This window comes from Methylobacterium sp. yr668, from assembly GCF_900116245.1.
Classification (GTDB): Bacteria; Pseudomonadota; Alphaproteobacteria; order Rhizobiales; family Beijerinckiaceae; genus Methylobacterium.
Genome location: NZ_FOZY01000017.1, coordinates 53,026 through 108,990, shown reverse-complemented (window position 1 = coordinate 108,990; position 55,965 = coordinate 53,026). Strand labels below are relative to the sequence as shown.

At 72.1% G+C, this 55,965-nt stretch carries 53 protein-coding genes (2 of these 53 cut by a window edge); 38 read left to right on the top strand and 15 right to left on the bottom strand.

Going from position 1 to position 55,965, the window contains the following annotated elements; all coding sequences use genetic code 11:
• Together BM419_RS20525 and ntrC are read left to right on the top strand one after the other, a co-directional pair.
• On the top strand, positions 1-473 hold the 3' portion of the coding sequence (locus tag BM419_RS20525) for a two-component system sensor histidine kinase NtrB (protein ID WP_020095410.1). It extends 670 nt beyond the left edge of the window; only the last 473 of its 1,143 coding nucleotides appear in the window; the start codon falls outside the window, past its left edge; the stop codon is at positions 471-473.
• A gap of 48 nt (positions 474-521) precedes the next feature.
• Positions 522-1,988: a nitrogen regulation protein NR(I) gene (ntrC, locus tag BM419_RS20520; protein WP_012319142.1), complete on the top strand. Its 1,467-nt coding sequence runs from the start codon at positions 522-524 to the stop codon at positions 1,986-1,988.
• Positions 1,989-2,087: 99 nt separating this feature from the next.
• On the opposite strand, the gene BM419_RS20515 is transcribed toward ntrC, so the two are convergent.
• Positions 2,088-2,357: a hypothetical protein gene (locus BM419_RS20515; protein WP_056532366.1), complete on the bottom strand. Its 270-nt coding sequence runs from the start codon at positions 2,355-2,357 to the stop codon at positions 2,088-2,090.
• An 88-nt stretch (positions 2,358-2,445) separates the two neighbouring features.
• On the opposite strand from BM419_RS20515, the gene BM419_RS32490 reads away from it, so the two are divergent.
• The 10 genes from BM419_RS32490 to BM419_RS20470 all read left to right on the top strand — a co-directional run bounded on the left by BM419_RS32490 (position 2,446) and on the right by BM419_RS20470 (position 12,002).
• A complete protein-coding gene (locus BM419_RS32490) occupies positions 2,446-2,619 on the top strand; it encodes a ribosome modulation factor (protein WP_012319140.1) in 174 nt (57 codons plus the stop codon).
• A gap of 107 nt (positions 2,620-2,726) precedes the next feature.
• Positions 2,727-3,917 carry a cystathionine beta-lyase gene (metC, locus tag BM419_RS20510; RefSeq protein WP_020095407.1) on the top strand — a complete coding sequence of 397 codons (1,191 nt, stop codon included), beginning with the start codon at positions 2,727-2,729 and terminating at the stop codon, positions 3,915-3,917.
• 165 nt (positions 3,918-4,082) lie between these two features.
• Positions 4,083-5,804, top strand: a complete 1,722-nt coding sequence (locus BM419_RS20505) for a glycosyl transferase (RefSeq protein ID WP_091927547.1) — start codon at positions 4,083-4,085, stop codon at positions 5,802-5,804.
• On the top strand, positions 5,801-6,592 hold the full coding sequence (locus BM419_RS20500) for a glycosyltransferase (protein ID WP_091927546.1): 792 nt from the start codon (positions 5,801-5,803) through the stop codon (positions 6,590-6,592). Before BM419_RS20505 ends, BM419_RS20500 begins: the two co-directional genes overlap by 4 nt.
• Positions 6,586-6,918 (top strand): lipid-A-disaccharide synthase N-terminal domain-containing protein, encoded by a 333-nt coding sequence (locus BM419_RS20495; RefSeq protein WP_020095404.1) that lies wholly within the window; start codon positions 6,586-6,588, stop codon positions 6,916-6,918. Before BM419_RS20500 ends, BM419_RS20495 begins: the two co-directional genes overlap by 7 nt.
• The gene (locus BM419_RS20490; protein ID WP_091927545.1) at positions 6,915-7,517 is read left to right on the top strand and encodes a pyridoxamine 5'-phosphate oxidase family protein; all 603 of its coding nucleotides are present in this window, start codon (positions 6,915-6,917) and stop codon (positions 7,515-7,517) included. The genes BM419_RS20495 and BM419_RS20490 overlap by 4 nt, the downstream gene beginning before the upstream one ends.
• A gap of 146 nt (positions 7,518-7,663) precedes the next feature.
• Positions 7,664-8,560 (top strand): EamA family transporter RarD, encoded by an 897-nt coding sequence (gene rarD, locus BM419_RS20485; RefSeq protein ID WP_020095402.1) that lies wholly within the window; start codon positions 7,664-7,666, stop codon positions 8,558-8,560.
• 52 nt (positions 8,561-8,612) lie between these two features.
• The gene (locus tag BM419_RS20480; RefSeq protein ID WP_091927544.1) at positions 8,613-11,003 is read left to right on the top strand and encodes a hybrid sensor histidine kinase/response regulator; all 2,391 of its coding nucleotides are present in this window, start codon (positions 8,613-8,615) and stop codon (positions 11,001-11,003) included.
• Positions 11,000-11,281 carry a hypothetical protein gene (locus BM419_RS20475; protein WP_020095400.1) on the top strand — a complete coding sequence of 94 codons (282 nt, stop codon included), beginning with the start codon at positions 11,000-11,002 and terminating at the stop codon, positions 11,279-11,281. Before BM419_RS20480 ends, BM419_RS20475 begins: the two co-directional genes overlap by 4 nt.
• Positions 11,282-11,387: 106 nt before the next feature.
• On the top strand, positions 11,388-12,002 hold the full coding sequence (locus BM419_RS20470) for an NIPSNAP family protein (protein ID WP_091927543.1): 615 nt from the start codon (positions 11,388-11,390) through the stop codon (positions 12,000-12,002).
• Between the two features lie 66 nt (positions 12,003-12,068).
• On the opposite strand, the gene BM419_RS20465 is transcribed toward BM419_RS20470, so the two are convergent.
• A complete protein-coding gene (locus BM419_RS20465) occupies positions 12,069-12,335 on the bottom strand; it encodes a GCG_CRPN prefix-to-repeats domain-containing protein (RefSeq protein ID WP_244540812.1) in 267 nt (88 codons plus the stop codon).
• A gap of 122 nt (positions 12,336-12,457) precedes the next feature.
• Positions 12,458-13,480 (bottom strand): P1 family peptidase, encoded by a 1,023-nt coding sequence (locus BM419_RS20460; RefSeq protein ID WP_091927541.1) that lies wholly within the window; start codon positions 13,478-13,480, stop codon positions 12,458-12,460.
• Here BM419_RS20460 and BM419_RS20455 point away from each other — a divergent pair.
• Positions 13,374-14,459, top strand: a complete 1,086-nt coding sequence (locus tag BM419_RS20455) for an NAD(P)-dependent oxidoreductase (protein WP_348273195.1) — start codon at positions 13,374-13,376, stop codon at positions 14,457-14,459. The genes BM419_RS20460 and BM419_RS20455 overlap by 107 nt on opposite strands.
• Before the next feature lie 97 nt (positions 14,460-14,556).
• Positions 14,557-16,275, top strand: a complete 1,719-nt coding sequence (locus tag BM419_RS20450; protein WP_091927540.1) for a methyl-accepting chemotaxis protein — start codon at positions 14,557-14,559, stop codon at positions 16,273-16,275.
• A 4-nt stretch (positions 16,276-16,279) separates the two neighbouring features.
• On the opposite strand, the gene BM419_RS20445 is transcribed toward BM419_RS20450, so the two are convergent.
• Complete coding sequence (locus BM419_RS20445) at positions 16,280-17,137, bottom strand: S49 family peptidase (RefSeq protein ID WP_091927539.1); 858 nt, start codon at positions 17,135-17,137, stop codon at positions 16,280-16,282.
• Between the two features lie 246 nt (positions 17,138-17,383).
• On the opposite strand from BM419_RS20445, the gene BM419_RS20440 reads away from it, so the two are divergent.
• From BM419_RS20440 to BM419_RS20415, 6 genes are all read left to right on the top strand, one after another.
• On the top strand, positions 17,384-17,713 hold the full coding sequence (locus tag BM419_RS20440) for a hypothetical protein (protein ID WP_020095393.1): 330 nt from the start codon (positions 17,384-17,386) through the stop codon (positions 17,711-17,713).
• 213 nt (positions 17,714-17,926) lie between these two features.
• The gene (gene gyrA, locus BM419_RS20435) at positions 17,927-20,659 is read left to right on the top strand and encodes a DNA gyrase subunit A (protein WP_091927538.1); all 2,733 of its coding nucleotides are present in this window, start codon (positions 17,927-17,929) and stop codon (positions 20,657-20,659) included.
• 49 nt (positions 20,660-20,708) lie between these two features.
• Entirely contained in the window at positions 20,709-21,212 is a 504-nt protein-coding gene (gene coaD / locus BM419_RS20430; protein WP_020095391.1) for a pantetheine-phosphate adenylyltransferase, read from the top strand.
• Positions 21,213-21,239: 27 nt separating this feature from the next.
• The gene (locus tag BM419_RS20425; protein WP_020095390.1) at positions 21,240-21,788 is read left to right on the top strand and encodes a peptidylprolyl isomerase; all 549 of its coding nucleotides are present in this window, start codon (positions 21,240-21,242) and stop codon (positions 21,786-21,788) included.
• 7 nt (positions 21,789-21,795) lie between these two features.
• Positions 21,796-22,293, top strand: a complete 498-nt coding sequence (locus BM419_RS20420) for a hypothetical protein (RefSeq protein ID WP_020095389.1) — start codon at positions 21,796-21,798, stop codon at positions 22,291-22,293.
• A 77-nt stretch (positions 22,294-22,370) separates the two neighbouring features.
• Complete coding sequence (locus BM419_RS20415) at positions 22,371-22,829, top strand: peptidylprolyl isomerase (protein ID WP_010686120.1); 459 nt, start codon at positions 22,371-22,373, stop codon at positions 22,827-22,829.
• Between the two features lie 155 nt (positions 22,830-22,984).
• Here BM419_RS20415 and mobA read toward each other — a convergent pair whose 3' ends face one another.
• The 3 genes from mobA to BM419_RS20400 all read right to left on the bottom strand — a co-directional run bounded on the left by mobA (position 22,985) and on the right by BM419_RS20400 (position 25,195).
• Positions 22,985-23,533, bottom strand: coding sequence for a molybdenum cofactor guanylyltransferase MobA (mobA, locus tag BM419_RS20410; RefSeq protein ID WP_244540814.1), 549 nt, complete (start codon positions 23,531-23,533; stop codon positions 22,985-22,987).
• A 70-nt stretch (positions 23,534-23,603) separates the two neighbouring features.
• Positions 23,604-24,752 (bottom strand): iron-sulfur cluster carrier protein ApbC, encoded by a 1,149-nt coding sequence (gene apbC / locus BM419_RS20405; protein ID WP_020095387.1) that lies wholly within the window; start codon positions 24,750-24,752, stop codon positions 23,604-23,606.
• Positions 24,753-24,907: 155 nt separating this feature from the next.
• Entirely contained in the window at positions 24,908-25,195 is a 288-nt protein-coding gene (locus BM419_RS20400) for a hypothetical protein (RefSeq protein ID WP_026605283.1), read from the bottom strand.
• A gap of 127 nt (positions 25,196-25,322) precedes the next feature.
• Between BM419_RS20400 and BM419_RS20395 the strand changes: the two genes are divergently transcribed.
• The 8 genes from BM419_RS20395 (at position 25,323) to BM419_RS20360 (ending at position 35,835) form a co-directional block, all read left to right on the top strand.
• Positions 25,323-25,826, top strand: coding sequence for a pyridoxamine 5'-phosphate oxidase family protein (locus BM419_RS20395; protein WP_010686116.1), 504 nt, complete (start codon positions 25,323-25,325; stop codon positions 25,824-25,826).
• Positions 25,827-25,948: 122 nt separating this feature from the next.
• Positions 25,949-27,241, top strand: a complete 1,293-nt coding sequence (gene pncB / locus BM419_RS20390) for a nicotinate phosphoribosyltransferase (protein ID WP_091927537.1) — start codon at positions 25,949-25,951, stop codon at positions 27,239-27,241.
• A gap of 276 nt (positions 27,242-27,517) precedes the next feature.
• Positions 27,518-28,972 (top strand): MmgE/PrpD family protein, encoded by a 1,455-nt coding sequence (locus tag BM419_RS20385; RefSeq protein ID WP_056532401.1) that lies wholly within the window; start codon positions 27,518-27,520, stop codon positions 28,970-28,972.
• A gap of 114 nt (positions 28,973-29,086) precedes the next feature.
• Entirely contained in the window at positions 29,087-31,174 is a 2,088-nt protein-coding gene (locus tag BM419_RS20380; RefSeq protein WP_091927536.1) for an AI-2E family transporter, read from the top strand.
• A 108-nt stretch (positions 31,175-31,282) separates the two neighbouring features.
• Positions 31,283-32,071: a histidinol-phosphatase gene (gene hisN / locus BM419_RS20375; RefSeq protein WP_012319114.1), complete on the top strand. Its 789-nt coding sequence runs from the start codon at positions 31,283-31,285 to the stop codon at positions 32,069-32,071.
• A gap of 46 nt (positions 32,072-32,117) precedes the next feature.
• Positions 32,118-33,245 carry a hypothetical protein gene (locus BM419_RS20370; RefSeq protein ID WP_091927535.1) on the top strand — a complete coding sequence of 376 codons (1,128 nt, stop codon included), beginning with the start codon at positions 32,118-32,120 and terminating at the stop codon, positions 33,243-33,245.
• A gap of 87 nt (positions 33,246-33,332) precedes the next feature.
• Positions 33,333-34,778 carry a YcjX family GTP-binding protein gene (locus BM419_RS20365; RefSeq protein ID WP_091927534.1) on the top strand — a complete coding sequence of 482 codons (1,446 nt, stop codon included), beginning with the start codon at positions 33,333-33,335 and terminating at the stop codon, positions 34,776-34,778.
• 28 nt (positions 34,779-34,806) lie between these two features.
• The gene (locus BM419_RS20360; protein ID WP_091927533.1) at positions 34,807-35,835 is read left to right on the top strand and encodes a YcjF family protein; all 1,029 of its coding nucleotides are present in this window, start codon (positions 34,807-34,809) and stop codon (positions 35,833-35,835) included.
• 8 nt (positions 35,836-35,843) lie between these two features.
• On the opposite strand, the gene BM419_RS20355 is transcribed toward BM419_RS20360, so the two are convergent.
• The 3 genes from BM419_RS20355 to BM419_RS20345 form a co-directional block, all read right to left on the bottom strand.
• Positions 35,844-36,071, bottom strand: coding sequence for a hypothetical protein (locus tag BM419_RS20355; protein WP_012319110.1), 228 nt, complete (start codon positions 36,069-36,071; stop codon positions 35,844-35,846).
• Positions 36,072-36,225: 154 nt separating this feature from the next.
• The gene (locus tag BM419_RS20350) at positions 36,226-36,777 is read right to left on the bottom strand and encodes an RBBP9/YdeN family alpha/beta hydrolase (protein WP_091927532.1); all 552 of its coding nucleotides are present in this window, start codon (positions 36,775-36,777) and stop codon (positions 36,226-36,228) included.
• Positions 36,778-36,823: 46 nt separating this feature from the next.
• Positions 36,824-37,897, bottom strand: a complete 1,074-nt coding sequence (locus tag BM419_RS20345) for an apurinic/apyrimidinic endonuclease family protein (RefSeq protein WP_091927531.1) — start codon at positions 37,895-37,897, stop codon at positions 36,824-36,826.
• A 113-nt stretch (positions 37,898-38,010) separates the two neighbouring features.
• On the opposite strand from BM419_RS20345, the gene BM419_RS20340 reads away from it, so the two are divergent.
• From BM419_RS20340 to BM419_RS20315, 6 genes are all read left to right on the top strand, one after another.
• Positions 38,011-39,201, top strand: a complete 1,191-nt coding sequence (locus tag BM419_RS20340) for a YihY/virulence factor BrkB family protein (RefSeq protein ID WP_091680380.1) — start codon at positions 38,011-38,013, stop codon at positions 39,199-39,201.
• Between the two features lie 99 nt (positions 39,202-39,300).
• A complete protein-coding gene (msrB, locus tag BM419_RS20335) occupies positions 39,301-39,711 on the top strand; it encodes a peptide-methionine (R)-S-oxide reductase MsrB (protein ID WP_091927530.1) in 411 nt (136 codons plus the stop codon).
• A gap of 318 nt (positions 39,712-40,029) precedes the next feature.
• Positions 40,030-41,019, top strand: coding sequence for a hypothetical protein (locus tag BM419_RS20330; RefSeq protein ID WP_091927529.1), 990 nt, complete (start codon positions 40,030-40,032; stop codon positions 41,017-41,019).
• Positions 41,020-41,250: 231 nt separating this feature from the next.
• Positions 41,251-42,624 (top strand): dicarboxylate/amino acid:cation symporter, encoded by a 1,374-nt coding sequence (locus BM419_RS20325; RefSeq protein WP_026605282.1) that lies wholly within the window; start codon positions 41,251-41,253, stop codon positions 42,622-42,624.
• Positions 42,624-43,562 (top strand): ROK family protein, encoded by a 939-nt coding sequence (locus BM419_RS20320; protein WP_091927528.1) that lies wholly within the window; start codon positions 42,624-42,626, stop codon positions 43,560-43,562. Before BM419_RS20325 ends, BM419_RS20320 begins: the two co-directional genes overlap by 1 nt.
• 123 nt (positions 43,563-43,685) lie before the next feature.
• Positions 43,686-44,582, top strand: a complete 897-nt coding sequence (locus tag BM419_RS20315; protein WP_091927527.1) for a bestrophin family protein — start codon at positions 43,686-43,688, stop codon at positions 44,580-44,582.
• A gap of 3 nt (positions 44,583-44,585) precedes the next feature.
• Here BM419_RS20315 and BM419_RS20310 read toward each other — a convergent pair whose 3' ends face one another.
• A complete protein-coding gene (locus tag BM419_RS20310; protein WP_091927526.1) occupies positions 44,586-45,167 on the bottom strand; it encodes a histidine phosphatase family protein in 582 nt (193 codons plus the stop codon).
• Positions 45,168-45,353: 186 nt separating this feature from the next.
• On the opposite strand from BM419_RS20310, the gene BM419_RS20305 reads away from it, so the two are divergent.
• From BM419_RS20305 to metH, 4 genes are all read left to right on the top strand, one after another.
• Entirely contained in the window at positions 45,354-46,379 is a 1,026-nt protein-coding gene (locus tag BM419_RS20305; protein WP_020095369.1) for an ArsR/SmtB family transcription factor, read from the top strand.
• Between the two features lie 56 nt (positions 46,380-46,435).
• Positions 46,436-47,356 carry a methylenetetrahydrofolate reductase [NAD(P)H] gene (gene metF, locus BM419_RS20300; RefSeq protein WP_020095368.1) on the top strand — a complete coding sequence of 307 codons (921 nt, stop codon included), beginning with the start codon at positions 46,436-46,438 and terminating at the stop codon, positions 47,354-47,356.
• 42 nt (positions 47,357-47,398) lie between these two features.
• Positions 47,399-47,650 (top strand): hypothetical protein, encoded by a 252-nt coding sequence (locus tag BM419_RS20295; RefSeq protein WP_091927525.1) that lies wholly within the window; start codon positions 47,399-47,401, stop codon positions 47,648-47,650.
• 165 nt (positions 47,651-47,815) lie between these two features.
• Positions 47,816-51,568, top strand: coding sequence for a methionine synthase (gene metH / locus BM419_RS20290; protein ID WP_091927524.1), 3,753 nt, complete (start codon positions 47,816-47,818; stop codon positions 51,566-51,568).
• A 129-nt stretch (positions 51,569-51,697) separates the two neighbouring features.
• On the opposite strand, the gene BM419_RS20285 is transcribed toward metH, so the two are convergent.
• The 4 genes from BM419_RS20285 to BM419_RS20270 form a co-directional block, all read right to left on the bottom strand.
• Positions 51,698-52,702: an SMP-30/gluconolactonase/LRE family protein gene (locus BM419_RS20285; protein ID WP_091927523.1), complete on the bottom strand. Its 1,005-nt coding sequence runs from the start codon at positions 52,700-52,702 to the stop codon at positions 51,698-51,700.
• A 51-nt stretch (positions 52,703-52,753) separates the two neighbouring features.
• Positions 52,754-54,484 carry an L-arabinonate dehydratase gene (gene araD, locus BM419_RS20280; RefSeq protein ID WP_091927522.1) on the bottom strand — a complete coding sequence of 577 codons (1,731 nt, stop codon included), beginning with the start codon at positions 54,482-54,484 and terminating at the stop codon, positions 52,754-52,756.
• 16 nt (positions 54,485-54,500) lie between these two features.
• The gene (locus BM419_RS20275) at positions 54,501-55,808 is read right to left on the bottom strand and encodes an MFS transporter (RefSeq protein ID WP_091927521.1); all 1,308 of its coding nucleotides are present in this window, start codon (positions 55,806-55,808) and stop codon (positions 54,501-54,503) included.
• 81 nt (positions 55,809-55,889) lie between these two features.
• Positions 55,890-55,965, bottom strand: partial view of a ribonuclease activity regulator RraA gene (locus tag BM419_RS20270; RefSeq protein WP_012319094.1) — the 3' portion only. The gene runs 644 nt beyond the window's last position; the window shows 76 of its 720 coding nt (coding positions 645-720); the start codon falls outside the window, past its right edge; it ends in the stop codon at positions 55,890-55,892.

The window sequence follows — 55,965 nt, the reverse complement described above, 5'->3', positions numbered from 1 at the left end:
CGCAGTCGGGCTTCGCCCGGCACATCCGGTTCATCGAGACCTACGACCCGTCGCTGCCGCCGGTGCTCGGCAACCGCGACCAGTTGATCCAGGTGATCCTGAACCTCGTGAAGAACGCCGCCGAGGCGATCGGCCCGGACGCGGTCGAGGGCGAGATCACCCTGTCGACCGCCTTCCGCACCGGCCTGCGCCTTCAGGTTCCGGGCTCCCGCGAGCGGGTCAGCCTGCCGATCGAGGTGGCGGTGCGCGACAACGGCCCGGGCATCTCGGCCGACCTGCTGCCCGACCTGTTCGACCCGTTCGTCACCACCAAGGCGCAGGGCTCCGGCCTGGGTCTTGCTTTGGTGGCGAAGATCGTCGGCGATCACGGCGGGATCGTCGAGTGCGATCCCGCCCCGCGCCGCACGGCGTTCCGCATCCTTCTGCCGATGTCGAGTGCCCGGGACGGGCGCGAATCGGCGGTCGATCCGTGATGTCGATCCCCGAATCCGGCCCCCCGTCGGAGGTCTGAGTAGAGAGTCATGCCGAACGGCCACATCATCGTCGCCGACGACGACGCCGCCATCCGCACCGTGCTGAACCAAGCGCTGTCCCGGGCGGGCTACGAGGTCCGCTCGACGGGCAACTGCGCCACCCTCTGGCGCTGGGTCGCGCAGGGGGAGGGCGACCTCGTCATCACCGACGTGGTCATGCCCGACGAGAACGTGTTCGACCTGCTGCCGCGCATCAAGCGGGTGCGGCCGGAGCTGCCGATCATCGTCATGAGCGCGCAGAACACCTTCATGACGGCGATCCGCGCCTCGGAGCGCGGCGCCTACGAGTACCTGCCGAAGCCCTTCGACCTGAAGGAGCTGATCGCCATCGTGGGCCGGGCGCTCTCGCGCCCCCGCGGCGCGGCACCGGCCGGGGCGCCCCCCGAGAACGAGGACATCCCGCTGGTCGGCCGCTCGCCGGCCATGCAGGAGATCTACCGGGCGCTCGCCCGGCTGATGCCGACCGACCTCACCGTGATGATCACCGGCGAGTCCGGCACCGGCAAGGAGCTGGTCGCCCGGGCGCTGCACGATTACGGCCGCCGCCGCACCGGCCCGTTCGTGCCGGTCAACATGGCGGCGATCCCGCGCGACCTGATCGAGTCCGAGTTGTTCGGCCACGAGAAGGGCGCCTTCACGGGCGCGCTCCAGCGCTCCGCCGGCCGGTTCGAGCAGGCCGAGGGCGGCACGCTGTTCCTCGACGAGATCGGCGACATGCCCATGGAGGCGCAGACCCGGCTGCTGCGCGTGCTCCAGCAGGGCGAGTACACGACGGTGGGCGGGCGGGTCCCGATCCGCACCAACGTCCGGATCATCGCGGCCACCAACAAGGACCTGCGGGTCTCGATCCAGCAGGGCATCTTCCGCGAGGACCTGTTCTTCCGCCTCAACGTCGTGCCGCTGCGGCTGCCGGCCCTGCGCGAGCGCTCCGAGGACGTGCCGGACCTCGTCCGCCACTTCTTCGTGCTGGTCGAGCGCGAGGGCCTGACCCGGAAGACCCTGGACGGCGACGCCATGGAGCGGCTGAAGCGCTACCGCTGGCCCGGCAACGTCCGCGAGCTCGAGAACCTCGTCCGGCGGCTCGCCGCCCTCTACCCGCAGGAGACGATCACCGGCCCGGTGATCGAGGCCGAGCTCGACACGCTGCCGCTGGCGACACCCGCGGCGCCGGCCGCCAACGGCGCCGCCCGCAAGGCCAACGGCGAGTCGGAGACCCTGTCCAGCGCGGTGGAGCGCCACCTCTCGGACTACTTCTCCGGCTATCGCGACACGCTGCCGCCCCCCGGGCTGTATCACCGGATCCTGCGGGAGATCGAAGGCCCGCTGATCGGCGCCGCGCTCGCCGCCACCCGCGGCAACCAGATCCGGGCCGCGGAGCTGCTCGGCGTCAACCGCAACACCCTGCGCAAGAAGGTCCGCGACCTCGACCTGCAGGTCTTCCGGACGGCGCGGTAGGGCGATCCCAGGGCGATCCGGCCAAGATCCCTCATCACGAGGCGCCCGACGCGCCTCGCGATGAGGTCCGAAACGGGATAAGCGCGCTCCGGCCCGCTCTCAGCGGCCCGGCAGGATCGGATCGCCGCGCATGAGCGCGTGCAGCCGCTCCGTGTCGAACCCGTTGGGGATGCTGGGCACGGCCGGTTTCGGCGCCGGTGCGGCCTTCGCCGGAAGCGGGATCGACCCCGTCGCCGACGGCTCGGCCTGGGCAGCACGGACCACCGGCGCCGGCGCCAGATGGGCGAGCCGGTCGGCGCTGACGAGGGCGACGGTCGCCGTCGAGACGAGGACGAGGACGGCGCCGAGGAGGGAACGCAGGATACGCAAGCGACCACCCGGGACGCGACTTGAGACGGCAACAGATTTACGGCGCGGCCGTTAACGAAGCCCCACTCCAAGTCTTCGGGAGGCGATATTGACCAACGTCCAGGCCACCGCGAGCGACAGCCCGTTCATCCAGGGCCGCAACGCGCGCCTCTACGGGAAGCCCGTGAGCGAATGCCCCTACCCGGAGGGCTCCCAGGAGCGCGCCGCGTGGATGGAGGCCTACGAGGAGGCCGTGGTCTCGGATCCGCCCGAGAAGCCGTGACGGCGGAAAACGCGGCGGCCCGGCACTGCGAGCCCGCGCGTCCGGCTTGACCTCGCCGGGCGCGGCGCGCTTCGTGCGGTGCACCGCAACGCGATCTCCGAGCCTCGATGTCCCTGAAGCCCTCGCCCGACGCCACGCAGACCTTCGCGCCCGCGACGCGCCTCGTCCACGCGGGCCGCGACCCGGGCGAGCAACACGGCTTCGTGAACACGCCGATCTACCGCGGCTCCACGGTCCTCTACCCGACCTACGACGCGATCAAGAACCGGCGCGGGCGCTACAATTACGGCACCTCGGCGACGCCCACCATGGACGCGCTGACGGGGGCCTGGACGGAACTCGCCGGCGCCGCCGGCACCGTCGTGACGCCCTCGGGCCTCGCGGCGCTCACCGTGGCGCTGATGGCCGCGGTGTCGGCGGGCGACCACCTCCTCGTCACCGATTCCGCCTACCGGCCGACCCGCCAGTTCTGCGACGGCGTGCTGGCGCGCTACGGCGTCGAGATCACCTACTACGACCCGGTCATCGGCGCCGGCATCGCGGAACTGATGCGCCCGAACACCCGGGCCGTGCTGGTCGAGGCGCCCGGATCTCAGAGCTTCGAGATGCAGGACATCCCGGCCATCGCCGAGGTGGCGCACGCCCACGATGCCTGCGTGATCATGGACAACACCTGGGCGACGCCGCTGCTGTTCCCGCCGCACGCGCGCGGCGTCGATATCGCGGTCGAGGCCGGCACCAAGTACCTGAGCGGTGGCTCGGACCTGCTGATCGGCCTGACCTCCGCCAACGCGCGCTACTACCCGGCCGTGCGCCGCACCTTCGACCATTTCGCCATGTGCGCCGGCGCGGAGGACATCTTCCTGGCGCTGCGCGGCCTGCGGACGATGAACCTGCGGCTGCGCGAGCACGGCCGCGCCGGCCTTGAGATGGCCCGGTGGTTCCAGGCGCGCCCCGAGGTGCTGCGGGTGCTCCATCCCGGGCTGCCGGAGGATCCGGGCCACGCGATCTGGAAGCGCGACTTCGCGGGCGCCTCCGGTCTGTTCGGGGTGATCCTCAAGCCGGTGCCCGAGGCGGCGGTGGCGGCCATGCTCGACGGGCTGCAGCTCTTCGGGATGGGCTTCTCCTGGGGCGGCTTCGAGAGCCTCGTGATCCCCTTCGACTGCGCGGGCTACCGGACCGCGACCCGGTGGGCGCCCGGCGGACCGGCGCTCCGCTTCCACATCGGCCTCGAGGACACCGCCGACCTCAAGGCCGACCTCGACGCCGGCTTCGCGCGCCTCCGGGCGGCGTCGTAGGGCGGTCCCGTCCCCGACGGGCGGGGACCGGCGAACCTCAGGGCCGGGACGCGCGGCGGGAGCGGCGCCACATCCGCGCATCGTGATGTGCGCGCGCGCCGTGGCGACCGGCGACGGCACCGCCGTATTTGACCTCGCGCCGCGTTCCTGATTGACCGGCCCGGCATGACCACGAGCCTCTCCGCCGGCGGCGCGCCGCGCCTTGCCCCCGTCGACCGGATCGGCCGCGGGCTCGACGCGCTGAGCCTCACCCACGGCAGGGCCGCCGCCGCCCTGCTGGCGCTGTGCCTGCTCCTGTTCCTGCCGGGCCAGATCTCGCTGCAGCCGATGGACCGGGACGAGCCCCGCTTCGCCCAGGCCTCGAAGCAGATGCTGGAGAGCGGCGACCTCGTGGATATCCGCTTCCAGGGCGAGGCGCGGCACAAGAAGCCGGTGGGGATCTACTGGGCGCAGGCCGCCGCCGTGGCGGCCGGCGAGGCGCTGGGCGTGCCCGGCGCCCGCACCCAGATCGCCCTGTACCGCATCCCGTCGCTGATCGGCGCCGTCGCCTCGGTCCTGCTCGCCTACTGGGGCGCGCTCGCCTTCCTGCCCCGACGGTCGGCGCTGCTCGCCGCCGCCCTCTACGGCGCCTGCCTGATGCTCTCGGCCGAGGCCCACCTCGCCAAGACGGACGCGCTGCTCGCCGCCTGCGCCACCGCGAGCCTCGCCGCGCTCGCCCGCGCGTGGCTGGCGCCGCGGGACGGCAGGCCGGTCTCGCGGCCGACCTTCGCGGCGTTCTGGCTCGGCATGGCGGTCGGGATCCTGGTGAAGGGGCCGATGGTGCCGCTCTTCGTCGCGCTGCCGGCGCTCGGCCTGTCGCTCGTCGCGCGGTCCGGCCGCTGGCTGCTGCCCCTGCGGCCGGGGCCGGGCCTCGCCCTGACGCTCCTGCTGGTGGCGCCCTGGTTCGCGGCGATCGCCTGGAAGAGCGGCGGCGCCTTCTACGCCGAGGCGGTCGGGCACGACATGCTCGGCAAGGTCGGCGGGGTGGCCGAGCGGCACTGGGGACCGCCCGGAGCCTACGCGCTCGTGTTCTTCGCGACCTTCTGGCCCGGGGCGGCCTTCGCCGCCATGAGCCTGCCCTTCGCGTGGCGGGCGCGGCGGGAGCCCGCCGTGATCTTCCTGATCGCCGCGGTGCTGCCGGCCTGGCTGATCTTCGAGGCGGTGCCGACCAAGCTGCCCCACTACGTGCTGCCGCTGATGCCCTGGCTCGCGATCCTGACCGTGCTGGCGCTGAACCGGGGCGCGCTGGACCCGCGCCTGCGGGGCGCCCGCCTGACGGCCCTGCTGCTGCCGGCGATCCCGGTCGCCCTGACCCTCGGCCTCTGCCTCGCCGGCTGGCGCCTCGACGCCCACACGATCCCGTGGCCGGCCCTCCCGCTGCTCGCCGCCGCCTGCGCGGTCGCATTCCTGGCCTGGCTCGCCTTCGCGCACGGGTCGGCCGAGCGCGCGCTCGTCCTCGGCGTGCTGGCCTCCGCCCTGCTCGGGCCCGCGGTGCTCGGCGTGGCGCAGCGCTCGCTGCCGGCCCTGAAGGTCTCGCCGCGGCTCGCGGCCCTGCGCGAGCGGATGCCCTGCCCGAACCCGCTCGTGGCGAGCCTCGGCTACCGCGAGCCGAGCCTCGTCTTCCTCGTCGGCACCGGCCTCGCCCTGCCGCCCGACGGGGCCGCCGCCCGATCCTTCCTCGAGGGCGGCGGCTGCCGCCTGCTCTTCGTGGAATCCCGGGACCGCGACGATTTCAACGCGGCCTGGCCGGTGGGACGCGGCGCGCCCGCGCCCCTTGCGGAGGTCGAGGGCTTCAACCTCAACACCGGCCGCCGGGTCTTCGTGACGGCCTACGCGGTGGCGCCGTGAGCGGATCCCCCCATCTCAGCGTCGTCGTTCCGGTCAAGAACGAGGCCGGCAACATCGCGCCCCTGGTGGCCGAGATCGAGGCCGCCGGCGCGGGCCTCGCCTTCGAGCTGATCTACGTGGATGACGGCTCCACCGACGGCACGCCGGCGGCCCTGGCGGCGGCCCGGGCGGGGCGCCCCTGGCTGCGGGTGCTGCGCCACGCGCGGAGCGGCGGCCAGTCGGCGGCGGTGCGCAGCGGCGTCCTGGCGGCCCGCGGCGGGATCGTCGCGACCCTCGACGGCGATGGCCAGAACGATCCGGCCTTCATCCCCGCGCTGCTCGAGGCCCTTGAGGCGGCGGGACCGGGGGCCGGTCTCGCCCAGGGCCAGCGGCGCGGCCGCAAGGACGGCCGCTTCAAGATGCTCCAGTCCCGGATCGCCAACGGCGTGCGCGGCCGGATCCTCAACGATTCCACCCGCGACACCGGCTGCGGCCTGAAGGTCTTCCGCCGCGCCGTGTACCTCAGGCTGCCGTATTTCGACGCCCTGCACCGGTTCATGCCGGCCCTGGTCGCCCGCGAGGGCTTCTCCGTCGTCCACCGCGACGTGGTCGACCGGCCGCGGCTGACGGGCGTGTCCAATTACGGCCTGTTCGACCGCCTCTGGGTGGGGCTTCTGGATCTCGCCGGCGTCTGGTGGCTGATCCGGCGCAAGCGCGCGGACCCGCGGCCCGAGGAGATCGCCGGCCCCGCCGGCGCGCCGGCGGAGCCGCCGGCCGGCCAACCCGCGGACCAGGACGTCGGATGCTGATCCAGCTCGCCCACGATCTGCCGGCCTATTTCTACGACGTGTTCGTCACCCGGCTCGACTTCTGGCTGGTGTTCGGAATCGTCGCCCAGGTGGTGTTCGGATCGCGCTTCATCCTGCAATGGATCGCGAGCGAGCGGGCCGGGCGGAGCGTGATGCCGCTGTCGTTCTGGTTCCTGTCGATCCTCGGCGGGATGATGACGCTGGTCTACGGGTTCGTGCGCCGCGAGCCGGTGATCATCATCGGCCAGAGCCTCTCCACCGGCATCTACCTGCGCAACCTGGCGCTGATCTTCCGCGAGCGGCGGAGGAAGCGGGGCGCCGCATGACACGGACGCCGCTGCCCGCTTTCTACGACGACCTCGACGCCACCTTCGCGGAACTCTGGCGGCTGCTGGCGGACGGGGCCGCCCATAGCCGTGGCGGCTTCCACCTGCCGACCCTGGCGACGCTCGGGGCCGACGGCGGGCCGCGGCTGCGCACCGTGGTCCTGCGCGCCGCCGACCCGGCCGAGGGGACGCTCCGGTTCCACTGCGACCGCCGCTCCGACAAGGCCGCCGAGATCCTGACCGATCCTGCGTGCGCCCTCGCCGCCTACGACGCGGCCGCGAAGATCCAGATCCGCGTCGAGGGCCGCGCCACGCTGCACACCGACGACGCTCTGGCCGAGGCGGCCTGGACCGGGTCCCGGGCGATGAGCCGGGTCTGCTACGGGGCCGAGCCCGGCCCCGGTACGTCGCTTCCAGCGGGGGACGCCTACAGCCTTCCGGACGAGACCGCGGCCGCGACGCTCGGCCGGCCGCACTTCGCCGCCGTTCTGGTTCGGGCCGAGCGCCTTGATTTCCTCTATCTCGACCGCCGCGGGCACCGCCGGGCCGCCTGGCATCGGCAGCCCGGCGGGTGGTCCGGTGGCTGGATCGCGCCGTAGCCGGAGCGCCGTCCGCGAGCCGGGCCGCCCGGGGTCGGCTCGCCGGTCCGGATGGCAGCCCTGCACCGCCCGGCCTGTCGCGATCGGGCCGTCCGGGCTAAAGCCCGCGGACCCGGCCGCCCATCCGGGTCGACCGGGAGGACTCCGTGGGCCTCGTCTACGCGCTCGCCGCCTACCTGAGCTGGGGCCTCGTGGTCCCGGTGCATTTCCGGATGCTCGGGGCCTACACGCCGTACCACATCCTGTCGGAGCGGATCGTCTGGTCGAGCGTGTTCGCCGGCGCGCTGGCGCTGATCCTCGCGGCCCGCCACCGCCTCAACCTGCCGCTGCCGCTCCGGAAGCGCCACGCGCTGCTGGTGCTCTCGGCGGCGATGATCGGCGTGAACTGGCTGCTCTACCTCTACGCCGTCAGCGGGGGTCACCTGCTCGACGCGAGCCTCGGCTACTACATCAATCCCCTGGTGAGCGTGGCCTTCGGCCGGGTGGTGCTGGGCGAGCGCCTGCGGCCGGCGCAGGCCGTCGCGATCGGCATCGCCGCGACGGGCGTCGCCGTCGCGGTGGTGTGGGCCGGGGAACTGCCCCTGATGTCGCTGTCGCTGGCGGTGAGCTTCGCCCTCTACGGGCTCGCCCGGAAGATCGTCGGCGTCGACGCGCTGGTCGGCTTCCTGGCCGAAACCCTGCTGCTGCTGCCGGCGGCGATCGTCTGGCTCGTCCTGTCGCCCGAGCCGTTCCTGCCGGCCGCGCCGGGGGACCGTGCCCTGCTGATGCTCACGGGCCTGACCACCGCGCTGCCGCTGATCTGGTTCGCCGCGGCGGCGGTGCGCCTGCGGCTCACGACCCTGGGCCTCCTGCAGTACGTGGCGCCGACCTGCCTGCTCGTCCTGAGCGTCCTCGTCTACGGCGAGCGCGTCGAGCCGCATCGGGCGCTGATGCTCGCGCTGATCTGGGTGGCACTCGCGCTCTACACGATCGACGCCCTGCGTTTTCGCCGGCCGCCGGCTCCCGCGGCCCCGCGGTCGGATCCGGACGCGATGCGTGTATAAGGAATACTGGTTCAAGCCGCCGCGGGGCGGGTGACGGGACAGCGTCGGGTCGATGAGCGAGACTGAGAGCGGCCCAGGGTCCGTCACGGAGGCCGATTACCGCAACCTCGCCGAGACGCTGCCGCAGCTCGCCTGGATCGCCGAGGCCGACGGCACCATCGTCTGGTACAATCAGCGCTGGTACGACTACACGGGCACCTCCCTGGACGAGATGCGGGGCTGGGGCTGGCGCACGGTCCACCACCCGGACCACGTCGCGGCGGTGACCGAGCGCTACCGCGCCGCGATCACGCTGGGCCGGTCCTGGGAAGACACGTTCCCGCTGCGCGGCCGCGACGGGAGCTACCGCTGGTTCCTGTCGAAGGCGCTGCCCCACCGGGACGGATCCGGGCGGATCCTGCGCTGGTACGGGACCAACACCGACATCACCGTCCGCCGCGCGGTCGAGGAGCGCCTGCGCCATTCCGAGCAGCGCTTCCGGGCGCTGGTGGACGCCTCGGCGGCGGTGATCTGGAACACGGACGCGGCGGGCGAGCTGTTGCCGCCGCAGGTCCGGTGGAGCACCTATACCGGCCAGACCGAGGAGGCCTATCAGGGCTGGGGCTGGCTGGACGCCGTCCATCCCGACGACCGGGGCCACGCGGCCGATGCCTGGGCGGCCTGCGTGGAGGCACGCGCGACCTACGAGGTCGAGTACAGGCTGCGCCGGCACGACGGGGCTTGGCGCGCCATGGAGGTGCGCGGCGTGCCGGTCCTCGCCGAGGACGGCTCCCTGCGGGAATGGGTCGGTACCTGCGTCGACGTCACCGAGCGCAAGGAGGCCGAAGAGGCGGTGGAGCGCGCCCGACAGGCCGCCGAGGCGGCCAACCGGGCCAAGAGCCAGTTCATCGCCAACATGAGCCACGAGCTGCGCACCCCGCTCTCGGCGGTGATCGGCTACTCCGAGATGCTCGGCGAGGAGCTGGAGGATATCGGCCAGGCCGCCCTCCTGCCGGACCTGCGCAAGATCGAGGCGGCCGCCCGTCACCTGCTGTCGCTGATCAACGACGTCCTCGACATCTCGAAGATCGAGGCCGGCCGCATGACCGCCTCGGCCGAGACCTTCACGGTGGCCGACCTGCTCCGGGACGTCTCCGATTCCACCGGATCCCTGGTCGAGAAGAAGGGCAACCGCTTCGTCCTCGACGCCGGCGCGGCGGGCGAGGCCGGCCTGGGCTCCATGCACCAGGACCAGACCAAGATCCGCCAGTGCCTGCTGAACCTGATCGGCAACGCCGCGAAGTTCACCGAGCGGGGGACGATCACCCTGACGGTGCGGCGGCACCGCGAGGCTGGGGCCGACTGGCTGTCCTTCGCGGTCGCCGACACCGGCATCGGCCTGACCGAGGCCCAGATCGACCGCCTGTTCGAGCGCTTCGTCCAGGCCGACGATTCGACCACCCGGCAGTTCGGCGGGACGGGCCTCGGGCTCGCCATCACCCGCGCGTTCTGCCGGACGATGGGCGGCGATATCGGCGTCGCCAGCACCCCGGGCGCGGGCGCGACCTTCACGATCCGCCTGCCCGCGACCCTGCGCCCGGAGGACGCGCCGCCGACCGAGGCCGAGGCGCACGCGCCGGTGGAGCCGCACGAGGAGCACGAGACGGTGCTGCTGGTCGACGACGACCCGGCCGCCCGGGAGCTGCTCCAGCGCTTCCTGGAGCGCGAGGGCTTCCACGTCCGCAGCGCCAACGACGGCCGCGCCGGCCTGACGCTCGCCCGGGCCCTGAAGCCGCGGGCGATCCTGCTCGACGTCGAGATGCCGCGCATGGACGGCTGGGCGGTCCTGCACGCGGTCCGCAACGACCCCGACCTCGCCGGGACGCCGGTGATCATGACCTCGGTGGTGGCCGAGCAGGGGCTCGGCCAAGCGCTCGGCGCCACCGACTACTTCGTCAAGCCGATCGACTGGGACCGGCTCAAGGGCCTGATGGAGCGCTACCGGCCCGCGGCGCCGAACGAGGCGCGGGTCCTCGTGGTCGACGACGACGCGGATGCCCGGGAGCGCCTGCGCCGGTCGCTCGGCCGCGAGGGCTGGACCGTCGACGAGGCGGAGAACGGCCGGATCGCCCTGGAGCGGGTCAGCCAGGCGCGGCCGAGCCTGATCCTGCTCGACCTGATGATGCCCGAGATGGACGGGTTCGGCTTCCTGCGGGCCCTCCGGTCGCGGCCCGACGGCGACGTGCCCGTGGTGGTGCTCACCGCCAAGGAGGTCACGGCGGCCGAGAAGGAGAGCCTGAACCGGCAGGCCGACCGGGTGATCGCCAAGGGCTCGATGAGCCTCGCGGAGATCGGCCGGCAACTGCGCGTCCTCTACGCGCGTTCGGCGACCGAGCCGGTGCCGGGGCAGCTCCAGGGTTTGCTGGATCGGCTGGCCGAGAAGGACGCGGGAGAACCACGATGAGCGCGGACGGGATCGATCCGGAGAAGGCGGTGGCCATCCGGCTGCGGGCGCGGCTCGCGGTGGTGGAGCGGGCGGCATGGTTCGGCTTCGTCCACGCGATGAAGACCCGGCCGGTCGAGACCGAGGCCTACATCGCCTCGGAGCGGGCGCGCTGCACGGACGGGTTCGGCAGCGGCGCCTGGGCCAAGGACCTCACCGACGCCGAGCGGACGATGCTCGCCGAGGAGGTCGACAGCGGGCTGGCGCAGCTGCTGGAGGATGCCCGCGCCGAGCTGTGAGGCTCGGCCGGCGGCGCGGAGCTGGTCCGCGCGTCCCGATGGCAACGAAAGACGATCTCCCGCTTTGACGGCGTGACGTCGACGGGACGACGTCGCCGAGGCGCCCATGCTGTACGAACTCGCGACCCTCTCGTGCCCGCTGCTCGCGGTGGGTCAGGTCTCGGCCGGCGTCGAGGCCTGGCTGGACGATCCCGACGCCAAGGGCGAGCTGGTCGGCTGCTGGCGCACCGAGATCGGGACGCTGGGGCGCCTGATCGTGCTGCGCGGCTTCGCGGCGCCCGAGGACATGACCGCCGAGCGCCGGCGCGCCCTCCTCAGCGCCAACCCGTTCAACGCCGGGCACGTGATCACCGCGCTGGAGATGGACAGCTACGCCCCGTTCCCCTTCCTGCCGCCGATCCGGACGGGTGACCGGGGCGGGGTGTACGAGATCCGGACCTATCGCCAGAAGCCGGGGGGCCTGCCGCCGACCCTCGCGGCCTGGGAGGCCGCGATCGAGCCGGCACGCGCCTACACGCAGCACCTCGTCGTCAACCTGTACGCCCTCGACGGCGCACCGCGCATCACGCACATCTGGGGTTTCCGCAGCCTGGAGGAGCGGGCCGCACTGCGAGCCCGCGCCTACGAGGCGGGAATCTGGCCGCCGAAGGGCGGCCCGGACCAGATCGCCGAGGCGACCGCGACGATCGCGCTCCCCCAGGGGCGCTCGCCCCTGCGCTGACCGCCATCCGTCGAGAGCCGCAACCCGCGCTGGCGCCACCCCAGGGGGCGGCGCCAGCGCCGTCACTCAGCGGCGGCAGACGCCCCGCGGGCCGCGATAGAGGCCGGGCGGGCAGCCGCGGGGAGCGCCGGTGACGGCGCGGCGGATCGCACCGCGCGGGCCGCGATTCAGGCGGCAGCCGCCGTAGGCCCCGCGATGGGCGCCGAACCCGCAGCCGCCGCGGACGAGGGTGACGGCGGCGTCGCCGCCGGCCAGCGGTGCCACGGGCATCGCCTGGGCTCCGCCGGCGAACAGGGCGACGGACGCGGCGACGATCAGGCCGGTCATTCTCATGAGATTCTCTCCCGCTAAGCACAGGGCACGGCCCGGTGCGATCCGGGCCGCGTCCCGGCCTGCGGCCGCGGCCAGTAACCCCGGGCCTGCGGCATCGTTCCGCGCGCGAGCGGGGCCGCCGATCAGGCGCCGAACAGGTCGCGCCAGGCCGGTGGAAGCCCTGTACCGGCCAGGGGCAATGACGGCGCGTGCCCGGGCAGGCTCGTCGCCGAGAACACGCCGCGGGCCACCGCCCGGGCCAGGACGCGCGCGGCGACGTCGCCGAGGCGGGCGAGGTCGACCACCGGTTCGGCGAGGGGCACGGCGCCGGTCGCCGCGGCGAAGACTAGGTCGCCGTCGAGGGGCGTGTGCGCCGGCACGAGCGCGCGGGCGAGTCCGTCCTGCGCGGCCACCGCGAGGCGCCGGCACTGCGCCTTGGTCAGCGCCGCGTCGGTCGCCACCACGGCCAGCGTCGTGGCGGCGCCCGGCAGCGCCCGGGCCGGGAAGGCGAGGGCCTCCGGCGGCACCCGGACCGGCGCGCCGAGACCACCGAACTCGTCGCCCTCTTCGAAGGGCGCCGCCCAGAAATGCGGCCCGGCGCCGATCGTCGCGTTGCCGAAGGCGTTCACGGCCGCGAGCGCCCCGACGCGGAAGCCCGTTCCCGGCACCTGCGCCGATGCGGATCCGATCCCGCCCTTCAGTCGCCCGGTGCGCGCGCCTGTCCCGGCCCCGACCGAGCCCAGGGCGAAATCCTCCGCCGCGGCCGCGGCGGCCTGAAAGCCCAGCTCGCGATAGGGCGGATAGCGGCCCCAGGCCTTGTCGCCGCCGTTGGGGAGATCGAACAGGACCGCCCCGGGGACGATCGGCACCCGCATGGCACCGACCGGGAAGCCGCGCCCGGCCTCGGCGAGCCACGCCGCCACGCCCGCCCCCGCGTCGAGGCCGAAGGCCGAGCCCCCGGAGAGCACGAAGGCGTCGACCCGCTCCACGGTGCGCTCGGGGTCGAGCAGGTCGGTCTCGCGGGTGCCCGGCCCGCCGCCGCGCACGTCGACCGCGGCGATGGCCGGCTCATCGAACACGATCGCGGTGACGCCGCTGGCGAGCCGCAGGTCGGTGGCGTGGCCGACCCGCAGGCCGGGAATGTCGGTGATGCGATTCTGCGGCATGGACCGAGCTTGCCACGCCGCGTCATCGCCGCAAATCCGGCCGGGGCCGTTGACCGTCGGCCGGGGTTTCCCAGGTTGGCAGACGGCACAGCGCGTCGAGGAGCACGGCATGGACGTCGGATTCATCGGAATGGGGCGAATGGGTCGCGCCATGGCGGCCAATCTCGCGCGGGCCGGCCACGCGGTCCGCGCCTGGAACCGCTCGCCGGAGGCCGCGCGCGGCATCGACGGCGTCACCCCGGTGGCGAGCGCCGCCGAGGCCTTCGCCGGGGACGCCGTGATCACCATGCTGGCCGACGACGCGGCCCTCGAGGCCGTGATCGTGGCCGGCGGCCTCCTCGACCGGCCGGAGCGCCCCGGCCTGCATATCGGGATGAGCACGGTCTCGGTGGCCCTGGCGAAGCAGCTCGCCGCCGTCCACGCGCGGGCCGGCGTCCCCTACGTCTCGGCCCCGGTCTTCGGGCGGCCGGACGTGGCGGAGGCCGGGAAGCTCAACATCGTTGCGGCGGGAGAGGGAGCCCTGATCGACCGCGCCGGCCCGCTCCTCGACGCGATGGGCGCCAGGACCTGGCGCTTCGGCGACGACCCGACGCGGGCGAACGCCGTCAAGCTCGCCGGCAACTTCATGCTGATCTCGGCGATCGAGGCCATGGCCGAGGCCTGCGCCCTGACGGAGGGCCACGGCGTCCCGGGCGCCGAGTTCCTCGACCTGATGACCAACACGCTGTTCGCCTCGCCGGTCTACAAGGGCTACGGCGCCTCGATCGCGCAGAACCGCTACGAGCCGCCGGGCTTCATCCTCAGGCTCGGGGCCAAGGACGTGCGGCTCGCCCTGCAGGCGGCCGAGGGCGCCGGGGTGCCGATGCCCTTCGCCAGCGTGCTGCGGGACGGTCTCATCGAGGCGATCAGCCACGGCGACGGTGAGAAGGATCTGGCGGCGCTCGCCCGCGTCTCCGCCCGGCGCGCAGGGCAGGGTTGAATTCTGCGGCAATGGCTCGCCTTTCTGGCGAACCTTAACCCGTCATTTCAACCTCACGACAGAGTGTCCGGCCGGCTATAGGCACGGATACCAATATATGCGCACACATTCCTATTCGCTGCGCAGGATGACTCTGTCGACGAAAGTCATCCTGCTGGCGATGCTCGCCGTGACACTCACCGCCGGCGCCATCTGGATTACGGTCTCGCGACAGACTTGGTCGCAGATGGAGGCGCGCCAGCGCACCAACGGCGAGCGCAACCTGAGAACTCTGGCGCTCGTCCTGGCGGCGCGGGTCGAGGGCGCGGCGGCGGATCTCGACGACGCGCGCGTCGCCCGGGTGTCGACGCCGAGCCTGTCGGGCTTCGCCGATGCCCGCGTCGTGGACGACGCCGTCGCCTACTCGGGCGGCCTGGCGACGGTGTTCAGCTACGAGCCCGCCTCCGACAGCTTCGTACGGCGCCAGACCACCGTGCGCCGGGAGGACGGGACCCGCGCGGTCGGCACGGCGCTCGCCGCCGACAGCCCGGCCCAGGCCGCGATCCGCGCCGGGCAAACCTACGAGGGGCCGGCGACCCTGTTCGGGCGGCGCTACCACACGGTGTACCAGCCGACGGTCGACGCCGCCGGCAAGGTGAACGGCATCCTGTTCGTCGGCCTGCCGATCGAGATGTACTTCGACGCCCACGCCCAGACGATGACGAGCCTCAGCGTCGCCGCCCTGATCATCGCGGTGCTGGCCTGTGCCCTCGTCGGGCTGGCGGCGGCGCGGCTGTTCCGGCCCTTCTCGGCGATCGCGGCGCGGATCGAGGCCCTCGCGGCCGGCGACTTGGACTCGGCGATCCCCCACGCGGCGCGCGGCGACGAGATCGGCACGGTGGCGCGCGCCCTCGAGGTGCTGCGCGTCTCCGGCCTGCGGACCCGGGAACTCGAGAGCCTGCAGAGCGCGAGCGCAGCTGACGAGACGCGGCGGCGGGCCGCCCTCGACCGCGCCATCGAGGCGTTCCGCGGCCAGATCGTCCGCCTGAAGGACGCGCTGACCGCCAGCACCGGCGCGATGCGCGCCCGGGCCGGCGAGATGGCGGCCAGCTCCGCCGAGGCGGAGGCCGCCGTCGCCGAGACCGAGCGCGGCTCGCACGAGACCTCCGCCAGCGTCCAGACCGTCGCGAGCGCCGCCGAGGAGCTCTCCGCCTCCATCGCGGAGATCGAGACCCAGCTCGACCAGGCCGAGGCCCTGGTGGCCACGGCCGCCGCGGAGTCGGACGCCATGAACGCCGAGATCGGCGAGCTCGCCGAGGCCGCAGGGCGCATCGGCGCGGTGGTCGGGCTGATCCGCCAGATCGCCGAGCAGACCAACCTGCTGGCGCTCAACGCCACGATCGAGTCCGCCCGGGCCGGCGCCGCCGGCAAGGGCTTCGCCGTGGTGGCCGCGGAGGTGAAGGCGCTGGCGTCGCAGACCGCGCGGGCGACCGAGGAGATCGGCAGCCAGATCGCCGGCGTGCAGGCCTCGACGACGGCGGCCGTGGCGGCCATCGGCCGGATGGGCGAGCGGATGCGGGCGGTCAGCGCCACCACGGGTGGGATCGCGTCGGCGGTCTCGGCCCAGGGCGCGGCCACCGCCGAGATCTCCCGCAACGTCGCCGACACGGCCGGCGCCACCGAGGCCATCGCGGGTGGCCTGACCACGGTCGCCGGCGCCGCGCGGCGCTCGGCCCGCATGGCCGCCACGGTCACCGAGGCGGCTCAGACCGTCGACGCGGTCGCGGCCGACCTCGAGGGCGAGATCGAGCGCTTCCTCGGTCAGGTCGCGGCCTGAGCCCTCAGAGCCCGTAGCGGGCGAAGGCCGCGCGCTCCGCGAACGCGGCCATCGCCCCCTCGGCCAGGTCGATCCCGCCCGGCGCGCCGCCCCGGCGCAGGATGCGGGAGAGCAGGCCGCCGCGCGCCTCGGCGACGAGGCGCAGGTCGACCTTCTCGCCGAAGCGCGCGCGCATCGCGGTGCGCACGTCGCCCAGGGCGTCGACGAGGCCGAGGGACAGCGCCTGCCGCCCGGTCCAGACCGCGCCGGTGAACAGGTTCTCGGACGTCGACAGGCCCGGGCGCCGGGCCGTGACGAGGCCGGTGAACAGGTCTTGCACGTCGGCCTGGATGCGCTTCAGGCGCTCCACGTCGGCGGGATCCTCCGGGCGGAACGGGTCGAGCATCGACTTCGCCTCGCCCTGCGTGTGCACCCGGCGCTCGACACCGAGCTTCTCTAGGAGGCCGTGGAAGCCGAACCCGGCCGAGACCACGCCGATCGAGCCGACGATCGAGGTCGGGTCGGCGACGATCTCGTCGGCCGCGCAGGCGATCATGTAGCCGCCGGAGGCCGCGACATCCTCCACGAAGGCGATCACCGGCACGCCCTTCTCGTCGGCCAGCGCCCGGATGCGGCGGTGGATCAGGTGCGACTGCGCTGGCGAGCCGCCGGGCGAGTTGATCACCAGCGCCACCGCCTTCACACCCGGCATCCCGAAGGCGCGCTCCAGGCTGCCCGCGACGCCCCCGATCGAGAGCCCCGGCCGGAGCGGCGAGACCGCCCCGATCGTGCCCGACAGCCGGACCACCGCGACCCGAGGGCGTCGGTCCCGGAAGCGGCGCGGGAGGAGGGCACGGAATGTGTCGGGGAACGCGAACGCCATGTGGTCTTACGCGGCTCGTCGGGAAGCCGGGCGGGAGACGGCCCGGAAGCGCCTGTCGTCGGAAACTGGGCGCTTTCCGGCCCCGCGCAAGGGCGGTGCGCGAGGGTGGTGCGCGAGGGCGGCGCATCTGCGCAGTCGGAACGGATCGAACCGTTTGCCGACCTTGGCCGTTTCAGGCGACGGCGCGAGCCTCGTGCCGGCCCGGATCCGCTGGACTCGGACGGGCGCTCACACGGGAGAGAAACGATGCGACCCTGGCCGATCCTGGTCCTCCTCGCCGCGCTGCTCGGCGGGCTGGCGAGTGCGCCCGCGCGCGCGGCGCCCCTGCCGGTCCCCGCGAGCGCCGAGGCCGCCGCGCCCGCCCCCGCGGTGCAGCAGGCCCACTGGCGCCACCGCCGCCACTGGCACCGCCGCCACCACTGGCGCCGCCACTGGCACCACCGCCGCCACTACTGGCACCGTCGCCATCACTGGCACCGGCACCACCATTTCCGCCGGCACTGGCACCGCCACCACGTCTGGCATGGCCGCCCGTACGCCCGTCCGTACGGCCACCGGCACGTCACGTTCTACTGAGCGCAGCCCTGCGCGTCCCGGCCCGATCCGGCCGGGACGCATCCCTGCCGGGACGCGCGCCGGCAGACGCGCTGCGACCTTGCGGGCGGCCTCGGAAAACCTTATTTAACCGTCTGATATCACTGCTCTTCCGAGAGGCCGTTCCGGCGCATCGCGCGCCACCCGGGAACGGCCGTGAGCACCGCCCGTCCGGGCTTCAGAACGGATACCGACTTGGCCGAGAACGATCCGACTGGCGCCGCCCCGCCCGCCAGCGACATCCGCCCCGTCTCCATCACCGACGAGATGCGCCGCTCCTACCTCGATTACGCGATGAGCGTGATCGTGAGCCGGGCGCTTCCCGACGCCCGCGACGGTCTCAAGCCGGTGCACCGGCGCATCCTCTACTCCGCCTTCGAATCCGGGCACCTGCCCGAGCGGAAATACGTCAAGTCGGCGCGCATCGTCGGCGACGTGATCGGTCTCTACCACCCGCACGGCGACCAATCGATCTACGACGCCCTCGTGCGGATGGCGCAGGACTTCTCCATGCGCCTCATGCTCATCGACGGGCAGGGCAATTTCGGCTCGGTGGACGGCGATCCGCCGGCCGCCATGCGCTACACCGAATCGCGGCTGGCCAAGCCCGCGACCGCGCTGCTCACCGATATCGACAAGAACACCGTCGATTTCGGACCGAACTACGACGAGTCGCGCGAGGAGCCGACCGTCCTGCCGGCCCGCTTCCCGAACCTGCTGGTCAACGGCGCGGGCGGCATCGCGGTCGGCATGGCGACCAACATCCCGCCGCACAATCTCGGCGAGCTGATCGACGCCTGCGTGGCGCTGATCGACGATCCGGGCCTGACCATCGAGCAGCTCACCGAGATCGTGCCCGGCCCGGACTTCCCGACCGGCGGCATGATCCTCGGCCGCGCCGGCACCCGGCAGGCCTACGCGACGGGCCGCGGCTCGGTGATCATGCGCGCCAAGTCGCATGTCGAGGAGCTGCGCAAGGAGCGCGAGGCGCTGATCTTCACCGAGATCCCCTATCAGGTGAACAAGGCGACGCTCGTCGAGAAGATCGCCGAGCTGGTGAAGGAGAAGCGCGTCGAGGGCATCTCGGACCTGCGCGACGAGTCCGACCGGACGGGCATGCGCATCGTCGTCGAGATCAAGCGCGACGCGATGGCCGACGTGGTGCTGAACCAGCTCTACCGGTTCACGCCGCTGCAGAGCTCCTTCGGCTGCAACATGGTGGCGCTGAACGGCGGCCGCCCCGAGCTGATGAACCTGAAGGACCTGCTCCAGGCCTTCGTGGATTTCCGCGAGGAGGTCGTCTCCCGCCGGACCAAGTTCCTCCTCGGCAAGGCCCGCGAGCGCGCCCACGTCTTGTGCGGCCTCGCCATCGCGGTCGCCAACATCGACGAGGTGATCCGCCTGATCCGGACCTCGCCGGACCCGAACACGGCCCGCGAGGCCCTGATGGCCCGCGACTGGCCGGCCCACGACATCGCGCCGCTGATCGCGCTGGTGGACGACCCGCGCCACCGCGTCGCCGAGGACGGGACCTACCGCCTGTCCGAGACCCAGGCCCGCGCCATCCTCGACCTGCGCCTGCAGCGCCTCACGGCTCTCGGCCGCGACGAGGTCGGCGACGAGCTGAAGACGTTGGCCGACGAGATCGCCGATTACCTCGACATCCTGCGCTCGCGCGCCCGCATCCAGGGCATCGTCAAGGGCGAGCTCGCCGAGGTCCGCGAGCAGTTCGCCACCCCGCGCCGGACCGAGATCGTCGACTTCGACGGCAGCGTCGAGGACGAGGACCTGATCGCCCGCGAGGACATGGTGGTGACCGTGTCGCACGCCGGCTACGTCAAGCGCGTGCCGCTCTCGACCTATCGGGCCCAGCGCCGCGGCGGCAAGGGCCGATCCGGCATGGCGACCCGCGACGAGGATTTCGTCACCCGCCTGTTCGTGGCCAACACCCACACGCCGGTGCTGTTCTTCTCCAGCCAGGGCCAGGCCTACAAGGAGAAGGTCTGGCGCCTGCCGATGGCCGCCCCGAATGCCCGCGGCAAGGCGCTGGTGAACATCCTGCAATTGCAGGACACCTCCGAGCGCATCACCACGATCATGCCGCTGCCCGAGGACGAGGCGTCGTGGGAGACGCTCGACGTCATGTTCGCGACCGCGCGCGGCAACGTCCGGCGCAACAAGCTCTCGGACTTCACCACGGTGAACCGCAACGGCAAGATCGCCATGAAGCTCGACCCGGGCGACCACATCGTCCACGTCGAGATCTGCCGTCCGGACCAGAACGTGCTGCTGACCACGGCGCTCGGCCAGTGCATCCGCTTCCCCGTCGAGGACGTGCGCGTCTTCAAGGGCCGCGACTCCACGGGCGTGCGCGGCATCCTGCTGGCCAAGGACGACCGGGTCATCTCGATGACCATCCTGAACGCCTTCGACGCCAGCGCCGAGGAGCGGGCCGGCTACCTGAAGATGCGCCGCGCCGTGACCGGCGAGGCCGAGGAGAACGGCGACGCGGAGCCCGAGGACGGCGCCGAGGCGGCGGCGATCTCGCTCGACCGCTACAACGAGATGGGGGCGGCCGAGCAGTACGTGCTGACCCTGTCGGAGCGGGGGTTCGGCAAGCGCTCCTCGTCGTTCGAGTACCGGACCTCGGGACGCGGCGGGAAGGGCATCACGGCGATGCGGGTCAATGCCCGCAACGGCAGCCTCGTGGCGTCCTTCCCGGTCGAGGCCTCGGACCAGATCATGCTGGTCACCGACGGCGGCCAGCTGATCCGCGTCCCGGTGGACGACATCCGCATCGTCGGCCGCGCCTCGCAGGGCGTGACGGTGTTCAACACCGCCAAGGACGAGAAGGTCGTCTCGGTGGAGCACATCGAGGGCGAGGACGAGGGCGCCGAGGCCGGTCCCGAGGGCGGCGAGGAGGCCTGAGGCGCCGCCCGGTTCCGTCCGGCGCGAAAATGCTCTAGGTCGGGTCGCGATGACCCGCACTGCCCTCTACGCCGGCTCGTTCGATCCGGTCACGAACGGCCATCTCGACGTGGTCCGCCAGGCCTGCCGGCTGGTGGACCGCCTCGTGATCGCCATCGGCGTCCACCCCGGCAAGGCCCCGCTGTTCTCCGCCGAGGAGCGGGCGGCGCTGCTGAGCGAGACCTGCGGGCCGGTGGCCCAGGCCGAGGGTGCGGCGCTGGAGATCGTCACCTTCAACGATCTCGCCGTCTCGGCCGCCCGGCGCTGCGGCGCCGCGATCTTCATCCGCGGCCTGCGCGACGGCACGGATCTCGACTACGAGATGCAGCTCGCCGGCATGAACGGCGCCATGGCGCCCGAGGTGCAGACCGTGTTCCTGCCCGCCTCGACGCAGGCCCGCCCGATCACCGCGACGCTGGTGCGCCAGATCGCCGGCATGGGGGGCGACGTCTCGCCCTTCGTGCCCGCGGCGGTCGCCGCGCGGCTCCGGCAGCGCTTCGCCGCCCATTCCTGACACCGGCCCGACCCTGGAAGGACTTCGATGAACCGACGCCACGCCCTCCTCGCGCTCGCCCTGACGCTCGGCACCGCTCAGGCGGCCCGGGCCGCCGACGCCAACACGGTCTATCTCCAGACCAAGGACGGGCGGATCACCATCGAGCTGCGGCCCGACATCGCGCCCAAGCACGTCAAGCAGATCAAGACCCTTGTCTCGCAGGGCTTCTACAACGGCCTCAAGTTCCACCGCGTCATCGACGGGTTCATGGCCCAGACCGGCGACCCGAAGGGCAACGGCACCGGCGGCTCCAGCCTGCCGAACATCCCGGCCGAGTTCACGCAGTCGGCCCAGTTCCGCCGCGGCACCGTGGGCATGGCCCGCTCGCAGGATCCGAACTCGGCGAACTCGCAGTTCTTCATCTGCCTCGGCGACGCGCCGTTCCTGAACGGCCAGTACACGATCGTCGGCAACGTCACGGACGGGCTCGACGTCCTCGACAAGATCAAGAAGGCCGCCCCGGGCGCGCCGGGCGGGGCCGTCCAAGATCCCGACAAGATCGTCAGCATGACGCTCGCCGAGAAGGCCAAGTAGCGGCCGCATGCCGGGCCGGCGCGCCGCCTCGATCCTCCTGCTGAGCTTGATCCCGGCGGCCGCCGCGGCCTATGACGGCGCGCCGTTCTACGGCTACGCCGAGGAGCCGGGGGGCGGCTACCCGCTGAGCCTGCCCCAGACCCTGCGCGCCACGGTCCCGGTCCCGGTCGCCCGGATGGCGACCAAGCCCGCCGACACCCTGGCCGAGCTCTACCCGGCGCTCGCCGCCTGCTGGCAGGCACCGGGCGGCCTCGGCCGCCCGAGCGGCGGGTCCGACGACATCGAGATCACCCTGCGGCTCGCGCTGCGGCGCGACGGCAGCCTGATCGGGCCGCCCCGCGTCACCTACGCGGCGGGGGTCGCGGGCGATCGGCGGAATACCCTGGTGCGCGGGACCCTCGACGCCCTCGCGCGCTGCACCCCGGTCCACATCACGCCGGGTCTGGGCCGGGCGATCGCGGGGCGGCCGGTGGCGCTCCGCTTCGTCTACCGCCCGCCGGCCTGAGCGCCGGCGAGACCGACACGGGCGCTGGCCGGATCCGGCACGCGCCGATACAGTTCCCCCAACCGGAAGGAAAGACTATGGCCGACAACGAGACCATCGTGCTGGAGACCACCAAGGGCCGCGTCGTGATCGCGCTGCGCCCCGACCTCGCCCCGGGCCACGTCGAGCGCATCAAGACGCTCGCCGCCCAGGGCTTCTACGACGGCGTGCCGTTCCACCGGGTGATCGACGGGTTCATGGCCCAGACCGGCGACCCGACCGGCACCGGCTCGGGCGGCTCCGACCTGCCGGACCTGAAGGCCGAGTTCAACGCCGAGCCGCACGTGCGCGGCACCTGCTCGATGGCGCGGACGAACTTCCCGCACTCGGCGAACTCGCAGTTCTTCATCTGCTTCGACGACGCCCGCTTCCTCGACAAGCAGTACACGGTGTGGGGCAAGGTCGTGGAAGGCATGGACGTGGTCGACACGATCAACAAGGGCGAGCCGCCGCGCTCGCCGGACAAGATCGTGAAGGCGACCGTCGCGGCGGCCTGAGCTCGGATCAAGCCTCACAGCCGAAGCCATCTCTCGATGGCTTCGGCTGTACCGTCTTCGCGAGCGGAGCGAAGCGAGCCAGGGTCGCGCCACACCTCCAAGATGTCGCGCTGCCCTGGGTCACTTCGCTTCGCTCGTGATGACGGCGGACCGCATCACCCGCGGTCCAGGGCTTCCGCCGCCGCCAGATCCGCCGGCGAATTGATGTTGAGGAACGGGTCCACCGGCTCGACCGGCCAAGTCGCGACCGCGGCCCCATGGCACGCGATGAAGGCGCCGACGCGCCGCTCGCCGCGTTCGAGATAGTCCCGAAGCGCGTCGCTCAGAGCCGTCGGCCAGAGCGCGATCGTGTAGTGCTGCCGCTCTCCTGAGGTCGCGAGCGCGATGCCGGTCTCCGGTCCGGCCGCGCCGAGGCGCGCTACCAGATCCTCCGGCAGGAACGGCGCGTCGCCCGACACGCTCACCACCCGCGCGATACCCCGCGCGCCGGCGTGCTCCAGCCCGGCGAGGATGCCGGCGAGCGGGCCCGGCTGATCCGGCACGGGGTCCGGCAGGACCGGACCGGGAAAGCCGGAGAACCGCGCCGGGTCGCCGTTGGCGCTGAGCGCCAGTCCCGCCCCGCATTGCGGCCCGAGCCGCTCGACCACCCGCTCCAGCAGGGTCCGCCCCCCGAGCCGCAGCAGCGGCTTGTCGCCCCCGCCCATCCGCCGCGCCCGCCCGCCGGCGAGGATCAGGCCCAGGACCGGCGGCGGAAGAGGCGGGGAGGGCACAGGATCACTCGAAGACGATCTTCGGCGCCGTCCGCCCGGCCGGAGCGCCGGACAGGTTCGCCCAGAGCTGGGCGGCGATGTCCCGGTAGACCTTGGCGTGCGGCCCCTCCGGATCGGTCGCCACCACCGGCCGACCGGCATCCGAGGTCTCGCGGATGGTCATGTTCAGCGGCACCTCGCCGAGGAACGGCACGCCGAGCCGCTGCGCCTCGTTCCGCGCGCCGCCGTGCCCGAAGATGTGCGAGGCGTGGCCGCAATTCGGGCAGACGAAGGTCGCCATGTTCTCGATCACGCCGAGGATCGGCACCGCGACCTTCTTGAACATGGTCACGCCGCGCCGCGCGTCGATCAGCGCGAGATCCTGCGGGGTGGAGACGATCACGGCGCCGGACAGCGGCGTCGCCTGCGCCATGGTGAGCTGCGCGTCGCCGGTGCCGGGCGGCATGTCGACGAGCAGCACGTCGAGCTCGCCCCAGAGCACGTCGCGCAGCATCTGGGTGATGGCCGACTGCACCATCGGGCCGCGCCAGATCATCGCCGTCTCGGGCTCGATCAGGAAGCCGATCGACATGACCTTGAGGCCGTAGCCGACCATCGGCTCCATGGCCTTGTTGTCGACGACGTTGGGCTTGCCCGAGAGCCCGAACAGCTTCGGCACGGAGGGGCCGTAGATGTCGGCGTCGAGGAGGCCGACCTTCAGTCCCTGGGCCTGGAGCGCCAGGGCGAGGTTGCAGGCGGTGGTCGACTTGCCGACGCCGCCCTTGCCGGAGGCGACCGCCACGATGTGGCGCACGCCCGCGATCTGCGGGCCCTGGTTCGGCGGCGCGCCGGGCCGCGGCGGCGCGACCGGCGGCGGCGTCACGGGCCGGGGAGCGGCGCCGCTCTGGGCCGGGTGGCTCTGGTTCCGCTCGGAGGTGAGGCTCGCGAACACGCCCGAGACGCCCGGCATCTTCAGGACGCGCCCCTCGGCCTGGCGCCGCACCGGCTCGAACCGCTCGGCCTCGCTGGGATCGACGAGGATCGAGAACATCACGCGGCTGTTCGGATCGACCACGACCTGGGACAGCCGTCCCGAGCCGGGCAGGGTGGTGCCGGCGGCATCGACGGTGACGTCGGCGAGCGCCTTCAGCACGTCGTCGCGGGTGATCGCCAAAATCGTTCTCCACCGGGGCAAGCAGGTATGCCAGTGCATGTAACCGAGCGGGCCCAGAACACCAGACCCCGGGCCCGAGATCGGCGCGCGCCGGTGGCCCGCGTCCCCGCGGCCATCGCGCGCCGGAGCGGGGCGCCGCCCGGACCGTGCCGGCGTCAGTGCGGCCGGGCGATGAGGTTGCACGCCTCCATCGGGCCGCGCACCACGGTCCCGTCGCCGCGCCGGTAGAACCCGTGCCGCAGGCGACGGCAGCCGAGGGGGCCGCGCAGACGTTTCACGCGCTCGATGTGGACGCTGCCGTAGCGGCGGTTCGAGAAATCGTGGCCGCCGATGCGCACGCCCGGGCCGAAGCGCACCTCGGCGCCGGCCGGCCGAGCGCCGAGACAGAGCGCACCCAGCGCCAGCGCCGCGGCCGTACGCCCCAATCTCCGAACACCTCGCATCCGAACCTCCTCACCGCACGGGCAAGCTGAACCAACCGGAGACTGATCCGTTGTCGGGGCAGCCTTCGGGCGGGGCACCCTCCGGAGACCCCGCCGAGACCGAAACGACGCGTAGGAGACCACTTTCATGCATCAGGGCAACCACCGCGACCACGAGGGCGCGAAGAAGCTGTTCGAGCTCATCAAGGACGTGAAGATCGCCATGATGACCACCGTCGACTCCGACGGCACGCTCAACAGCCGCCCGATGTGGAACAACGACGCCGACGAGAATGGCGACCTGTGGTTCTTCACCAAGCTGCACTCGCCCAAGACGGCCGAGATCAGCAAGGACAACCAGATCAACCTCGCCTATTCCGACCCGTCGAGCCAGAACTACGTCTCGGTAGCCGGCAAGGCGGAGATCGTCCGCGACCAGTCGATCATCGACGCGAAGTGGAATGAGAGCCTGAAGACCTGGTTCCCGAACGGGAAGAACGATCCCGAAGTCGCGCTGATCCGCGTTCACCCGGAGAAGGGCGAGTACTGGGACAGCCCCAACAGCACGATGCTGCACCTCTACGGCTACGTGAAGGCCTCGCTCACCGGGGAGAGCCCGAAGACCGAGACCAAGAAGGTCGACCTCGCCTGAGGATCGGTCGTCAGGATCGGCGGTTTCGCGGGCGGTCTCCGGGCGGAGGCCGCCCGTCTTCTTGACGTGTGCGGTCCCGGCATGCGCTCTGCGCGTTCCAAGCGCGGCAGAGTGCCTGACGAATGCTCGATCTGGCAAAACGGGTCTACGATCACAGTTTCCGCATCGACCCGATCGTGCGGTCGCTCCTCGACACCGATTTCTACAAGCTCCTGATGGCGCAGACGATCCTGCGCCGGCACCCCGACATCCAGACCACCTTCGGCATCACCAACCGCACCCGCCGGATCCGGATCGCCGACGAGGTCGATGCCGGGCTGCTGCGGGAACAGCTCGACCACGCCCGAACGCTGCGCCTCAGCAAGGGCGAGATCACGTGGCTGCGGGGCAACGTGTTCCGCGGCCAGGGACGCATCCTCGGCCCCGAATTCGTCTCCTGGTTCGAGACCTTCCAGCTCCCCGAATACGAGCTCGCCGTCCATGACGGCCAGTACGAGCTGACTTTCCACGGCCCCTGGGTCGAGACCACCATGTGGGAGGTCCCGGCGCTCGCGATCCTGAACGAGCTGCGGGCGCGGGCCGTGCTGCGGGGCCTCGGCAAGCTCGACCTGCAGGTGCTCTACGCCCGCGCCATGACCCGGGTCTGGGAGAAGATCGAGCGGCTGCAGAGGCTTCCGGACCTGTCGGTGGCGGATTTCGGCACGCGTCGGCGCCACGGATTCCTGTGGCAGGACTGGTGCGTGCAGGCCATGGCGGAGGGCCTGGGCAGCGCGTTCCTCGGCACCTCCAACTGCCTGATCGCGGCCCGGCAGGAGGTCGAGCCGGTGGGGACGAACGCCCACGAACTGCCGATGGTCTACGCGGCGCTCGCCGAGGACGACGCGGCGCTCGCCGCCGCGCCCTACGCGGTGCTCGCCGACTGGCAGGAGGATTACGGCGGCAACCTGCTGGTGATCCTGCCCGATACCTACGGAACAACCGGGTTCCTGGCGAACGCCCCCGACTGGGTCAGCGACTGGACCGGCATCCGCATCGACTCGAAGGACCCGATCGAGGGCGGCGAGGAGGTCATCCGCTTCTGGCAGGATCGCGGGCACGACCCGCGGGAGAAGCTCGCGATCTTCTCGGACGGCCTCGACATCGACGAGATCGAGCGCATCCACGCCCGGTTCCACGGGCGCATGCGCATCGGCTACGGCTGGGGCACGCTGCTCACCAACGATTTCCGCGGGCTCCTGCCGGACGGCAAGCTCGACCCGGTCTCCATCGTCTGCAAGGTCACGCAGGCCGACGGCCGGCCGACCGTGAAGCTCTCCGACAATCCCACCAAGGCGCAGGGCCCGTCCGACGAGGTCGCCCGGTACCGGCGGGTGTTCGGCGTGGGCGCGCAGGAGGCGTTGCCGGTGGTGGTGTGAAGGGGGTTCGTACCGTTTCCGGTTGATCAGATCGTTCCGCCGTCCTTGCGAGCGGAGCGAAGCAATCCAGGTAGCGCCACGCCCCCTGCTGTCCCGCAGCCCTGGGTTGCTTCGCTGCGCTCGCAAAGATGGAGCGGGCCGCACCGACCGAAGCGTTCAACCGGAAACGGTATCAGACCCGCTGCGGTGAAACACGGAGGCCGCCGCCCCAGGGATGAATTCATTATCATGTCCGGCAATCGGGGCGCCTCGGGCGGCCCTGTCCGGGAGAACGCCATGTCGATGAATCGCCGCTCGCTCATCGGGGCCGCGGGCCTCGCCCTGACGGCGCCCGCCCTGCAGGGCGCGCAGGCGGCCGAGGCCGCGAAGCCGGCCGCGAAGGCAGCGCCGCCGCACGTCACGAAGATCCTCGCGCAGTGGATCCTGGGATCCTCCTACGACACCCTGCCGGAGCCCGTCCGCCGCGAGGGCGTGCGCAGCTTCCTCAACTGGGTCGGGGTGGCCATCGGCGGCTCGCACCACGAGACCGTCGACGTGGCGGTCTCGGCGCTGCAGCCCTTCTCGGGGCCGCCGCAGGCCGGGCTGTTCGGACGGACCGAGCGGTTCGACATCATGAACGCCGCCTTCCTCAACGGCGTGTCGAGCCACATCTTCGACTTCGACGACACCCACCTGAAGACGATCATCCACCCGGCCGGCCCGGTTGCCTCGGCGATCCTGGCCTACGCGGCGATGAAACCGGTCTCCGGCAAGGACTTCCTCGAAGCCCTGGTGGTCGGGATCGAGGCCGAGTGCCGGATCGGCAACGCGGTCTACCCGAACCACTACGATGCCGGGTGGCACATCACCGGCACCGCGGGCGTGTTCGGATCGGCCGCCGCCGCGGGCAAGCTGATGGGGCTCACCGAGCAGCAGATGGTCTACGCCCTCGGCCTCGCCGCCTCGCAGCCGGTGGGCCTGCGCGAGTCGTTCGGCTCGATGAACAAGAGCTTCAACCCGGGCCGGGCCGCGTCCAACGGGTTGTTCGCGGCGATCCTGGCGGCCAAGGGCTTCACCTCGTCGGACGGCATGATCGAGGCCAAGCGCGGCTGGGCCAACACGATCTCCACCAAGCAGGACTGGTCGCAGATCACCGACGGCCTCGGCACCCGCTACGAGGCGCAGCTCAACACCTACAAGCCCTTCGCCTGCGGGATCGTCATGCACCCGACGATCGACGCGGCGATCCAGATCCGCGACCAGGACCACGTCAAGCCGGAGGACATCCAGCGCGTCGACCTGAAGGTCCACCCGCTCGTCCTGGAGCTGACCGGCAAGACCGCGCCGAAGACCGGCCTGGAGGGCAAGTTCAGCATCTATCACGCGGCCGCGGTGGCCTTCGTGGAGGGCGCGGGCGGCGAGAAGCAGTTCAGCGACCGGTCTGTGAACGATCCGCGGGTGGTGGCCCTGCGCCAGAAGGTGGTCCCGGTGATCACCCCCGGCGTCGATCCCGCGCAGGTCGACATGACCGTGACGCTGAACGACGGGCGGACCTTCCACCGGCATATCGAGCACGCCATTGGAAGCGTCGAGAAGCCGATGTCGGACGCGCAGCTGGAGGCGAAATTCACCGACCTCGCCGCCGGCATCCTGCCGGACGCGCAGGCCAGGAAGGTGATGCAGCTGTGCTGGTCTCTGCCCGAGCTGAAGGATGCGGGCGACGTGGCGCGGGCCGGCGTCGCGGGGGCCTAATCTGAACGCGAAACCCTCGGGATCGATTTCGCGTCCTGTGCCGTTCCCCGTCCGCGAGGCTTCCGCCGCTCCCGGCGGCCGCCCGCGCGTGGCGTTCGGGACGTGGATCACGGTATGGGCACGAGAACCCCGGTCGGGGTCGAACCGGCAGCGCGGCCCGGGACTCCGCTGATCCCGCCGCGGCCGACCCGCGTCGCCGCCGCCGAGACGCCGCGGGCCGCCATGGCGTCGCCGGTCGTGGTCGGCGCCACCATCATCGCCGCCCTGTATTTCGGCCGCGAGATCTTCATCCCGATCGCGATCGCGCTGCTGCTGTCGTTCGTGCTGACGCCGCTGGTGAACCGCCTGCGGCGGCTGCGGCTGCCGCGGCTGGTGGCGGTGGGGGTCAGCGTGCTCCTGACCGTGGGCATCGTGGCCTCCCTGGCGACCCTGATCGGCATCCAGGCGGCCGATCTCGCGGGGGACGTCCCGCGCTACCGGGCCACGATCGAGCGCAAGATCAACGGCCTGCGCGACTCGCCCGTGGGCCACGTCACGGAATACGTCGCCAATATCGGCCGGGCGCTCCACGGCGGCGCCAAGGAGGCCGGCAGCCCGGAGGCGCAGCCGGCCGCGCCACCGCCCTCAACGGCATCGTCGCCGTCAACGTCGACGCCCTCGGCGGCTCCCGAGCCGGCCCAGGCCGCGCCCAAGCCCGTCCTCGTCGAGGTCGCCACGACCCCGCCGGGCTCCCTGGAGATGCTCTCGACCGTGCTCACGCCGGTGATGCATCCCCTGGCCACGGTCGGCATCGTCTTCGTGGTGCTGCTGTTCGTGCTGATGCAGCGCGAGGACCTGCGCGACCGCATGATCCGGCTGGCCGGATCGAGCGACCTGCACCGGACCACCGTGGCCATCGACGACGCGGCCAAGCGCCTGAGCCGCTACTTCGTGGTCCAGCTCGCCCTCAACGCCGCCTTCGGCGTGGTCATCGGCATCGGCCTCTACCTCATCGGCGTGCCGAACCCGGTGCTCTGGGCGATCTTCGCGGCCCTGATGCGCTTCGTGCCGTATCTCGGGGCGGTCCTGTCGGCGATCCTCCCGATGGCGCTCGCCGCGGCGGTCGATCCCGGCTGGAACATGATGATCGCCGTGGCGATCCTGTTCGTCGTCCTGGAGCCGCTGACCGGCCAGGTCTTCGAGCCGATCTTCTACGGGCAATCCACCGGGCTCTCGCCCTTCGCGGTCCTGGTCTCGGCCCTGTTCTGGACGTGGCTGTGGGGGCCGGTCGGCCTGCTGCTCTCGACGCCCCTGACCGTCTGCCTCGTGGTGCTCGGACGCTACGTCGAGCACCTGGAGTTCCTGGACGTGCTGTTCGGCGACCGGCCAGCGCTGACGCCGGTCCAGAACTTCTACCAGCGCATCCTGGCGGGCGATTCCGAGGAGGTGCTGGGCCATGCCGAGCTGATCCTGCAGGAATGCTCGCTCTCGTCCTACTACGACGACGTCGTGCTCAAGGCGCTGGAACTCGCGGCCCGCGACGCGGCCCGCGGGGTGCTGACCGCGCAGCAGAAGGGCGCGATGCGCGCCGCGCTCACTGAGCTGATCGCCGACCTCTCCGACCGGAGCGACGCCGTCGCGGGGGCGACGGGCGACGGCGAGGAGAGCGCCTGCAGCCCGCTCCCGATGGGGCCGCCCGCGGAGGCGCTGCCCGCCGCCTGGACGCGCGAGGGCGCGGTGCTGTGCGTGGCGGGGCGCGGCTTCCTGGACGAGGCCGCGGCCGCGATCCTCGCGCAGATCCTGGAGAAGCGCGGCCTCGGCGTCCGCACGGTCCCGTTCGCCGAGACGGCCTCCGTGCGGATCGGCCGGTTCGAGACCGGGCCGGCGCGGATCGCCTGCGTGGTCTCCCTGGCACTCGACGGCGAGCCGACGCACCTGCGCCGCCTGATCCGCCGGCTGCGCGGCCGGGTCCCGGGCGTTCCGGTCCTGCTCGGCCTGTGGCTCGCCCAGGACAGCGGGGCGAACCGCCTCGCCGGCGGGCCGGGGGGCGCCGAGGCCGACGCGCAGGTCGGATCGCTGCGCGAGGCCGTCGAGGCTATCCTGGCGGCCGCGCAGGAGGACGCGACCTGCGCGGCCGCGACGGACGCATCGACGGACGCATCGGAGGGCACGTCGGACGCCCGCGGCCAGGCGGCGCGTCTGCCCGCGCCGGCCGGGGCGTGAGTCGCGGATGCGCGGGGGCGGGGGCTTGACGGGCAGGGGCGCGCGCCGGTTTCGTCGGGACGGGCCGTTTGGCCGGGCGGCCTTCGGGCGCAACAGGGGACGGAACGGATGAGCGTCGTCGAACTCGGCCGGTTCATGGACGACCTCGCGGACGCGTCCGGGAAGGCGATCCTGCCGTTTTTCCGCGCCCAGTTCGGCCTGGACGACAAGGCCCGCGGCGGGGCGCCGTTCGATCCGGTTACCGAGGCCGACCGGGCTGCCGAGGTCGTCCTCCGGGCGATGATCGGCCAGACCTTCCCGGGCCACGGCATCCTCGGCGAGGAGTTCGGCGCGGAGCGCACCGACGCCGAGTGCGTCTGGGTCCTCGACCCGATCGACGGCACCCGCGCCTTCATCGGCGGCCTGCCGACCTGGGGCACCCTGATCGGGCTGACCCGAAACGGCGTGCCGGTGCGGGGGATGATGCACCAGCCCTATCTCGCAGAGCGGTTCACCGGGGACGGGCGCAGCGCCAAGCTCCGCGCGCCGGCGGGCGAGCGGACCCTGCGCACCCGCCGCTGCGGTGACCTCGCCCAGGCGATCCTGGCGACCACGGATCCCCGACTGTTCGCGGCCGGCGACGAGGCCGAGCGCTTCCGGGCGCTGGAAGGCCAGGTGCGGATGTCCCGCTACGGCGCGGATTGCTACGCCTACTGCATGCTGGCCGCCGGCCAGATCGACCTCGTGGTCGAGGCCGGGCTGAAGCCCTACGACATCGTCGCGCTGATCCCGATCGTCGAGGGGGCGGGGGGACGGGTCACCGCCTGGGACGGCGGCTCCGCCGCCGGCGGCGGCCGCGTGATCGCGGCCGGCGACCCGCGGCTGCACGAGGCCGCGCTCAAGGTCCTGAACCCGTGACGCGTGTCGGCATCCAGGCCGTCCGCCGCCGCGAAGGCCCGACCGCGTGCTGCTGAACGCGCTCATCCTGATCACGACCCTGGTGCCGAGCGCCGAGGCCGGCGCGGACGCCCTCGCGCGCGCCCTTCCGCCCCGCGCGACGGTCGCCGCCCCGGCGGACAGCCGGCCCCCGCGCTTCGACCCCGCGACCCGCTCCGTGTCCAACTGGCACGCCCAGACCGGCGCGCAGCTGACGCCGCGGGCGCTGGCAATCACCGCCTCGCTGGCCGACGACCCGCCCTACGTCGCCCGCTGCGTGCGGCTCAACAATGGCTGGTGCATCAAGTCCGCCCGCTGGTCCGGCGAGATCGGCGCCGACGGGGAGGGCCACACCGCCTTCGCCACCCTCGACGACGGCGCCGACGCCGCCGCGAGCCTGCTGCGGCGCTACTACCGCGACTACGGCCGTCGCACGGCGCTGGCCATCGTGCGCCGCTGGGCGCCGGCCGAGTGCCGCGTCGGTGCCGCGCCCGCGCGGCCGGGCCGGGCGGCGGCGGCGCCGGTCGTCTCGGCGGCCCTCGCGCCCCGCGGCCTCGGGCGGACCCTGCGGGCGCGCTACCTCGCCGCGCACCGCCCCGGCGGCGCGCCGCGGGGCCGGGCGGCCCTGCGGGTTCAGCCCTGGTCGCCGCTCGCCCGGATGGCCGGCCGCCCGACCCGACGCCCGGTCGCCATCCCGCGGGTGGCGATGCTCCAGCCGGTTCCCGACATCGCCGCGGGCATCTCCGCCTCCACCGGCCGCCCGGCCGGGAGCGTCGCCGACCCGTCGGCGCTGCTCGACCGGAAGCCAAGTCGCGTCCCGAGTGCCGACCGGATGGTCGCAGAATCCGCGCTGCTGCCGGCGATCACGGCCGGCCTGCCGGTCCTCGACCTGCGTCTGCCGGCCCCGCTCTGCACCGGCGACGAGGTCCGGATCCAGGCCTACGCCAACCGGATCAGCGGCAGCGTCGGCCTTAAGCCCGGCGACGACCTCGACCTGTTCGGGCCGGACGGCGCGCCGCGCGCCAATCTGGCGCCCGTGATGCTGGCGATGTCGGCGGTGGAGCTCGGCACGCTGCGGGCCGGCCCGGACCTCGTCGCCGGGGCGATCGCCCGGCTGAAGCCGCCCACGCCCGCCGCCAGCACCGCGCCGCCCTAGGGGCGGCTTCCCGGGCGGCAAGCCTTGCGGTTCCGGCCCGCCCGCGCCACCTCTGCCCGGCCCGTTCCCCTTACCACGAGCCCGCCCGTGCCCCTGATCGACCTTGCCGCGCGCGCCGGCTCGGCCGTCAAAGCCTTCGCCGAAGCCTCGCACGACCTGCTGGTCCAGCCGACCCTGCGGCTGGGCGTGACCGGGCTCGCGCGCTCGGGCAAGACCGTGTTCACCACGGCGCTGATCCACCACTTCGTGGAGACCCACGCGCTGCCGGCCTTCGCGCCCGCCCAGGAGGGTCGCCTGCGCCGCGCCAAGCTGGTGCCGCAGCCCGACGACGACGTGCCGCGCTTCCCCTTCGAGGAGCATTTCGCGACGCTCACCGAGGCGCGGCGCTGGCCGCGCTCCACCGACCGGATCAGCCAGTTCCGCCTGGAGATCGCCTACGAGCGCGCCGCCGGCTGGCGCTCCGGCCCCGCGACCCTGATGCTCGACGTGGTCGACTACCCGGGCGAATGGCTCCTCGACCTCGCGCTGATCGAGACCAGCTACACGGCGTGGTCCCGGGCCACGATCGGCGGCACCCGCCGGCCCGGCCGCGCCGCCGTGGCGGCGTCCTGGCTGGAGGCGCTGAAGGGCTTCGACCCGAACGGCCCCCTCGACGAGGTCGCGGCCGAGCGGGCGAGCGACGCCTTCAAGACCTACCTCGCGGGCCTGCGCGCCGGCCCCGAAGCCGTGGCGACGACGCCCCCGGGCCGGTTCCTGATGCCGGGCGACCTCGCGGGTTCCCCGGCGCTGACCTTCGCGCCCCTCGACCGGCTCACCGAGACGATCGCCCCCGACAGCCTCGCCGGGCTGATGGAGCGGCGCTTCGAGGCCTACAAGGCCAAGGTCGTGACGCCGTTCTTCCGCGACCATTTCCAGCGGGTCGACCGGCAGATCGTGCTGGTGGACGTCCTGTCGGCGGTCGATGCCGGGCCGACCGCCCTGGCGGAGCTGGAGGAGGCGCTGGACGCGGTGCTGCTCAGCCTCAACATCGGCCGCAACACGGTGCTGTCGCGGCTGTTCGCGCCACGGGCCGACCGCGTGCTGTTCGCCGCCACCAAGGCCGACCATCTCCACCAGACGAGCCACGACCGGCTCGACGCGCTGCTGCGGCTGCTCGTGTCGCGGGCCATGCGGCGGACCGAGGCCGCGGGCGCCCGGGTGGGCACCGTGGCGCTGGCCTCCGTGCGCGCCACCCGCGAGACCACCGTCCACGACGGGTCGGAGACGCTGCGGGCGGTGGCCGGCACCCCGGAGGCCGGCGAGGTGGTGGGCGACGAGGTCTTCGACGGCAACAGCGAGGCCGCGATCTTCCCGGGCGAGCTGCCGGCCCGCGCCGAGGCGGTGCTGGAGGGCGCGGTCGAGCCGGGCTCGCTGCGCTTCCCGCGCTTCCGGCCGCCGCTGGTGCGCCCGGACGGGCTCGGCCGCGCGGGGCACCTGCCGCAGATCCGGCTCGACCGGGCGATGCAGTTCCTGATCGGCGACCGGCTGGCGTGACGATGTGTGCGATGCGGAGCCCGCGACCATGACCTCCGGCCAGAAACCCCGCGCCTTCCGGATCAGCCCCGAGCCGGTCGGCGAGCCGAGCGTGACCACGACGCCGCTCGGGCCCCGGCCGCCGCAGGCCAGGATCGTCGAGGAACCCTTCGAGATCCTCGACGCCGCCGACGGCGTCGCCGTGCCGGTGGCGCCGCGGCGGCGCTCGCCCTGGGGCGCCCTGTTCTTCTCGGCGGTGGGCGGCCTCGTCTCCCTGGGCGTCGGCCTGTCGGTCGAGCGGATGATCAGCGACCTGTTCCAGGCCGCCCCCTGGCTCGGCTGGGTCGCGCTCGCGCTGCTGGGCCTCGCCGCGCTGGCGCTGCTGGCGATCGTGGTGCGGGAACTCGCCGGCCTTCGGCGCGAGCGCAAGATCGAGCGGCTGCGCCATTCGGCGCTGGACGCCCTCGCCACCCGCGACCACACCGGCGCGCAGGCGGTTGTGCAGGCGCTCTCGACCTTCTACGCGGACCGCGACGCCCTGTCGGCGGGCCGCGCCCGGATCGACGCCGCCGCCGACGCGATCCTCGACGTCGACGACCGGATCGGCTTGGCCGAGCACGAGCTGCTGGCCGGCCTCGACCGGCAGGCGCGCAACGCCATCGCGACGACGGCCAAGCAGGTCTCGGCGGTGACGGCGCTCAGCCCGCGGGCGATCGTCGACGTGGCGTTCGTCGTGTTCGCGGCGGTGCGACTGCTGCGCCGGATCGCGGCGATCTACGGCGGCCGGCCGGGCTTCCTGGGCTTCCTGCGACTGGGGCGCGCGGCGCTCGCGCATCTCACGGTCACCGGCGGCATGGCGGTGGGCGAGAGCGTGATGCAGCAGGTTCTGGGGCTCGGGATCGCCGCCCGGGTCTCCGCCAAGCTGGGGGAGGGCGTGCTCAACGGGCTGATGACCGCCCGGTTCGGGCTCGCGGCGCTCAACGTCTGCCGGCCGCTGCCGTTCGTGCGGGAAGCCCCGCCGCGGCTCGCCGACGTCGCCGGCGAGCTGCTGCGCTCGGCCGAGGCCGAGCCGAAATAGGGGCGGGGCTACTTGGCGCCCGCGGCGGCGCGGCGGTTGGCGATGCGCGAGAACATGTTGCCGGTGTAGTCGGCGGTCTTCGGCTTCTCGGGCTCGCCGAGCTTGGCCTCGAAGGCCTCGATCCGCTTGAGCAGCGTCACGTCGTTGAACAGCGAGCTGTTGAAGTTGCTCTGGGCCCGGGGGCCGAGGGCGGTCTGCACCGCTTCGAGTCGTTCCAGAAGCTCTTTGCGCGTCACGGTGCTCTCCAGGGGCGGCTTCGGGACGAAGGACCGCCCGTGCCGCCACTGAAGAGGGCGGTGGTAAACAGCGCGTTAATACGACCCGTGCCGGTCCCATCCCGCCGAGCCACGAGGACGCCGATCGTCCTCGCGCGCCGCAGGGCTCGCAGGCTCAGAGCCCCTTCAGGAACCCGGCGAGCCGCATCAGCCCCTCGGGCCAGGGGCCGTGCCCGCTCGCCACGTTGAGGTGACCGGATTCGCCCGCGTCGACCGTGAGCGCCCCCCAGGCATGGGCGAAGTCGTCCGCCCGCTCGTAGCGGCAGTACGGGTCGGTACGGCTGGCGACCAGCAGGGACGGGAAGGGCAGGGGATCGCGCGGCACCGGCGCGAAGGCCCGGACCGCGTCGGGCAGGCCCGGCGCTTCCTCGACGTCCGGGAGCGCCACCAGGAGGGCGCCGCGCACCACCCCCGCGGGGAAGCGCGGCACCGCCTCGACGCACGCCACCACGCCGAGGCTGTGGGCGATCAGGATGACCGGCCGCGTCGCCGCCGCGACCGCCTCGGCGATGCGGCCGCACCACGCCTCCGGAGTCGGTTCGTGCCACTGGTCCTGCTCGACCACGCGCGCGGTGGCGAGGCGGCCCGCCCAGCGGGCCTGCCAATGGTCCTCCTCGGAGCCCCCGAGCCCCGGGACGATGAGGATGTCGCAGTCGGCGGTCTTCATACCGGGATGCCTAGTGCGGACCGACGGACGCGTCGAGACCGTCCCGTCATTCGGCCGCGATCGGCGCCGCTCCCTCGAGGGCCAGGATGTGTCGGGCGATCTGCACGGAGGCGCGGTTCTTCGCCTTGGCCTCGATCTCGAAATCCGCCCAGGCGAGGTGCCGGGCGACGAGGTCGTTCACCGCCCGGTTCCACATCATGTCGGAATGGGCCGCGAGGTCCCGGACCGCGTGGCCGGCCGCGCGCAGGGCCGGGAAGTCGGGCAGGGCGTCCGGATCGCAGGCGGAGGAGACCGCCTCGCGCGATACGCTGATATGGGCCACGGGCCGGACGCCGCGCCAGGATTCCTGCACCCGGGCGATCCGGGCATCGTCCGGCTCGAGATACTCCCCGCCGCTCTCGACCCAGTGGTGGTGCAGGTCGAGCACCACGGGCACGAGGTCGGCGAGCCGCAGCACCGCGTCGAGGCCGAACACGTTCTCGTCGTTCTCGACCGTCACGAGGTCGCGCGCCACCCGGCTCGCCCGGGGCAGGGTCTCGCGGAAGCCCTCGACCCCCGGGTCGCCCGCGCCGACATGGATGTTGATATGGGCGCCGTGCGGGTGCCAGCCGCCGCCGTAGCCCATCCGGTCGAAGATCTCGGCGTGGTAGTCGAGCTCGGACAGGCCGTTGGCGATCGCCGCCGGGTTGCGGCTCGCCAGCAGGCAGAACGGTCCCGGGTGGAAGCTCAGGCGCACCCCGAGCCGGCGGGCCAGCGCGCCGGCCTCGGCGAGGCCGCGCTCGACCAGCGCCGCCATCTCGGGCTCGGCGTAGAGCGGCTGCGCGATCGGGTGGGTGTAGCCCGGAAGGACGTTGCTCGCCATGCGCAGGAGACGCTCCAGCGGCGGCCGGGCCCCGACCCAGGCGATCTGGCGGGCGAGGGCGTCGAGGTTGTGGGCGACGAGCCCGGTGAGCTTCACCCGCCGGGCGGCCGGCTCCAGCTTCGTGAGATGGGCCATGGTCACGCTGGTGAGGTTCATGTGCAGCGTGGCCTCCCGCTCCGCCTTGAGGGTGGCATGGGTGCCGGGCGGCTCGTCCAGGACGAACTTGCAGCAGAATCCGAGTCGGGGCTGATCGCGCATAACGAGCACAACGCGCGGAGGGCCGCGGCGTCCCCGCGCGACGCGCGGAACGGCCGCGGCACGACGACGTTGGGAGTCCCGAGCGCGGCAGTTCCGCGCACTGGCCCCGATCCATGCCCCCGTCACCGTCGCGTTCGACCGGCCCCTCGGAGGGCGGCTCGATCCTCTGGATCCTGATGCTCGGTTCGGCGCTGGTCGCCCTCGCGGCGGCGCCGGCGCGGCGCCGCGTGCCGGCGGCTCTCCCCGCCGACGAGCCGCCGCTCGACCGCGATCCTTCCTGCGACGATCGGGGCCTGCGGAAGGGCGTCGCCGCGGGGGCGCGCTCGATCTCGGGGCGCGCCGCGCAGCTCACCGCCGCGACCCAGCCGGAGCGCGGCCGCGCCGCCGACAGCCCCGTCGAGATGACGCGGTCCGGCTGGAAGGACATCGTCGTCCGGGTCTACCTGGAGTTCAACAAGGACCGGGTCCTGGCGGTCGCCGCCGGGGTGACGTTCTACACGCTGCTGTCGCTGTTCCCCGCAATCGCCGCGCTGGTCTCCTGCTACGGCCTCTTCGCCGACGTGACCGTCATCAACGATCACCTCGCCCAGCTGCACGCGGTCCTTCCGTCCGGCGCGGTCGAGCTCATCGGCGACCAGGTCAAGCGCATCGCCGCCAAGGGCAGCGGCTCCCTCAGCATCACGTTCTTCTCCAGCCTGCTCCTGTCGATCTGGAGCGCCAACGCGGCCATGAAGGCGATGTTCGACGCGCTGAACGTGGTCTACGAGGAGGAGGAGAAGCGGAACTTCTTCTGGCTCAACCTCCGCTCGCTCACTTTCACGGTCGGCGCCCTGCTGTTCATCATCGTCGCGCTCAACGTGATCGTCGTCGTGCCGGTGATGTTGAACTTCCTGGGCCTCGGCTCGACCGCGTGGCTGCTCGCGGCCCTGCGCTGGCCGGCGATCCTGATCGTCCTGCTCGGCGGCCTGTCGGTGCTCTACCGGTTCGGGCCGAGCCGGGAGCACGCCCGCTGGCGCTGGGTCGGGTTCGGCAGCGTCGTCGCGGGCCTGCTCTGGCTCGCCGCCTCGCTCCTGTTCTCTTGGTACGTCGCCAATTTCGGCACCTACAACGAGACCTACGGGTCGCTCGGCGCCGTGATCGGCTTCATGACGTGGATCTGGATCTCCTCGACGATCGTGCTGCTCGGAGGCGAGATCAACGCGGAGCTGGAGCACCAGACCGCCCGCGACACCACAACGGGCGCGCCGCTGCCGATGGGCGCGCGCCGGGCGCGGATGGCCGACACCGTCGGCGCCGCCGCCTGAGCGCCGCGTCTCCGATCCCGGAGACGCCCTGCGGCATCCTCCGGGACTGCCGGATAGGGCGCGCGATCCCTATATAGCGTGGCGAGAAGGGAGATCGTCATGGCCGACACGCCGACCACCAGCCCGGAGACCCGCAGCGATTCCGAGTGGCGCTCGGCGCTGACACCGGAGCAGTACCGGGTCCTGCGCGAGCACGGCACGGAGCGGGCCGGCACGAGCTGTCTGCTCGCCGAGAAGCGGGCCGGGACTTTCACCTGCGCCGGCTGCGGTCAGCCGCTGTTCGAGCAGGGCACCAAGTTCGAGTCCGGAACGGGCTGGCCGAGCTTCTTCGAGCCCCTCGACGGCGCCGTCGAGACCACGGTGGACCGCAGCCACTGGATGGTCCGCACCGAAGTGCACTGCGCCCGCTGCAAGGGCCATCTGGGCCACGTCTTCGACGACGGCCCGGCGCCGACCGGCCTGCGCTACTGCATGAACGGCGCGGCGATGAATTTCGAGCCGGCTGAATGAATCGCGGGGGCCGCTAACCTGGGTTCGGAAACGCGGCGCGAAAGCCGGGATATCGGGGACAGGGACCGCCGGGGCCGGATCCTCGGCCGGATCCGGTCTTGATTTCGTCGCGTTTTTGCTTAGCGCTCTATAGTCTCAGGATGTCGCTGTCCGGTGATTGGCGACGGAAGTGGTCAGGCTCTGGCGAATACGGCGTGGCAGTCAGCTTATACGCCGTGCGGGCCGGCTCCACGTGCCCCCTTCCGTGCGACCCGGCGGCGCTGAGGGCTGTCCGCCGGATCGGCGCGCCGCCGACCAAGCGGGAGGGGTTTTGAGTTCATGAGCACCGTTCGCCGATTTCTGGTCGCACCATCCCTGGTCCGCCTGATCCGCAAGGAGCGGGGTGGCGCCCGCATCACCGAGGGTCACTTCGCGCCCCAGGGCGGCCGGGCCTCCTACGTGCGCGTCGACGGCCAGGTCTGCCAGTTGGTCCTGGTGAACAAGGGGCCGGACGGCGTCCCGGTCGAGGAGCGCACCGACGTCCCGCGCGCCCACGGCGACGCCCTGCTGGACGTGTGCCCCGGCAAGGCCGCCTACGACCGCACCACGCTGAATGCCGGCGGGCGCGAGATTGCCATCGACCGCTACGTCACCCCCGGCAGCCTGGACCTGATCAGCGTCACCTTCGACGATGACGGCGAGGCCGCCGGCTTCCACGCCCCGAGCTGGTTCGGCCGCGAGGTCAGCAGCGAGCCGGACTTCGAGCGGGCGGCCCTGGCCATCCAGGGCGTGCCGGCGGCCGAGGAGGTGGCGCTGAGCAACGCCGCGCTGGACGCGGTGCTGGACCTGATCGAGCCGCGCTTCGGCTTCGGCCGTTACGGTAGCAGCAGCAGTCGGAGCACCGAGTCCGACGAGGGTGCGATGGGTGCTATGCGCCGGGCCGCGGCTCCCGCGGCGCTGGCCGCCGCCGCGCCGGTCGTCGCCGCCCCGCCGCCGGCTCCCGAGCCCGCCGCGGCCGCCCCGCGCCCGCCCGAGCCGGCCCCGGAGCATCACCCCGAGCCCGAGCCGCAGCCGGAGCCCGCGCCGGAAGCGGCCGCACACGCCGCGCCGGCCGCCGAGACGCCCGCCCCGCAATCCGGTAGCGGCGACGCCCTGCACGGGGATGCCCGCATCGACGACGTCATCGAGAGCCTGTCGCAGGCCCTCGGCGCGGCGATCCACCAGCAGCCCGATCCCGCCGCCGAGAACAAGGACGGGAAGAGCGAGGATCCCGCCTCGATGTTCGAGCGCTGGACCGTCCGCCCCCGCCGGACCCAGCAGCAGACCTGACCCGCGTCGCAACGACGCGAGGCACGACCGGGCCGCAGCGCAGATCGCGCTGCGGCCCGTCTGTTTTCGCGGGTCCGCGGCTCTCGGATACGAGAGATCTTCGTCCGGGAATGACAGGTTTTTGTCACGGATGGTTCCGGGCGGATAAGCGTGCAGCCGTTGAGGCGCCGGGTGATAGTCGCTAGCGTGCCGGCAAATCGGGAGGGTGCGCGGTCGTCGCACGGGATGGACATGGCACAGGCAATCCAGGCGACGGCTCCCGCCGCAGCGCCCCGCGAGCCCTGGTACAAGGTGCTCTACATCCAGGTGCTGATCGCCATCGCGCTCGGCGTGCTGCTCGGCTGGTACGACCCGGCCACCGGCAAGTCGATGAAGTGGCTCGGCGACGCCTTCATCGGCCTGATCAAGATGATGATCGCGCCGATCATCTTCTGCACGATCGTCCACGGCATCGCGTCGATCGGCGACCTGAAGAAGGTCGGCCGCGTCGGCCTGAAGGCGCTGGTCTACTTCGAGGTGGTGTCCACCATCGCGCTGCTGATCGGCGTCATCGTCGGCGAGGTGATCCGGCCCGGCGCCGGCTTCAACGCCGATCCGTCGAAGCTCGACGCCAGCAAGGTCGCGACCTACGCCAGCAAGGCGGCCGCCGATTCCACCGTCGCCCACATCCTGGCGATCATCCCGAAGAGCTTCCTCGACCCCTTCGCCACCGGCGACCTGCTGCAGGTGCTGCTGATCTCGATCCTCACCGGCGTCGTTGTGACGAATCTCGGCGAGCGCGCGGCCTCGGTGAACCACGCGATCGACACCGCCGGCCAGATCTTCTTCCGGATCATCGGCATCGTCGTGAAGCTCGCCCCCGTCGGCGCCTTCGGCGCCATGGCGTTCACGATCGGCGAGTACGGCATCCAGAAGGTCTACGACCTCGCGTGGCTGGTCGGCACCTTCTACATCACGGCGATCCTGTTCGTGCTCGTGGTGCTCGGGACGATCGCCCGGGTCGCGGGCTTCTCGATCCTGCGCTTCCTCGCCTACATCAAGGACGAGCTGCTGATCGTGGTCGGCACGTCGTCCTCCGAGACGGTGCTGCCGCAGCTCATGACCAAGATGCGCCGCCTCGGCGCCTCGGACTCGGTCGTCGGCCTCGTGGTCCCGACCGGCTACTCGTTCAACCTCGACGGCACCAACATCTACATGACGCTGGCGACGCTGTTCCTGGCGCAGGCCGTGGGCGTGGACCTGTCGATCAGCCAGTACGCGACCATCATCCTGGTGGCGATGCTGACCTCGAAGGGCGCATCGGGCGTCACGGGTGCCGGCTTCATCACCCTGGCGGCGACGCTCTCGGCGATCCCCAACAGCCCGGTGCCGGTCGCCGCCATGACCCTGGTCCTCGGCATCGACAAGTTCATGTCCGAGTGCCGCGCGCTCACCAACCTCGTGGGCAACGGCGTCGCCTGCGTGGTGGTTAGCCGCTGGGAAGGCGAGCTCGACGTCGCCAAGCTCAACGAGGTGATGGCCCACCCGGTCGCCATCGGCACCCACATCGCCGACGAGTCGCCGCAGCCGATGGGCACCGACAGCAAGGTCGCCGCCGCCGAGTGATGGGATCGCCGACGGCGGAGAACGCGGGTCGCCCGCGTCTCGGGATCGATCTCGGCGGCACCAAGATCGCCGGGATCGTGCTCGGCCGGGACGGGTCGACCCTGGCCGAGGCGCGGATGCCCGCCCCGCGGGGCGCCTACCGGGCCACCGTCGAGGCCGTGGCCGACCTCGTCCTGCGCCTCGAGGCCGAGGCCGGCGCGCCCTGCAGCGTCGGCATCGGCATGCCCGGGAGCCTGTCCCCGGCGACGGGCCTCGTGCGCAACGCCAACTCGCACTGGCTCAACGGACACCCGTTCGCGGCCGATCTCGGCGCGCGCCTTGAGCGCCCGCTCCGGATCGAGAACGACGCCAACTGTCTGGCGGTGTCGGAGGCGATCGACGGCGCCGGCGCCGGGGCCCGCGTGGTCTGGGCGGTGATCCTGGGCACCGGCGTCGGGTCCGGCATCGCCCTCGACGGACGGGTGCTCACGGGCCGCAACGGCATCGCGGGCGAGTGGGGCCACGGCCCCCTGCCGGCGCCCCGCGACGACGAGCGGCCGGGCGCAGCCTGCTATTGCGGCCGCCGGGGCTGCGTCGAGACCTGGCTGTCCGGCCCCGGGCTGGCCGCCGACCACGCGCGGCGGCACGGCGGCAACCTCACCGCCGAGGCGGTCGTCGCCGAGGCCCGGGCCGGGAGTTCGGCCGCGCGGGAGACGCTCGCCGTCCACCTCGAGCGGCTCGGGCGCGCGGCCGCCCAGGTGGTGAACCTCCTCGACCCGGACGTGATCGTGATCGGCGGCGGCCTGTCCCGCATCCCGGAGCTGATCGCGGGCCTGCCGGCGGCGATCGCCCCCCACGTCTTCTCCGACGCCTTCGACACGCCCGTGCGAGCGAGCCTGCACGGCGACGCGTCGGGCGTGCGCGGGGCGGCGTGGCTGTGGGAGGCGGAGACCGTCTGAGACCCGTCCGCGGCCGGTCCGCGGCCCGGCCTTGGTCGATCGAACTGCCGAGCTCACAGAGACGTCGGTTGCGGGACCGGAGGGGGCAGGGCAGGACGGCAGCACCGCACCGCCGAAGCCCCGATGATCGTCCGCACCCGGCCCAACCTGCTGACCCTGCTGTTCACCCTGCGCGGCTCGATCGTGCCGCGGGTGGCGCCCAAGCTCGCGGGGATCGTCGCGGTCTCGTGCGCGGTGGTGTGGGCGGAATCGCGGTGGCCCGCGCTGTTCCCGGTCAGCGCGGGGGTGACGCCGTTCACCGTGGTCGGCCTCGCCCTCTCGATCTTCCTGAGCTTTCGCAACAACGCCTGCTACGAGCGCTGGTGGGAGGCCCGGAAGCACTGGGGCAACCTGATCGGCGAGGTGCGCAACCTCGCCCGCGCCCTCCCGGCCCTGCTGCCCGAGCGGGAGGCCGCGCTCCAGCTCCGGCGCCTGTCGGCCTTCGCGCACGGCCTCCACGCCCGGCTGCGCGACCTGGACGAGGCCGCCGCCGTCGACCGGACGAGCCCCGGATCGGACCTGTCCGGCCCGAACCCCACCGACTCGGTCCTGGCCGCCATCACCCGAGACCTCGCCGCGCTGACGCGCGCGGGCCGGCTCAGCGACATCCAGTTCGGCATCCTCGAGGCCCGGATCGAGGCGCTGTCGGGCGTGCACACCGCCTGCGAGCGGCTCGCCAACACGCCGCTGCCCTTCGCCTACACGTTGCTCGTGTACCGGACGGCGTGGCTCTACTGCCTGCTCCTGCCGGTGGGCCTCACCGGCTCGCTCGGCTGGGCGACCCCGGTCGTGGTGGCGCTCGTGGCCTACACGTTCTTCGGCCTGGACGCTCTTGGGGACGAGCTCGAGGAGCCGTTCGGCACCGAGCCCAATGACCTGCCCCTCGACGCCATGGTCCGCGCCGTGGACCGCATCGTCCACCACGCCCTCGGCGAGCCGATGCCCCAGGCGTTGGCGCCCGACGGGTACTGGCTGCGCTAGCGCCTACCCGTTCCAGGCGCGCAGCACCGGCTCGGTGCGGTCGTGCTCGTAGCCGAGCACCGAGACGCTCGCGGTGCCGAGGACGAGGAGCGCGCCGCACCGCGGCTCCAGGCCGATCCAGCGCGCGGCCAGCACCCGCAGAAAATGTGCGCTGGAGAAGACGATGAGGTCGGCGTCGCGGGCGCGGGCCCGGGCGATGACCCGGTCCGCCCGGGCACCGACATCCGCCGCCGTCTCGCCGCCGGGGCAGCCGTCGCGGAACAGCCGCCAGTCCGGCCGCTCGGCCAGGATCGCCTTCGTGGTCCGGCCCTCGTAGGCGCCGTAATCCCACTCGGCGAGATCCGGGTCGGTCGCGCGGCGGTCGCCGAAGCCCGCCAGCGCGCAGGTCGTGGCCGCCCGGCCCGACGGGCTCGACCACACCTCCGCGTAGGCGCGGCGCGCCAGGCGCGGTGCGAGGGCGCGCGCCGCGTCCTCACCCTCCGGCGTCAGGGGGATGTCGCTGCGCCCGGTATGCTGACCGGACCGGCTCCAGGCGGTCTCGCCGTGGCGGACCAGCGTGATCTGCGGGAACGGGCTCTCGGCCATGCGTGCCTCCCCGGGCACGCGGTCCGCGGCCCTGTCATCGATCCAGTCATCGACCCTGCCATCAACGCCGCCGCCGCGCTTCGGTCTCATCGGTTCGGCAATGCCGTCGGGAGCCGTCACGCGCCGTCTTGGACCCGATCAAGATCGTGCTTGCGCCCGCAAGAAAACGGACATAAACATATCTTTATGTCTATCGAACGCAGGCAAGAAGCGGGGTCGATCCCCTTTCCGGAAGCCCTGGGCGTCCTGCGTGCCGCCGCGGAGGAGACGCGCCTGCGCATCCTGGCGCTGCTCGTCGAGGGGGAACTGTCGGTGTCCGACCTCACCGACATCCTGGGTCAGTCGCAGCCGCGGATCTCCCGCCACCTCAAGCTCTTGGTGGAGGCCGGGCTGGTCGAGCGCCACCGCGAGGGGGCCTGGGCGTTCTTCCGGCTGTCCGACGCCCGCGCCGGCCTGGCGGACCCGCTTCTGTCCGGTCTCGACCGGACCGCGCCGCCCTTGTCGGAGGACCGCGCGCGCCTCGACGCCGTCCGGGCGCAGCGGGCGGATGCCGCCACGACCTTCTTCGCCCGGCTGGCCCCCAAATGGGACGAGCTGCGCTCGCTGCACGTGCCCGAGGCGATCGTGGAGGCCGCGGTGCTCGACGCCCTGGGCGACCGCCCGATCGGCAGCCTGATCGATCTCGGCACCGGCACCGGCCGGATGCTCGGCCTGCTGGCGCCCCGGGCCGGCCGCGCCACCGGGCTCGATTCGAGCCACGCCATGCTGTCCGTCGCCCGGGCCAACCTGGAGCGCCAGGGCTTGGCAAGAGTGGACCTGCGGCAGGGCGACATCCACGCGCCGCCCTTCGCGCGGGCGAGCTTCGACCTCGTCGTGGTCCATCAGGTGCTGCACTATCTCGACGACCCGGCCCGGGCGCTCCGCGGGGCCGCGCGGCTCGTGGCGCCGGGCGGCCGCCTGCTGGTGGTGGACTTCGCGCCGCACGAGCTGGAATTCCTCCGCACCGGGCAGGCCCATCGGCGCCTCGGCTTCTCCGCCGAGCAGGTCTCCGGCTGGCTCGCCGAGGCCGGCCTCGCGACGGTCGCCACCCGCGATCTGACGCCGCGCGAGTCGGGCCAGCTCACCGTCACCCTCTGGCTGGCCCAGGACGGACTGGCTCAGGACGGGCTGGCCGACACCGACACAGAACAGCCTCAGCGCGCCGTCGCCTGAGACACTGACCTCCGCAGACTTCGTCTGAACCGACCGACATAGAGGACGAGACCCCGATGCGCCGCTCCACCCACCGCGCCAGCCGCGACGGCTACCACCCGATCCGCGTCTCGATCGAGTTCTTCCCCCCGAAGACCGACGAGATGGAGAAGATCCTCTGGAACTCCATCGAGCGCCTCGCGCCGCTGCAGCCGAGCTTCGTCTCGGTGACCTACGGCGCCGGCGGCTCCACCCGCGAGCGCACCCACAACACGGTCGCCCGCATGGTCCGCGAGACCGGCCTCAAGCCCGCCGCCCACCTCACCTGCGTGGACGCCTCCCGCGACGAGATCGACGCGGTGGTCCAGTCCTACTGGGACGCGGGCGTGCGCCACATCGTGGCGCTGCGCGGCGACCCGGCCGAGGGTGTCGGCCACGCCTACCGGCCGCACCCGGAGGGCTACGCCTCGACCGCAGAGCTGGTGAAGGGGATCAAGCGGATCGGCGACTTCAAGGTCTCGGTCTCGGCCTATCCCGAGAAGCACCCCGAGGCGGCCTCCCTCGACGCCGACATCGACGCCCTGAAGGCCAAGGTCGATGCCGGGGCCGACCAGGCGATCACCCAGTTCTTCTTCGAGAACGAGATCTACCTGCGCTACCTGGACAAGGTCCGGGCCGCCGGGATCACGATCCCGATCATCCCAGGCATCCTGCCGGTGCAGAACTTCAAGCAGGCGGCGAACTTCGCCCGCCGCACCGGCGCCTCGGTGCCCTACTGGCTGGCCGCCCGGTTCGAGGGGCTGGAGGACGACGTCGAGACCCGCCGGCTCGTGGCCGGCGCGGTGGCGGCCGAGCAGGTGCTCGACCTCGTGGACGAGGGCGTCAACGACTTCCACTTCTACTCGATGAACCGCTCCGACTTGGTCTACGCGATCTGCCACCTGCTCGGCCTGCGCGCCCAGGCGCCGAAGCTGGCGGCCGCGAAGGCCGCGGCTTAAATTCAGGCGGCGCCCGGTTCGGGCGCAGCAGGGGGCACCGCCATGGCTGAGCCGCAGGATTTGATCGTTCCGCTCCTCCGGGAGATGAGAGCGGAGATGAAAGCAGGTTTCGAGCGCATCGACCGCAAGCTGGAAGTAGACGGTGTGCGCTTCGATAGGCTCGAGCGCCGCTTCGACAATTTGCGTGAAGCCGTGAACGGCGAATCGGTCCTCGGCCGCTACGCCGCCGCGGAGGTCGAGGAGCGGCTCGAAGCGATCGAGAAGCGGCTTGCCGCCCTGGAAAAGGCGGGCTGACCGCACGACCCAAAACACCGATCGAGCCCACCCTCCACCTCATCCTGAGGGGCCGCGCGAGCGGCCCCGAAGGAAGGCTCCAGGGAACACCGAGATATCTGGAGGCCTCCAAGGCCTCCGCTTCGCTCCGGCACCTCAGGACGAGGTGATCTGACAGGACGCACGATGACCGATTTTGCCCCCGTCGACGGCACCGAGATCGCGAAGGCCTTGCGCCACCGCGCCGCGGAGAAGATCCTCGTCCTCGACGGGGCGATGGGCACCGTCATCCAGCGCCTGAAGTTCTCGGAAGAGGACTTTCGCGGCGACCGGTTCAGGGATCACGGGCACGATCAGAAGGGCAACAACGACCTCCTGATCCTGACCCAGCCCGACGCGATCCGGCAGATCCACCTCGACTACTTCCTGGCCGGCGCCGACGTCTGCGAGACCAACACCTTCTCGGGCACCACCATCGCCCAGGCCGATTACGGCATGGAGTCGATCATCCACGAGCTGAACGCTCAAGGAGCGCGGCTCGCCCGCGAGGCCGCCAAGCTCGCCGAGGAGAAGGACGGCCGCCGCCGCTTCGTGGCCGGCGCCATCGGCCCGACGAACCGCACCCTGTCGATCTCGCCGGACGTGAACAACCCGGGCTTCCGGGCCGTGACCTTCGACCAGGTGAAGCAGGCCTACGTGGAGCAGGTCCGCGGCCTGATCGACGGCGGCGCCGAGCTGATCCTGATCGAGACCATCTTCGACACGCTCAACGCCAAGGCTGCGGTCGCGGCGGCGTGGCAGGTCTTCGACGAGACCGGCATCCGCCTGCCGATCCAGATCTCCGGCACGATCACGGATCTCTCGGGCCGCACCCTGTCGGGCCAGACCCCGGCGGCCTTCTGGCACTCCCTGCGCCATTCCGAGCCGCTGACCTTCGGCCTCAACTGCGCGCTCGGCGCCCGCGAGATGCGCGGCCACATCGCCGAGCTGTCGCGGATCTGCGACACGCTGGTCTGCGCCTATCCGAATGCCGGCTTGCCGAACGAGTTCGGCCTCTACGACGAGAGCCCGGAGGCCATGGGCAAGCTGGTCGGCGAGTTCGCCGAATCCGGCCTCGTCAACATGGTCGGCGGCTGCTGCGGCACCACCCCGGACCATATCCGCGCCATCGCGGAGGCCGTCGCCGGCAAGGCGCCGCGGCCGATCCCCGAGGTGCCGCGCCTGATGCGTCTGTCGGGCCTCGAGCCCTTCGTGCTCACGCCGGAAATCCCGTTCGTGAACGTGGGCGAGCGCACGAACGTCACCGGCTCGGCCAAGTTCCGCAAGCTCATCACCAACGGCGACTACGCGGCGGCGCTGGACGTCGCCCGCGATCAGGTGGCGGCCGGCGCCCAGGTGATCGACGTCAACATGGACGAGGGCCTGCTCGACTCGCAGAAGGCGATGGTCGAGTTCCTGAACCTCGTCGCCGCCGAGCCCGACATCGCCCGGGTGCCCGTGATGGTCGATTCCTCGAAGTTCGAGGTGATCGAGGCCGGCCTCAAGTGCATCCAGGGCAAGCCGATCGTGAACTCGATCTCCATGAAGGAGGGCGAGGAGAAGTTCATCGAAGCCGCCAAGATCTGCCGCTCCTACGGGGCCGCCGTGGTGGTGATGGCCTTCGACGAGCAGGGGCAGGCGGATTCCTACGAACGCAAGGTCGAGATCTGCACCAAGGCCTACCGGATCCTGACCGAGCAGGTCGGCTTCCCGCCCGAGGACATCATCTTCGATCCGAACATCTTTGCCGTCGCCACGGGTATCGAGGAACACAACCCGTACGGCGTGGCCTTCATCGAGGCGACCCGCACGATCCGCGAGACCCTGCCGCACGCCCACATCTCGGGCGGCGTCTCGAACCTCAGCTTCGCCTTCCGCGGCAACGAGCCGGTGCGCGAGGCCATGCACGCGGTGTTCCTGTTCCACTGCATCAAGGCCGGCATGGACATGGGCATCGTCAATGCCGGCCAGCTCGCCGTCTACGACGAGATCCCGGCGGAGCTGCGCGAGCTCTGCGAGGACGTCGTCCTCAACCGCCGCGAGGATTCGACCGAGCGCCTGCTGGAGGCCGCCGAGCGCTTCAAGACCGGCGCATCGGCCCAGGCCAAGACCGCCGACCTGACCTGGCGCGAGGCTCCGGTCGGGAAGCGGATCGAGCACGCGCTGGTCAACGGCATCACCGAGTACATCGTGGCCGACACCGAGGAGGCGCGGGCCTCAGCCGAGCGCCCGCTCCACGTCATCGAGGGCCCGCTGATGGCCGGCATGAACGTGGTCGGCGACCTGTTCGGCTCCGGCAAGATGTTCCTGCCGCAGGTGGTGAAGTCGGCCCGCGTGATGAAGCAGGCGGTCGCCTATCTCGAGCCGTTCATGGAGGAGGAGAAGCGCGCCAACGGCGGCGACGGCAAGCGCCAGGCCGCCGGCAAGGTGCTGATGGCGACCGTGAAGGGCGACGTCCACGACATCGGCAAGAACATCGTCGGCGTCGTGCTGGCCTGCAACAACTACGAGATCATCGATCTCGGGGTGATGGTGCCGGCCGCCAAGATCCTGGAGACCGCCAAGACCGAGAAGGTCGACATCGTCGGCCTGTCGGGCCTGATCACCCCGTCGCTGGACGAGATGGTCCACGTGGCCGGCGAGATGGAGCGCGAGGGCCTCGACGTGCCGCTGCTGATCGGCGGCGCCACCACCAGCCGCGTCCACACGGCGGTGAAGATCCACCCAGCCTACGCCAAGGGGCAGGCGGTCTACGTCACCGACGCGAGCCGCGCGGTCGGCGTGGTGTCGAGCCTGATCTCGAAGGAGACTCGTGGGCCGACGATCGAGAAGGTCCGGGCCGAGTACGCCAAGGTGGCGGACGCCCACAGGCGCTCGGAGGCCGACAAGCAGCGGCTGCCGCTCGCGAAGGCGCGGACCAACGCCTTCAGGATCGACTGGTCGGGCTACAAGCCGGCCAAGCCGACCTTCACCGGCACGAGGGTCTACGGCTCCTACGAGGTCGCCGACCTCGTGCCCTACATCGACTGGACGCCGTTCCTGCAGACCTACGAGTTCAAGGGCCGCTTCCCGGCGATCCTGGACGATCCCGAGCAGGGCCCGGCCGCCCGCGCCCTCTACGAGGACGCGCAGGCGATGCTGAAGCAGATCGTTGAGGAGCGCTGGTTCAACCCGAAGGCAGTGATCGGCTTCTGGCCGGCCAACAGCGTCGGTGACGACATCGCGCTCTACACCGGCGAGAGCCGGTCGGAGCGGCTCGCCACCTTCCACGGCCTGCGCCAGCAGCTCTCGAAGCGCGACGGGCGGTCGAACACCTGCCTGTCGGACTTCGTCGCCCCGGCCGAGACCGGCATCGCCGACTATGTCGGCGGCTTCGTGGTCACGGCGGGCCTGGAGGAAGTGCGGATCGCCGAGCGGTTCGAGCGGGCGAACGACGATTACCGGGCGATCCTCGTGAAGGCGCTCGCCGACCGCATCGCCGAGGCCTTCGCCGAGCGGATGCACGAGCGGGTGCGCAAGGAGTTCTGGGGCTACGCGTCCGACGAGGCCTACGGGCCCGAGGAACTCGTTCTGGAGAAGTACGACGGCATCCGCCCGGCCCCGGGCTATCCGGCCCAGCCCGACCACACCGAGAAGACCACCGTGTTCGACCTGCTGAAGGCGGAGAGCCGGATCGGCGTGAAGCTCACCGAGTCCTACGCGATGTGGCCGGGTTCCTCGGTATCGGGGATCTACATTGCCCACCCGGAGGCGCACTATTTCGGCGTCGCCAAGGTGGAGCGGGATCAGGTCGAGGATTACGCCGCCCGCAAGGGGATGGATGTCCGCGACGTCGAGCGCTGGCTCGGCCCGATCCTGAACTACGATCCGGCGCGGTACATGCCGCAGGCGGCGGAGTAGGGACGGGGCACCACCGTCATCGCGAGCGCAGCGAAGCGACCCAGGGCATCGCGACATCGGTCGGCGTGACGCCCCTGGATTGCTTCGCTCCGCAAGGACGGCAGGGCGGCGCGAGCCGCCCATCCAACCTCAGCAGGTCCCCGCACCCCGCGTGTTCACGTACAGTGAATAGACCGAGTGCGTGGACGTCATCAGCAGCAGGTTGCGGTTGAGTCCGCCGAAGCACAGGTTGGCGCAGCGCTCCGGCAAGCGGATCCGGCCGATCAGCTTGGCCTGAGGCGAGAGCACGATGACCCCGTCCTCCGCCTCGCTCATCCCCCAGCCGCACCAGAGATTGCCGTCGACGTCGACCTTAAAGCCGTCCGGCGTGCCGGTCCCGGCATCGTAGAAGACGCGGCCGTTCGCGGTCCTGGTGCCGTTCTCGACCACGTCGTAGACGCGGATCAGGCGGTTCGGCTTCGCCCGCGCCTCGATGAGGTAGAGCTTGGACTCGTCCGGCGAGAAGCAGAGCCCGTTCGGACCCGCCACGCCCTCGACCGCGACGCTGGCCTGTCCCGTCCTCGGATCGATCCGGTAGACGTTGCCGGGAAGCTCCGGCGCGGCCATCGACTCGTGCGGGTTCGGCCCGAAGGCCGGGTCGGTGAACCAGACCGCACCGTCGGAATGGCAGACCACGTCGTTCGGCGAGTTCAGCGGCTTGCCGTCGAACCGGTCCATCAGCGTGGTGATGCTGCCGTCGTGCTCGGTCCGGGTGACGCTGCGGGTCCTGTGCTGGCAGGTGACCAGCCGGCCCTGCCGGTCGCGGGTGTTGCCGTTGGCGTAGTTCGACGGCTTGCGGAACACCGAGAGCGCGCCGGACGCCTCCTCCCACTTCATGATCCGGTCGTTGACGACGTCGCTGAACAGCAGCGATCCCATGTCGCCGAACCAGACCGGCCCCTCGGCCCAGCGGAAGCCGGTGGCGACCCGCTCCACCGTTGCCGAGGCGAGCCGGTACTTGGCGAAGGCCGGGTCGAGGATCTCGACGGCCGGGTCCGGCACCCGCTGCGACGGCTCCCAGCCGGCCCCGACCGCCCGCGCGGCGCCGAGCAGGGCCGCTCCGGCGAGCAGGCCCCTGCGCGCGATCGTCACCATGTTACCTCCCTGTGGTTGGGCCCGCCGCCTGTTGCCGACGGCTCGGGCCGGTCAGTGGATCTCGGGTTCCGGGATCCCCCCGGCGCCCTCCAGAAAGTCGAAATCGCAGCCCTCGTTGGCCTGCCGCACGTGCTGGGCGAACAGCCGGTTGTAGCCCCGCGGATAAGACCGGTCCGGCGGCCGGAACGCCTTCACCCGCGCCGCGATCTCGGCGTCGTCGAGGTGCAGGTGGATCCGGCGCCCGGGCACGTCCACGGAGATGAGGTCGCCGTCGCGCACGGCCGCGAGCGGACCGCCCGCTGCCGATTCCGGCGCCACGTGCAGGATGCAGGCGCCGTAGCTCGTGCCGCTCATCCGCGCGTCCGAGATGCGGACCATGTCGCGCACGCCCTGCCGGAGCAGCACCTTGGGGATCGGCAGCATGCCCCATTCCGGCATGCCGGGGCCGCCGATCGGGCCGGCATTGCGCAGGATCATCACGTGGTCGGGCGTGACGTCGAGGTCGAGGTCGTTCACCGCCGCGCTCATCGCGTCGTAGCTGTCGAAGACCAGCGCGGGACCGGTGTGCTGCAGCAGCCGCGGGTCGGCGGCCGGCGGCTTGATCACGCAGCCGTCGGGAGCGAGGTTGCCGTACAGGATCGCGGTCCCGCCCATGGCGACGATCGGCCGGTCGAGCGGCCGGATCACGTCGTCGTTGAACACCCGCATGCCGGCCACCCCGTCGCCGATCGTGCCGCCGGTGACCGAGCGGGCGTCGAGGTGGAGGAGGGGGGACAGGCGCGCCATCAGGGCGCGGATGCCGCCCGCGATGTGGAAATCCTCCATGAGCCACTGACCCGAGGGCCGGAGGTTGGCGATGACCGGCACCTTCTGGGCGAACTCGTCGAACTCGGTGAGCTTGACCGGGATACCGGCCCGACCGGCCATGGCCACGAGGTGGATCATCGCGTTGGTGGAGCCGGCGAGCGCGTTGTGGACCACCAGCGCGTTGTCGACCGAGCGGCGGTCGAGGATGTCGGACGGCTTCAGGTCTTCCCAGATCATCTCGACGATGCGCCGGCCACAGGCGCCGGCCATGCGCGGATGGTCGGCGTCGGCCGCCGGGATCGAGGCCGAACCGGGCAGCGATAAACCCAGGGCCTCGGTGATCGCCGTCATGGTGGAGGCCGTGCCCATGGTCATGCAGGTTCCGGCGGAGCGGGCGATGCCCGCCTCCATGTCGTTCCATTCCTGCGTGGTGATGTTCCCGGCCTCCTTCTCGGCCCAGTACTTCCAGACATCCGAGCCCGAGCCCAGGATCGTCCCGCCGAAATGGCCGCGCATCATCGGTCCCGCCGGCAGGAACACCATCGGCAGGTCCATGGAGATCCCGCCCATCACCGTGCCGGGTGTGGTCTTGTCGCAGCCGCCCATCAGCACCGCGCCGTCCACGGGGTGCTGGCGCAGCAGTTCTTCCACCTCCATGGCCAGGAGGTTGCGGTAGAGCATCGTGGTCGGCTTGACGAAGTTCTCCGACAGCGACAGCGCCGGCAGCTCGATCGGGAAGCCGCCCGCCTGCCAGACGCCGCGCTTCACGTGCTCGACGCGCTCGCGGAAATGCTGGTGGCAGGGGTTGATGTCGCTCCAGGTGTTGATGATGCCGACGATCGGCTTGCCGGTGAAATCCGCCCGCTCGTAGCCCATCTGCAGCATGCGGGAGCGGTGGCCGAAGCTGCGCAGGTCGGTGGCGCCGAACCAGCGCTGGCTGCGCAGATCCTCCAGGGTCTTCTTGCGCGCGGTCATCGCTCTGTCTCCGGTCTCACGCGTTCGACCCGGCCGGGCGGCCCGCGACGAGCGTGATCGCCGCGGCGGCGAGCGCGCAAGCCGCCAGGAAATAGAGGCCGGCCTCGTAGGTCCCGGTATAATCCTTCAGCCAGCCCAGGACGTAGGGGCCGACGAAGCCGCCGAGATTGCCGATCGCGTTGATCAGCGCGATCCCCCCGGCGGCCGCGGGCCCGGCCAGGAACTCCCCCGGCATCGCCCAGAAGGCGGGCTTGCTCCCGTAGAGCCCGATCGTGGCCACCGACATCGCCGCGAGCGCCCAGAGGCTGCCGAGCATGGGGCCGGAGACGACGAGGCCGAGGGCGGCGACCAGCGCGGCGATCGCGAAGTGCCAGCGGCGCTCGTCGCGCCGGTCCGACGACCAGCTCCAGGCGATCATGCCCAGGGTCCCGACGCCGTAGGGCACCGCCGTCGCGACCCCCGTCTCCCAGTCGGTGAGGTGCAGGCTCTTCAGGATCGGCGGCAGGAAGAAGGTGATGCCGTAGGTGGCGGTACCGATGCTGAAGTACATCGCGCCCAGCGCGAGCACGCGCCGGTCGGTCAGGACCTGCCCCAGGGTGAAGGGCCCGTGGGCCCGGACCGTGCCGTCCCGCTCCGCCGCGATCGCGGTCCCGAGCCACAACCGCTCCTCGGACGTGAGCCACGCGGCCTGTTCGGGCCGGTCGGTCATCAGCGCCAGGACCGCGAAGGCCAGCAGGATCGAGGGCGCCGCCTCGAGGAGGAACAGCCACTGCCAGCCGTGCAGGCCGAGCGCCCCGTCGAGCTGGAGCAGCGCCCCCGAGATCACCGCCGTGAGGGCGTTCGAGCCCGGGACCGCGAGGAACAGCGCGGCGACCACGCGCGCCCGGTACCGCTTCGGGAACCAGTAGGTGAAGTACAGGATCACGCCGGGGAAGAAGCCGGCCTCGGCCACGCCCAGCAGGAAGCGCAGGGCGAGGAAGCTCGTCGGGCCGGTGATGAGCGCCATGCTGCCCGCCACCAGCCCCCAGGTGACCATGATCCGGGCGATCCAGAGCCGCGCCCCGGCGCGCTCCAGGAGGACGTTGCTCGGCACTTCGAAGATGACGTAGCCGAGGAAGAAGATGCCGGCCGCCCAGCCGTAGACCGTGGCGGAGAACCCGAATTCCCGGCTCAGCCCGAACGCCGCGAAGCCGACGTTGGTCCGGTCCATGTAGGCGACGAAGTAGATGAGGACGATCAGCGGCAGCAGACGCCGCGACACCTTGGCGACCGTCCGCCGCTCGATCTCCGGCGCCGCATCGCCCCCGCGCAACCCCGCCGCCATGGCGTCCCCCCGAGCCGAATCCGACGCGTCCCGGCCCTTTGCCGATCGCGGGCCGGGCCGGAGCGGGCCGGTGCGGCACGCTCAGCGGCCGGTCCGCGTCCGCCAGGCGGCGAAATCGGCGAGGCTCTGCTCGTCGGTGGCAGGGTAGAGGCCGAGG

Bases quoted from the DNA above. Each gene is read 5' to 3' on its own strand.
- ntrC (WP_012319142.1), top strand. From the start codon at position 522: ATGCCGAACGGCCACATCATCGTCGCCGACGACGACGCCGCCATCCGC.
- metC (WP_020095407.1), top strand. From the start codon at position 2,727: ATGTCCCTGAAGCCCTCGCCCGACGCCACGCAGACCTTCGCGCCCGCG.
- BM419_RS20505 (WP_091927547.1), top strand. From the start codon at position 4,083: ATGACCACGAGCCTCTCCGCCGGCGGCGCGCCGCGCCTTGCCCCCGTC.
- BM419_RS20495 (WP_020095404.1), top strand. From the start codon at position 6,586: ATGCTGATCCAGCTCGCCCACGATCTGCCGGCCTATTTCTACGACGTG.
- BM419_RS20490 (WP_091927545.1), top strand. From the start codon at position 6,915: ATGACACGGACGCCGCTGCCCGCTTTCTACGACGACCTCGACGCCACC.
- BM419_RS20480 (WP_091927544.1), top strand. From the start codon at position 8,613: ATGAGCGAGACTGAGAGCGGCCCAGGGTCCGTCACGGAGGCCGATTAC.
- BM419_RS20475 (WP_020095400.1), top strand. From the start codon at position 11,000: ATGAGCGCGGACGGGATCGATCCGGAGAAGGCGGTGGCCATCCGGCTG.
- BM419_RS20470 (WP_091927543.1), top strand. From the start codon at position 11,388: ATGCTGTACGAACTCGCGACCCTCTCGTGCCCGCTGCTCGCGGTGGGT.
- BM419_RS20465 (WP_244540812.1), bottom strand. From the start codon at position 12,335: ATGAGAATGACCGGCCTGATCGTCGCCGCGTCCGTCGCCCTGTTCGCC.
- BM419_RS20455 (WP_348273195.1), top strand. From the start codon at position 13,374: ATGGCCGGCTCATCGAACACGATCGCGGTGACGCCGCTGGCGAGCCGC.
- BM419_RS20460 (WP_091927541.1), bottom strand. From the start codon at position 13,480: ATGCCGCAGAATCGCATCACCGACATTCCCGGCCTGCGGGTCGGCCAC.
- BM419_RS20450 (WP_091927540.1), top strand. From the start codon at position 14,557: ATGCGCACACATTCCTATTCGCTGCGCAGGATGACTCTGTCGACGAAA.
- BM419_RS20445 (WP_091927539.1), bottom strand. From the start codon at position 17,137: ATGGCGTTCGCGTTCCCCGACACATTCCGTGCCCTCCTCCCGCGCCGC.
- BM419_RS20440 (WP_020095393.1), top strand. From the start codon at position 17,384: ATGCGACCCTGGCCGATCCTGGTCCTCCTCGCCGCGCTGCTCGGCGGG.
- coaD (WP_020095391.1), top strand. From the start codon at position 20,709: ATGACCCGCACTGCCCTCTACGCCGGCTCGTTCGATCCGGTCACGAAC.
- BM419_RS20425 (WP_020095390.1), top strand. From the start codon at position 21,240: ATGAACCGACGCCACGCCCTCCTCGCGCTCGCCCTGACGCTCGGCACC.
- BM419_RS20420 (WP_020095389.1), top strand. From the start codon at position 21,796: ATGCCGGGCCGGCGCGCCGCCTCGATCCTCCTGCTGAGCTTGATCCCG.
- BM419_RS20415 (WP_010686120.1), top strand. From the start codon at position 22,371: ATGGCCGACAACGAGACCATCGTGCTGGAGACCACCAAGGGCCGCGTC.
- mobA (WP_244540814.1), bottom strand. From the start codon at position 23,533: ATGGGCGGGGGCGACAAGCCGCTGCTGCGGCTCGGGGGGCGGACCCTG.
- BM419_RS20400 (WP_026605283.1), bottom strand. From the start codon at position 25,195: ATGCGAGGTGTTCGGAGATTGGGGCGTACGGCCGCGGCGCTGGCGCTG.
- BM419_RS20395 (WP_010686116.1), top strand. From the start codon at position 25,323: ATGCATCAGGGCAACCACCGCGACCACGAGGGCGCGAAGAAGCTGTTC.
- pncB (WP_091927537.1), top strand. From the start codon at position 25,949: ATGCTCGATCTGGCAAAACGGGTCTACGATCACAGTTTCCGCATCGAC.
- BM419_RS20385 (WP_056532401.1), top strand. From the start codon at position 27,518: ATGTCGATGAATCGCCGCTCGCTCATCGGGGCCGCGGGCCTCGCCCTG.
- BM419_RS20380 (WP_091927536.1), top strand. From the start codon at position 29,087: ATGGGCACGAGAACCCCGGTCGGGGTCGAACCGGCAGCGCGGCCCGGG.
- hisN (WP_012319114.1), top strand. From the start codon at position 31,283: ATGAGCGTCGTCGAACTCGGCCGGTTCATGGACGACCTCGCGGACGCG.
- BM419_RS20360 (WP_091927533.1), top strand. From the start codon at position 34,807: ATGACCTCCGGCCAGAAACCCCGCGCCTTCCGGATCAGCCCCGAGCCG.
- BM419_RS20350 (WP_091927532.1), bottom strand. From the start codon at position 36,777: ATGAAGACCGCCGACTGCGACATCCTCATCGTCCCGGGGCTCGGGGGC.
- BM419_RS20345 (WP_091927531.1), bottom strand. From the start codon at position 37,897: ATGCGCGATCAGCCCCGACTCGGATTCTGCTGCAAGTTCGTCCTGGAC.
- BM419_RS20340 (WP_091680380.1), top strand. From the start codon at position 38,011: ATGCCCCCGTCACCGTCGCGTTCGACCGGCCCCTCGGAGGGCGGCTCG.
- msrB (WP_091927530.1), top strand. From the start codon at position 39,301: ATGGCCGACACGCCGACCACCAGCCCGGAGACCCGCAGCGATTCCGAG.
- BM419_RS20330 (WP_091927529.1), top strand. From the start codon at position 40,030: ATGAGCACCGTTCGCCGATTTCTGGTCGCACCATCCCTGGTCCGCCTG.
- BM419_RS20325 (WP_026605282.1), top strand. From the start codon at position 41,251: ATGGCACAGGCAATCCAGGCGACGGCTCCCGCCGCAGCGCCCCGCGAG.
- BM419_RS20320 (WP_091927528.1), top strand. From the start codon at position 42,624: ATGGGATCGCCGACGGCGGAGAACGCGGGTCGCCCGCGTCTCGGGATC.
- BM419_RS20315 (WP_091927527.1), top strand. From the start codon at position 43,686: ATGATCGTCCGCACCCGGCCCAACCTGCTGACCCTGCTGTTCACCCTG.
- BM419_RS20310 (WP_091927526.1), bottom strand. From the start codon at position 45,167: ATGGCCGAGAGCCCGTTCCCGCAGATCACGCTGGTCCGCCACGGCGAG.
- BM419_RS20305 (WP_020095369.1), top strand. From the start codon at position 45,354: ATGTCTATCGAACGCAGGCAAGAAGCGGGGTCGATCCCCTTTCCGGAA.
- metF (WP_020095368.1), top strand. From the start codon at position 46,436: ATGCGCCGCTCCACCCACCGCGCCAGCCGCGACGGCTACCACCCGATC.
- BM419_RS20295 (WP_091927525.1), top strand. From the start codon at position 47,399: ATGGCTGAGCCGCAGGATTTGATCGTTCCGCTCCTCCGGGAGATGAGA.
- metH (WP_091927524.1), top strand. From the start codon at position 47,816: ATGACCGATTTTGCCCCCGTCGACGGCACCGAGATCGCGAAGGCCTTG.
- BM419_RS20285 (WP_091927523.1), bottom strand. From the start codon at position 52,702: ATGGTGACGATCGCGCGCAGGGGCCTGCTCGCCGGAGCGGCCCTGCTC.
- araD (WP_091927522.1), bottom strand. From the start codon at position 54,484: ATGACCGCGCGCAAGAAGACCCTGGAGGATCTGCGCAGCCAGCGCTGG.
- BM419_RS20275 (WP_091927521.1), bottom strand. From the start codon at position 55,808: ATGGCGGCGGGGTTGCGCGGGGGCGATGCGGCGCCGGAGATCGAGCGG.